The organism is Streptomyces sp. NBC_01537 (assembly GCF_045040445.1).
Taxonomy (GTDB): Bacteria; Actinomycetota; Actinomycetes; order Streptomycetales; family Streptomycetaceae; genus Actinacidiphila.
In genome coordinates this window covers 4,050,464-4,104,562 of the sequence record NZ_CP109392.1, presented here as the reverse complement: position 1 = coordinate 4,104,562, position 54,099 = coordinate 4,050,464, and the positions used below count along the sequence as shown (strand labels likewise).

The 54,099-nt window shown below is 70.3% G+C and carries 59 protein-coding genes and 1 pseudogene (2 of these 60 only partly in view); 27 read left to right on the top strand and 33 right to left on the bottom strand.

The features are described from left to right. A protein-coding gene (locus OG607_RS18865) for a DUF3558 family protein (protein WP_405724449.1) crosses the window boundary here: on the bottom strand, nucleotides 1–479 show its 5' portion. It extends 223 nt beyond the left edge of the window; the window shows 479 of its 702 coding nt (coding positions 1–479); the start codon lies at nucleotides 477–479; its stop codon lies off the left edge, out of view. Between the two features lie 65 nt (nucleotides 480–544). Further along, entirely contained in the window at nucleotides 545–1,363 is an 819-nt protein-coding gene (locus tag OG607_RS18860; RefSeq protein WP_405724447.1) for a hypothetical protein, read from the bottom strand. Nucleotides 1,364–1,587: 224 nt separating this feature from the next. On the opposite strand from OG607_RS18860, the gene OG607_RS18855 reads away from it, so the two are divergent. From OG607_RS18855 to OG607_RS18845, 3 genes are all read left to right on the top strand, one after another. Then, nucleotides 1,588–2,781 (top strand): RtcB family protein, encoded by a 1,194-nt coding sequence (locus OG607_RS18855; RefSeq protein WP_405724445.1) that lies wholly within the window; start codon nucleotides 1,588–1,590, stop codon nucleotides 2,779–2,781. Nucleotides 2,782–2,938: 157 nt separating this feature from the next. Next, complete coding sequence (locus tag OG607_RS18850) at nucleotides 2,939–3,301, top strand: type II toxin-antitoxin system RelE/ParE family toxin (RefSeq protein ID WP_405736888.1); 363 nt, start codon at nucleotides 2,939–2,941, stop codon at nucleotides 3,299–3,301. Beyond that, nucleotides 3,298–3,627, top strand: coding sequence for a helix-turn-helix domain-containing protein (locus OG607_RS18845; protein ID WP_405724443.1), 330 nt, complete (start codon nucleotides 3,298–3,300; stop codon nucleotides 3,625–3,627). Before OG607_RS18850 ends, OG607_RS18845 begins: the two co-directional genes overlap by 4 nt. Before the next feature lie 294 nt (nucleotides 3,628–3,921). On the opposite strand, the gene OG607_RS18840 is transcribed toward OG607_RS18845, so the two are convergent. Then, nucleotides 3,922–4,851 carry a nucleosidase gene (locus tag OG607_RS18840; protein ID WP_405724441.1) on the bottom strand — a complete coding sequence of 310 codons (930 nt, stop codon included), beginning with the start codon at nucleotides 4,849–4,851 and terminating at the stop codon, nucleotides 3,922–3,924. A gap of 62 nt (nucleotides 4,852–4,913) precedes the next feature. Here OG607_RS18840 and OG607_RS18835 point away from each other — a divergent pair, with 62 nt between their 5' ends. Continuing rightward, nucleotides 4,914–5,474 (top strand): hypothetical protein, encoded by a 561-nt coding sequence (locus tag OG607_RS18835; RefSeq protein WP_405724439.1) that lies wholly within the window; start codon nucleotides 4,914–4,916, stop codon nucleotides 5,472–5,474. A 109-nt stretch (nucleotides 5,475–5,583) separates the two neighbouring features. Here the strand turns inward: OG607_RS18835 and OG607_RS18830 are convergent, their stop codons facing one another. The 3 genes from OG607_RS18830 to OG607_RS18820 form a co-directional block, all read right to left on the bottom strand. Beyond that, a complete protein-coding gene (locus OG607_RS18830) occupies nucleotides 5,584–6,348 on the bottom strand; it encodes an SDR family NAD(P)-dependent oxidoreductase (protein WP_405724437.1) in 765 nt (254 codons plus the stop codon). 29 nt (nucleotides 6,349–6,377) lie between these two features. Continuing rightward, the gene (locus tag OG607_RS18825; protein ID WP_405724435.1) at nucleotides 6,378–6,821 is read right to left on the bottom strand and encodes a hypothetical protein; all 444 of its coding nucleotides are present in this window, start codon (nucleotides 6,819–6,821) and stop codon (nucleotides 6,378–6,380) included. A gap of 122 nt (nucleotides 6,822–6,943) precedes the next feature. Further along, the gene (locus tag OG607_RS18820; RefSeq protein WP_405724433.1) at nucleotides 6,944–8,434 is read right to left on the bottom strand and encodes an FAD-dependent monooxygenase; all 1,491 of its coding nucleotides are present in this window, start codon (nucleotides 8,432–8,434) and stop codon (nucleotides 6,944–6,946) included. Nucleotides 8,435–8,537: 103 nt separating this feature from the next. Here OG607_RS18820 and OG607_RS18815 point away from each other — a divergent pair, with 103 nt between their 5' ends. Next, nucleotides 8,538–9,119, top strand: a complete 582-nt coding sequence (locus OG607_RS18815) for a TetR family transcriptional regulator (protein ID WP_405724431.1) — start codon at nucleotides 8,538–8,540, stop codon at nucleotides 9,117–9,119. A 27-nt stretch (nucleotides 9,120–9,146) separates the two neighbouring features. Here OG607_RS18815 and OG607_RS18810 read toward each other — a convergent pair whose 3' ends face one another. The 3 genes from OG607_RS18810 to OG607_RS18800 form a co-directional block, all read right to left on the bottom strand. Continuing rightward, the gene (locus tag OG607_RS18810; protein WP_405724429.1) at nucleotides 9,147–9,836 is read right to left on the bottom strand and encodes a hypothetical protein; all 690 of its coding nucleotides are present in this window, start codon (nucleotides 9,834–9,836) and stop codon (nucleotides 9,147–9,149) included. Nucleotides 9,837–9,973: 137 nt separating this feature from the next. Next, nucleotides 9,974–10,837 (bottom strand): bifunctional 5,10-methylenetetrahydrofolate dehydrogenase/5,10-methenyltetrahydrofolate cyclohydrolase, encoded by an 864-nt coding sequence (locus OG607_RS18805; RefSeq protein ID WP_405724427.1) that lies wholly within the window; start codon nucleotides 10,835–10,837, stop codon nucleotides 9,974–9,976. Beyond that, nucleotides 10,834–11,454 carry a cyclodeaminase/cyclohydrolase family protein gene (locus OG607_RS18800; RefSeq protein ID WP_405724425.1) on the bottom strand — a complete coding sequence of 207 codons (621 nt, stop codon included), beginning with the start codon at nucleotides 11,452–11,454 and terminating at the stop codon, nucleotides 10,834–10,836. Before OG607_RS18800 ends, OG607_RS18805 begins: the two co-directional genes overlap by 4 nt. 127 nt (nucleotides 11,455–11,581) lie before the next feature. Between OG607_RS18800 and OG607_RS18795 the strand changes: the two genes are divergently transcribed. Beyond that, nucleotides 11,582–12,187, top strand: coding sequence for a histidine phosphatase family protein (locus OG607_RS18795; RefSeq protein WP_405736886.1), 606 nt, complete (start codon nucleotides 11,582–11,584; stop codon nucleotides 12,185–12,187). A gap of 9 nt (nucleotides 12,188–12,196) precedes the next feature. Here OG607_RS18795 and OG607_RS18790 read toward each other — a convergent pair whose 3' ends face one another. From OG607_RS18790 to OG607_RS18765, 6 genes are all read right to left on the bottom strand, one after another. Next, the gene (locus tag OG607_RS18790) at nucleotides 12,197–12,631 is read right to left on the bottom strand and encodes a VOC family protein (protein ID WP_405724423.1); all 435 of its coding nucleotides are present in this window, start codon (nucleotides 12,629–12,631) and stop codon (nucleotides 12,197–12,199) included. Nucleotides 12,632–12,739: 108 nt separating this feature from the next. Next, nucleotides 12,740–13,216 (bottom strand): hypothetical protein, encoded by a 477-nt coding sequence (locus OG607_RS18785; protein WP_405724421.1) that lies wholly within the window; start codon nucleotides 13,214–13,216, stop codon nucleotides 12,740–12,742. A gap of 88 nt (nucleotides 13,217–13,304) precedes the next feature. Then, nucleotides 13,305–13,574 (bottom strand): ribosomal protein L7/L12, encoded by a 270-nt coding sequence (locus tag OG607_RS18780; RefSeq protein ID WP_405724419.1) that lies wholly within the window; start codon nucleotides 13,572–13,574, stop codon nucleotides 13,305–13,307. 42 nt (nucleotides 13,575–13,616) lie between these two features. Continuing rightward, nucleotides 13,617–14,099, bottom strand: coding sequence for an NUDIX domain-containing protein (locus OG607_RS18775; RefSeq protein WP_405724417.1), 483 nt, complete (start codon nucleotides 14,097–14,099; stop codon nucleotides 13,617–13,619). A gap of 48 nt (nucleotides 14,100–14,147) precedes the next feature. Next, entirely contained in the window at nucleotides 14,148–14,390 is a 243-nt protein-coding gene (locus OG607_RS18770; protein WP_405724415.1) for an SCO5918 family protein, read from the bottom strand. A 402-nt stretch (nucleotides 14,391–14,792) separates the two neighbouring features. Further along, nucleotides 14,793–14,996 carry a cold-shock protein gene (locus tag OG607_RS18765; RefSeq protein ID WP_127361257.1) on the bottom strand — a complete coding sequence of 68 codons (204 nt, stop codon included), beginning with the start codon at nucleotides 14,994–14,996 and terminating at the stop codon, nucleotides 14,793–14,795. A gap of 361 nt (nucleotides 14,997–15,357) precedes the next feature. Here OG607_RS18765 and OG607_RS18760 point away from each other — a divergent pair, with 361 nt between their 5' ends. Next, complete coding sequence (locus OG607_RS18760) at nucleotides 15,358–15,861, top strand: GNAT family N-acetyltransferase (protein WP_405724413.1); 504 nt, start codon at nucleotides 15,358–15,360, stop codon at nucleotides 15,859–15,861. A gap of 36 nt (nucleotides 15,862–15,897) precedes the next feature. Here OG607_RS18760 and OG607_RS18755 read toward each other — a convergent pair whose 3' ends face one another. Then, a complete protein-coding gene (locus tag OG607_RS18755) occupies nucleotides 15,898–17,001 on the bottom strand; it encodes a MerR family transcriptional regulator (protein ID WP_405724411.1) in 1,104 nt (367 codons plus the stop codon). Nucleotides 17,002–17,078: 77 nt separating this feature from the next. On the opposite strand from OG607_RS18755, the gene OG607_RS18750 reads away from it, so the two are divergent. After that, on the top strand, nucleotides 17,079–17,828 hold the full coding sequence (locus OG607_RS18750; protein WP_405724409.1) for a metallophosphoesterase: 750 nt from the start codon (nucleotides 17,079–17,081) through the stop codon (nucleotides 17,826–17,828). A 100-nt stretch (nucleotides 17,829–17,928) separates the two neighbouring features. Further along, nucleotides 17,929–19,419: an NCS1 family nucleobase:cation symporter-1 gene (locus OG607_RS18745; RefSeq protein WP_405724407.1), complete on the top strand. Its 1,491-nt coding sequence runs from the start codon at nucleotides 17,929–17,931 to the stop codon at nucleotides 19,417–19,419. On the opposite strand, the gene OG607_RS18740 is transcribed toward OG607_RS18745, so the two are convergent. Beyond that, on the bottom strand, nucleotides 19,403–21,271 hold the full coding sequence (locus OG607_RS18740; RefSeq protein WP_405724405.1) for a LamG-like jellyroll fold domain-containing protein: 1,869 nt from the start codon (nucleotides 21,269–21,271) through the stop codon (nucleotides 19,403–19,405). The genes OG607_RS18745 and OG607_RS18740 overlap by 17 nt on opposite strands. A 153-nt stretch (nucleotides 21,272–21,424) precedes the next feature. On the opposite strand from OG607_RS18740, the gene OG607_RS18735 reads away from it, so the two are divergent. Next, nucleotides 21,425–23,077 carry a hypothetical protein gene (locus tag OG607_RS18735; RefSeq protein WP_405724403.1) on the top strand — a complete coding sequence of 551 codons (1,653 nt, stop codon included), beginning with the start codon at nucleotides 21,425–21,427 and terminating at the stop codon, nucleotides 23,075–23,077. Nucleotides 23,078–23,576: 499 nt separating this feature from the next. On the opposite strand, the gene OG607_RS18730 is transcribed toward OG607_RS18735, so the two are convergent. After that, nucleotides 23,577–24,167: a nucleoside deaminase gene (locus tag OG607_RS18730; RefSeq protein ID WP_329313961.1), complete on the bottom strand. Its 591-nt coding sequence runs from the start codon at nucleotides 24,165–24,167 to the stop codon at nucleotides 23,577–23,579. Nucleotides 24,168–24,266: 99 nt separating this feature from the next. On the opposite strand from OG607_RS18730, the gene OG607_RS18725 reads away from it, so the two are divergent. After that, on the top strand, nucleotides 24,267–25,229 hold the full coding sequence (locus OG607_RS18725; protein WP_405724400.1) for an antibiotic biosynthesis monooxygenase: 963 nt from the start codon (nucleotides 24,267–24,269) through the stop codon (nucleotides 25,227–25,229). Beyond that, complete coding sequence (locus OG607_RS18720; RefSeq protein WP_405724398.1) at nucleotides 25,229–26,545, top strand: FAD-binding oxidoreductase; 1,317 nt, start codon at nucleotides 25,229–25,231, stop codon at nucleotides 26,543–26,545. The genes OG607_RS18725 and OG607_RS18720 overlap by 1 nt, the downstream gene beginning before the upstream one ends. 11 nt (nucleotides 26,546–26,556) lie before the next feature. Here OG607_RS18720 and OG607_RS18715 read toward each other — a convergent pair whose 3' ends face one another. From OG607_RS18715 to OG607_RS18690, 6 genes are all read right to left on the bottom strand, one after another. Further along, nucleotides 26,557–27,897, bottom strand: coding sequence for an amidohydrolase family protein (locus OG607_RS18715; protein ID WP_405724396.1), 1,341 nt, complete (start codon nucleotides 27,895–27,897; stop codon nucleotides 26,557–26,559). Between the two features lie 8 nt (nucleotides 27,898–27,905). Then, nucleotides 27,906–28,733: an ABC transporter permease gene (locus tag OG607_RS18710; RefSeq protein ID WP_405724394.1), complete on the bottom strand. Its 828-nt coding sequence runs from the start codon at nucleotides 28,731–28,733 to the stop codon at nucleotides 27,906–27,908. Next, nucleotides 28,730–29,509 (bottom strand): ABC transporter permease, encoded by a 780-nt coding sequence (locus OG607_RS18705; RefSeq protein WP_405724392.1) that lies wholly within the window; start codon nucleotides 29,507–29,509, stop codon nucleotides 28,730–28,732. Before OG607_RS18705 ends, OG607_RS18710 begins: the two co-directional genes overlap by 4 nt. Continuing rightward, nucleotides 29,506–30,354, bottom strand: coding sequence for an ABC transporter ATP-binding protein (locus tag OG607_RS18700; RefSeq protein WP_405724390.1), 849 nt, complete (start codon nucleotides 30,352–30,354; stop codon nucleotides 29,506–29,508). The genes OG607_RS18705 and OG607_RS18700 overlap by 4 nt, the downstream gene beginning before the upstream one ends. Nucleotides 30,355–30,405: 51 nt before the next feature. Then, nucleotides 30,406–31,494 carry an ABC transporter substrate-binding protein gene (locus tag OG607_RS18695; protein ID WP_405724388.1) on the bottom strand — a complete coding sequence of 363 codons (1,089 nt, stop codon included), beginning with the start codon at nucleotides 31,492–31,494 and terminating at the stop codon, nucleotides 30,406–30,408. Nucleotides 31,495–31,715: 221 nt separating this feature from the next. After that, on the bottom strand, nucleotides 31,716–32,684 hold the full coding sequence (locus OG607_RS18690) for an alpha/beta hydrolase (protein ID WP_405736883.1): 969 nt from the start codon (nucleotides 32,682–32,684) through the stop codon (nucleotides 31,716–31,718). 141 nt (nucleotides 32,685–32,825) lie between these two features. Between OG607_RS18690 and OG607_RS18685 the strand changes: the two genes are divergently transcribed. Then, a complete protein-coding gene (locus tag OG607_RS18685) occupies nucleotides 32,826–33,293 on the top strand; it encodes a MarR family winged helix-turn-helix transcriptional regulator (protein WP_405724386.1) in 468 nt (155 codons plus the stop codon). A 23-nt stretch (nucleotides 33,294–33,316) separates the two neighbouring features. Here OG607_RS18685 and OG607_RS18680 read toward each other — a convergent pair whose 3' ends face one another. Then, a complete protein-coding gene (locus tag OG607_RS18680) occupies nucleotides 33,317–33,955 on the bottom strand; it encodes a hypothetical protein (RefSeq protein WP_405724384.1) in 639 nt (212 codons plus the stop codon). 235 nt (nucleotides 33,956–34,190) lie between these two features. Further along, the gene (locus tag OG607_RS18675) at nucleotides 34,191–34,931 is read right to left on the bottom strand and encodes a hypothetical protein (protein WP_405724382.1); all 741 of its coding nucleotides are present in this window, start codon (nucleotides 34,929–34,931) and stop codon (nucleotides 34,191–34,193) included. Nucleotides 34,932–35,036: 105 nt separating this feature from the next. On the opposite strand from OG607_RS18675, the gene OG607_RS18670 reads away from it, so the two are divergent. Further along, entirely contained in the window at nucleotides 35,037–36,494 is a 1,458-nt protein-coding gene (locus OG607_RS18670) for an ElyC/SanA/YdcF family protein (protein WP_405724380.1), read from the top strand. Here OG607_RS18670 and OG607_RS18665 read toward each other — a convergent pair. Both OG607_RS18665 and OG607_RS18660 read right to left on the bottom strand, forming a co-directional pair. Continuing rightward, nucleotides 36,487–36,846 carry a hypothetical protein gene (locus tag OG607_RS18665; protein ID WP_405724378.1) on the bottom strand — a complete coding sequence of 120 codons (360 nt, stop codon included), beginning with the start codon at nucleotides 36,844–36,846 and terminating at the stop codon, nucleotides 36,487–36,489. The two genes, OG607_RS18670 and OG607_RS18665, sit on opposite strands and share 8 nt — an antisense overlap. Continuing rightward, nucleotides 36,843–37,415 (bottom strand): hypothetical protein, encoded by a 573-nt coding sequence (locus tag OG607_RS18660; protein WP_329313923.1) that lies wholly within the window; start codon nucleotides 37,413–37,415, stop codon nucleotides 36,843–36,845. Before OG607_RS18660 ends, OG607_RS18665 begins: the two co-directional genes overlap by 4 nt. A gap of 115 nt (nucleotides 37,416–37,530) precedes the next feature. Between OG607_RS18660 and hemL the strand changes: the two genes are divergently transcribed. The 7 genes from hemL (at nucleotide 37,531) to ccsB (ending at nucleotide 45,208) form a co-directional block, all read left to right on the top strand. Continuing rightward, a complete protein-coding gene (gene hemL / locus OG607_RS18655; RefSeq protein WP_405724376.1) occupies nucleotides 37,531–38,844 on the top strand; it encodes a glutamate-1-semialdehyde 2,1-aminomutase in 1,314 nt (437 codons plus the stop codon). Beyond that, nucleotides 38,841–39,515, top strand: coding sequence for a histidine phosphatase family protein (locus tag OG607_RS18650; RefSeq protein WP_405724374.1), 675 nt, complete (start codon nucleotides 38,841–38,843; stop codon nucleotides 39,513–39,515). The genes hemL and OG607_RS18650 overlap by 4 nt, the downstream gene beginning before the upstream one ends. Before the next feature lie 82 nt (nucleotides 39,516–39,597). Continuing rightward, nucleotides 39,598–40,944 (top strand): hypothetical protein, encoded by a 1,347-nt coding sequence (locus OG607_RS18645; protein WP_405724372.1) that lies wholly within the window; start codon nucleotides 39,598–39,600, stop codon nucleotides 40,942–40,944. A 55-nt stretch (nucleotides 40,945–40,999) separates the two neighbouring features. Continuing rightward, nucleotides 41,000–41,605: a TlpA family protein disulfide reductase gene (locus OG607_RS18640; RefSeq protein WP_405724370.1), complete on the top strand. Its 606-nt coding sequence runs from the start codon at nucleotides 41,000–41,002 to the stop codon at nucleotides 41,603–41,605. 4 nt (nucleotides 41,606–41,609) lie between these two features. Continuing rightward, on the top strand, nucleotides 41,610–42,371 hold the full coding sequence (locus tag OG607_RS18635) for a cytochrome c biogenesis CcdA family protein (RefSeq protein ID WP_405736881.1): 762 nt from the start codon (nucleotides 41,610–41,612) through the stop codon (nucleotides 42,369–42,371). Nucleotides 42,372–42,374: 3 nt separating this feature from the next. After that, complete coding sequence (locus OG607_RS18630) at nucleotides 42,375–44,135, top strand: cytochrome c biogenesis protein ResB (RefSeq protein ID WP_405724368.1); 1,761 nt, start codon at nucleotides 42,375–42,377, stop codon at nucleotides 44,133–44,135. Beyond that, the gene (ccsB, locus tag OG607_RS18625) at nucleotides 44,132–45,208 is read left to right on the top strand and encodes a c-type cytochrome biogenesis protein CcsB (protein WP_405724366.1); all 1,077 of its coding nucleotides are present in this window, start codon (nucleotides 44,132–44,134) and stop codon (nucleotides 45,206–45,208) included. Before OG607_RS18630 ends, ccsB begins: the two co-directional genes overlap by 4 nt. 211 nt (nucleotides 45,209–45,419) lie before the next feature. On the opposite strand, the pseudogene OG607_RS18620 reads toward ccsB, so the two are convergent. The 3 genes and pseudogenes from OG607_RS18620 to OG607_RS18610 form a co-directional block, all read right to left on the bottom strand. After that, nucleotides 45,420–45,671 (bottom strand): annotated as a pseudogene (locus OG607_RS18620) (alkaline phosphatase family protein); the annotation flags it as partial. A 144-nt stretch (nucleotides 45,672–45,815) separates the two neighbouring features. Further along, on the bottom strand, nucleotides 45,816–46,790 hold the full coding sequence (locus OG607_RS18615; protein ID WP_405724364.1) for an isopenicillin N synthase family dioxygenase: 975 nt from the start codon (nucleotides 46,788–46,790) through the stop codon (nucleotides 45,816–45,818). Between the two features lie 119 nt (nucleotides 46,791–46,909). Beyond that, nucleotides 46,910–47,365, bottom strand: coding sequence for a nucleoside deaminase (locus tag OG607_RS18610; RefSeq protein WP_405724362.1), 456 nt, complete (start codon nucleotides 47,363–47,365; stop codon nucleotides 46,910–46,912). Between the two features lie 99 nt (nucleotides 47,366–47,464). On the opposite strand from OG607_RS18610, the gene OG607_RS18605 reads away from it, so the two are divergent. From OG607_RS18605 to OG607_RS18595, 3 genes are all read left to right on the top strand, one after another. Next, complete coding sequence (locus tag OG607_RS18605) at nucleotides 47,465–48,760, top strand: PucR family transcriptional regulator (protein ID WP_405724360.1); 1,296 nt, start codon at nucleotides 47,465–47,467, stop codon at nucleotides 48,758–48,760. A gap of 133 nt (nucleotides 48,761–48,893) precedes the next feature. Continuing rightward, on the top strand, nucleotides 48,894–49,427 hold the full coding sequence (locus OG607_RS18600) for a rhomboid family intramembrane serine protease (RefSeq protein ID WP_405736879.1): 534 nt from the start codon (nucleotides 48,894–48,896) through the stop codon (nucleotides 49,425–49,427). A gap of 237 nt (nucleotides 49,428–49,664) precedes the next feature. Continuing rightward, nucleotides 49,665–50,096 carry a DUF4870 domain-containing protein gene (locus OG607_RS18595; protein ID WP_405724358.1) on the top strand — a complete coding sequence of 144 codons (432 nt, stop codon included), beginning with the start codon at nucleotides 49,665–49,667 and terminating at the stop codon, nucleotides 50,094–50,096. Here the strand turns inward: OG607_RS18595 and mqnP are convergent. Both mqnP and OG607_RS18585 read right to left on the bottom strand, forming a co-directional pair. Then, on the bottom strand, nucleotides 50,086–50,988 hold the full coding sequence (gene mqnP, locus OG607_RS18590) for a menaquinone biosynthesis prenyltransferase MqnP (RefSeq protein WP_405724356.1): 903 nt from the start codon (nucleotides 50,986–50,988) through the stop codon (nucleotides 50,086–50,088). The genes OG607_RS18595 and mqnP overlap by 11 nt on opposite strands. Continuing rightward, nucleotides 50,985–52,442: a menaquinone biosynthesis decarboxylase gene (locus OG607_RS18585; protein WP_405724354.1), complete on the bottom strand. Its 1,458-nt coding sequence runs from the start codon at nucleotides 52,440–52,442 to the stop codon at nucleotides 50,985–50,987. The genes mqnP and OG607_RS18585 overlap by 4 nt, the downstream gene beginning before the upstream one ends. Nucleotides 52,443–52,519: 77 nt before the next feature. Between OG607_RS18585 and OG607_RS18580 the strand changes: the two genes are divergently transcribed. From OG607_RS18580 to OG607_RS18570, 3 genes are all read left to right on the top strand, one after another. Then, the gene (locus OG607_RS18580) at nucleotides 52,520–52,762 is read left to right on the top strand and encodes a PLDc N-terminal domain-containing protein (protein WP_405724352.1); all 243 of its coding nucleotides are present in this window, start codon (nucleotides 52,520–52,522) and stop codon (nucleotides 52,760–52,762) included. Next, nucleotides 52,759–53,112, top strand: a complete 354-nt coding sequence (locus OG607_RS18575) for a PLD nuclease N-terminal domain-containing protein (protein ID WP_405724350.1) — start codon at nucleotides 52,759–52,761, stop codon at nucleotides 53,110–53,112. The genes OG607_RS18580 and OG607_RS18575 overlap by 4 nt, the downstream gene beginning before the upstream one ends. Before the next feature lie 104 nt (nucleotides 53,113–53,216). Beyond that, nucleotides 53,217–54,099, top strand: partial view of a purine-cytosine permease family protein gene (locus OG607_RS18570; protein ID WP_405724348.1) — the 5' portion only. Its footprint extends 545 nt past the window's final position; the window shows 883 of its 1,428 coding nt (coding positions 1–883); it begins with the start codon at nucleotides 53,217–53,219; its stop codon lies beyond the right edge, outside the window.

Sequence of the window (54,099 nt, the reverse complement as noted above, 5' to 3'; positions counted from 1 at the left end):
CCCGTGGCCTCGGCAGCCGTCGCGCCCTTGACCGCCTTGGCCTCGGTCACCAACTCCTCGTACTGCTTCACCGCCTGCGACTCGGCCGAGCCGATGCCCGCGACCGAGTCGAAGCGCTGCAGCGCCACATCCAGCCACCGGTACTGGAAGCCGTCCAGGCCGTTCCAGGAACAGCCCCCGCGCGCCGCCGGGTCCGTGGACTTCGCGGCGACCCCGGACGCGTCCTTCACCTTCGGGACGAGCGCCTTGACGGTCTTCGTGCTGATGGTCTTGCACGGCTCGGGCAGCGCCGCGTACTCGGCTGCGGCGAGGGACGGCGAGGCGGAGGTGGACCCGGAACCGGATCCGGAGGGGGACACCGAGGGCGAACCGTCGGTCGTCGTCTTCGTCGATGAGCAGCCGGCGATGAGCATCACCGGCACGGCTGCGGCGGCCGCGCAGGCGAGCAGTCGGGCGTGGCGCGGGGCTGATCGTTGCATGGATCCTTCGCTCACTTCGGTACAGATTCGTACAGACAGCAAACGGCCAGCCTACGCGGTTCGGGTTATTGGTCGAGTTGATGCGCCAGTTCGGCGGCTACCTTGCGTGCGCCGTCCTGCAGACCCGGGCTCGTCGGAATGACTGAATTGTCCGTCGACCATTGCGAGTATTCGACGGTGACCAGCACATTCGCCTTCCGGAATACCAGGGTGATGTCCCGGTGCACCCCGGAGTCGCGGGTCGTCAGCACGTCGTCGATGTACGCATTGTCACCAAGGCCGTCGAGTGTGCGGGGGGCGTAGACGGAGGCGGAGGAGGACGGCGAGGCGGAGGGCGAGGCCGAGGTCGTGGAAGCCGAGGCGGAGGCGGAGGCTGAGGCCGAGGGGGAATCGGAAGCGGTGGCGCTGGCGGTGGCCGACTCGATGCCGGCCGCGGTCATCTTCTCGTCGTAGTCCGTGGTGGCCTGCGTCTCGTCGCTCACCGCTGTGTCGTACGACACCACCCGCAGGAAATCGACGTGCAGATAGCGATTCCCCTCGTCCGTCTTCCCCGTCCACCCGCACCCGACCCGCCGGTCGGTGTCATACGTCAGCTCCGCCTCGCCCGCGTAATCGCTCGCGTCCGGCACCAGCGACTTCAGCGTGCTCGCGCTCACCGCTCCGCACGGCTCCGGCAGCACCCGGTACTTCCCCGGCGGCGCCGCCGACACCGTCGTCGTACTGCTCGCCGACTTCCCGCCCGCCGTACTGCTGTCCGAACCGCTTGCCGCGCTGCACCCCGTCAGCGCGGCGAGCGCCAGCGCGCCGGCGCCGATGCCGCCGAGCAGCGCCCGCGCGGCGGAAGAGCGGGGACGGGGACGAGGCCTGTCTCGTGCTGGCTCCACTGACCTGGCCCCTTTCAGACGGCTCGCTGATCGCGATCCCGAAAAAACTGCTTGGCGCGCGACTGCGGCCGATGGACACAATGTCTACCGCACCCGCTGGTGCGGCCGCCCGATCATGGGGCTTTTTCTGGCGCTTCGTCCTTGATTTCCGCTTCCGGCGAGACTTGATTTGTTGTGCCTGTTTGTTATTGCTTGTCCTGTTCGTTCAATCCTGGGGGATTGCAATGTCGTACACCGAGGTTCCCGGCGTCCGGGTGCCCATCCGCATGTGGGCCGACCCGGCCACGGTCGAGAGCAGCGCCATGCAGCAGCTGCACAACGTCTCCTCCCTGCCCTGGATCAAGGGCCTGGCCGTCATGCCCGACGTCCACTACGGCAAGGGCGCGACCGTCGGCTCCGTCATCGCCATGCACGGCGCCGTCTGCCCGGCGGCCGTCGGCGTCGACATCGGCTGCGGGATGAGCGCCGTCAAGACCTCGCTCACCGCCAATGACCTTCCGGGGGACCTTTCGCGCCTGCGCTCCAAGATCGAGCAGGCCATCCCGGTCGGGCGCGGCATGCACGACGAGGGCGTCGACCCCGCGCAGTTCCACGGCATGCCGACGGCGGGCTGGGACGACTTCTGGGCCGGGTTCGACGGGCTCGCCGAGTCGGTCAAGTTCCGCCAGGAGCGAGCCGTAAAGCAGATGGGAACGCTCGGATCCGGCAACCACTTCGTCGAACTCTGCCTCGACGAGTCGGGCTCGGTCTGGCTCATGCTCCACTCCGGCTCCCGCAACATCGGCAAGGAGCTCGCCGACCACCACATCGGCGAGGCCCAGAAGCTCCCGCACAACCAGGGCCTGGTCGATCGCGACCTCGCCGTCTTCATCGCGGACACCCCGCAGATGGCGGCGTACCGGCGTGATCTCTTCTGGGCCCAGGACTACGCGAAGCGCAACCGCGCGATCATGATGGCGCTCTTCCAGGACGTCGTGCGCAAGGAGTTCAAGAAGGCCAAGGTCGCCTTCGAGCCCGTCATCTCCTGCCACCACAACTACGTCTCCGAGGAGCGCTACGACGGCATGGACCTGCTCGTCACGCGCAAGGGCGCCATCCGCGCCGGCTCCGGCGACTACGGCATCATCCCGGGCTCCATGGGCACGGGTTCGTACATCGTGAAGGGGCTCGGGAACGCCGACTCGTTCAACTCCGCCTCCCACGGCGCGGGCCGCAAGATGAGCCGGACCGCGGCGAAGAAGCGGTTCTCGACGCGGGACCTGGAGGAGCAGACCCGGGGCGTGGAGTGCCGGAAGGACTCGGGTGTCGTGGACGAGATCCCGGGCGCGTACAAGCCGATCGAGAAGGTGATCGAGCAGCAGCGGGACCTGGTGGAGGTCGTGGCGAAGCTGAAGCAGGTCATCTGCGTGAAGGGGTGACGGGGAAGGACAGGGGAGTGCGGGGTGGGGAGGTGTCGGCGGTGGCCGACGCCTCCTCCTCCCTGTTGGGGACCGGAGGGATCGCTCGTTTGGGCTATGTCTCGCCCAAAACGAACAGGGGATATAAGCTGTGCCTTAAGTTCGCAGGGCGTGGGAGATCACCTTGTTGCAGCCCGTGGAGGACTGGTTTCTGCGCCTCTGCCGGGACGATCCGGAGTGCGCGGACCAGATCGTCGACGCCCTTGATCACCTAGCTCTGGAGGCACCGAGTCTCGGTCGGCCGATGGTGGACCGAATTCATCGAAGCGTCGTGCACAACCTCAAGGAACTGAGACCCGGGTCGACCGGCAGATCGGAGGTGAGGATGCTCTTCGTCTTCGATCCCGACCGGGAAGCCGTCATCCTGGTAGCAGGAGACAAACCCGGTCAGTGGAGCAACTGGTACGACGAGAACATCCCGATCGCCGAGCACCGGTACGGAGAGTACCTGGAGGCGAAGAAGCACGGAGGTGTGGAGTGAAGGGACGTTCCTGGAGCGAGGTGCGCGCCGAAGCATTGGAGCGACAGCCTTCGCTGGACACTCCCGAGGCCGAGGAACAGCGCGCGCAGATCCGGGCCCGGAACAAGGCCGCCATCCGCGGGCATGAGCTTGCCGGGCTGCGACGTGCGGCCGGGCTTACCCAGGCTGAGGTCGCTGCTGCCTTGAACGTAAGTCAGGCGCGGGTATCCCAGATCGAGCATGGTCAGGTCGACAGCCTCGACATGCTGCGTGCGTACGCCACCGCGCTCGGCGGTGAGGTCTCCGTTGTGATCCAGAGGGGCGACGTTTCGGTGAAGGTCGCTTGAGGACGGTGGTGTGCGCGGTGTGGAGGGCGAGGGCGGTCTTGCCGATGCCGCCCATGCCGGTGACGGCGAAGATGAGGACGGGGATCGCGCTCGCACCGCCGGTCGGGTCGAGGTCGGGAAGGAGGCGGGCCAGCTCTGCGTCGCGGCCGGTGAAGCCGATGGGGGCGGGCGGGAGAGCGGCGGTGGCGGTGAGGACGGGGCCGTGGTGGACGTTGACGGGACCGTTGAAGGTGCCGTCCTTGCCGATTTCGATGTTGTCGCCCACGGGCGTGTTCCTACTTGCCCCCATCGGCTTCACCGGCCGCCGACGCGCTTGCCGATGACGGGGCCCTCGAAGACGCCGCCCTCACCGATCTTGAGGTGAGTGGGCTTGCTGCTGGGGGGTTCTTCCCCTTGGACGTCCTTGCCGATGACCTGGTCCTTGAAGGTGGCGCCCTTGCCGATTTCGAGGGGTTCGAGCAGGGAGCCCTCGCCTGTCGCGCCGGTGTCGGCGTTGCCGCCGGGGCTGGCCGCCGGTATCGCCTTGCGGAGGATGGCTACAGCGGCTTCGGCGGCGTTGCGGGCGGCCTTGGGCTGGGCGCCTGAGGCGTCGGCTTCGCCCTTACGGGAGTTGGCGTTGTCGCTGATGCCGCGGACGACGAGGGCGTCGAGGTTGCTGAGGTGGGCCGCGTGGAGGACGCCGGAGCCCTCCATCTCGATGGCGACGGCATCATTGAAGTGGCGGGTGATGCGTTCGGTGGTCGGAGAGCCGGACTGGGCGATCACGACATCGCCGACGGCGATCGGCTTGAAATGGACACCGGCCCTGCCGCGAAGGGCTGAGCGGGCGGCCTGGATCAGGCGGTGGGAGGGCGGCCAGGCCTCCGGTCGTACCTGGGAGCCGTCCTCGGTCTCCTTGCCGCCGTGGATCGCGTATGCCTTGGTGGCCACGACGACGTCGCCGATCGTGATCTCCGCGCGGAGGCTGCCCGCGACTCCGACGAAGAGCACGGCCGCCGGTTCCAGCCAGTCGATGACGTGCTTGGTGAGCGCGGCGGCGTTGCGGGCGCCCTCCCCGATCTCGACGAGCGCGACGCGCCAGGAACTTTGTGTGAGTTGGCCCACCTCGGCGAGCGTGCCGGTGGGGTGTGCCTGCTCTTCGACGCCGGTGAGGTGGGCACGTACGGCGTCGTACTCCAGGGACAGAGCGGTGAGGATCACGGCGGTGGGGCGGGCGTCGGCCACTGGATCACCTCACATCTGGGGCATACGGTGGTGCGTCAAGTGTGCCTGGCGGGAGGGGCCTTGTGGAGCAGGATGTGACGGCCGGGCAGTTGCTGCTGGCGGAGTACGCGAGCATCAAGGACGAGCAGAAGGCGCGGATCGGTTTCCGGGACAACCTGCTGTACGTGACGCTCACGGCGGTGGCGGCGGTTGTGGTGACGACGGCACAGTCGAAGCAGGCGGCGATGCTGCTGGCGCTGCCGCTGGTGTGCGTGGTGCTGGGGTGGACCTATCTGATGAACGATCAGAAGATCTCGGCGATCGGCAGCTATGTGAGGGGTGAGCTGGGGCCGAGGCTGGCGGGGGCGGCAGGGGTGGCTGGGCAGCCCGATGGTCTGCCGGTGTTCGGGTGGGAGTCGGCTCATCGGGGGGACAACGGGAGGCGGCTGCGCAAGGTGATCCAGTGCGCGGTGGACCTGCTGGCGTTCTGTGTCGTGCCGATGGCCGCACTGGTGATCTTCTGGGTGAGCGGGCAGGGGAGCGGGCTGCTGGTGGCGCTGTCGGTGGCGGAGGCGCTGACGGTGGGCGGGCTGGGGTGGCAAGTGGTCTCGTACGCGCGGCCGTTCACGCCTGCGGCGGGGTGAGCGGCGTGGGGGTGGGGAGGCCACCGGTCACCACGCTGCTGCCCGCCCGCCCGCACCGCCTGGCTACACGCCGCCAATGCCTACTGCCATCCGTCCTGGGGAGCTTTGACTACGCCTCCTCCACCACGCGGTGCACCTTGTGCTGCGCCGCCTGGGCCCGGGGCCGGACCACCAGCAGGTCGATGTTGACGTGGCTCGGCCGGGTCACGGCCCACGCGACCGTGTCCGCGACGTCATCTGCCGTCAGCGGCTCCGCGACGCCCGCGTAGACGGCCGCGGCCTTGTCGGAGTCACCCCGGAAGCGGGTGACCGCGAACTCGTCGGTCTTCACCATCCCCGGGGCGATCTCGATGACGCGGACCGGTTCACCGGACAGCTCCAGCCGCAGCGTTGCGGCGATGGCGTGGGTGCCGTGCTTGGCCGCGACGTAGCCGCCGCCGCCTTCGTACGCGGTGAAGCCGGCCGTCGACGACAGCACCACGATCGTGCCGTCGCCGCTGGCCACCAGCTTGGGCAGCAGGGCCTGCACCGCGTTCAGCACGCCCATCACGTTGACCTCGAACATCGCGCGCCAGTCGTCGGGGTCGCCGGTGGCGACCGGGTCGGCCCCGAAGGCGCCGCCCGCGTTCGCGAAGAGGACGTCGACGGAGTCGAGGGAGGCGGCGAAGGCGTCGACTGCGGGGCGGTCGGTGACGTCGAGGGCGTACGCGGTGGCGGAGTGCCCGGCAGCGGCGAGTTCCTTGGCCAGGGCTTCGAGGCGCTCGGCGCGGCGGGCGGTGAGGACGACGTGGTAGCCGGCGGCGGCGAGTTGGCGGGCGGTGGCGGCGCCGATGCCGCTGCTGGCGCCGGTGACGACTGCGGTGCGGGGGCTCATGTTCGGGTGCCTTTCGCCGGGTCGGGGCGTTACGCGTGCAGCATATGTGGGGCCGGAGCGAGGGCTCGGAGGGTGGTGCGCTGGCTGAACCACAGGAGCCAGACGGTCATCGAGCCCATGAGGACGGCGAAGGCGAGGTGGCCGGTGGTGGAGGTGACCTGCATGCCGGCGAGGGCGAGCACGCCGTGCAGGGACATGCGGAGGGCGACGAGTCCGAGTGCGATCCAGCGGGTGCGGCGGCCCTTCCACATGGCCTTGGCGAGCTTGAGGCGCTTGCGGAAGATGGTGAGGGAGATGACGGCGTTGGTGGCGCCGACCGCGATCAGGAAGATCCACGACTGGGGGTAGGCCTTGAGGAGGTCGTAGGCGGAGCCGATGACGCCCTCGAAGGCGAAGAACCAGGTGGGGATGGTCGGAAGCGGCTCCGCCGCTGACCTCTCGTGCTGCCGTTCCTGCGTGGCCTGCTGCGACATCTTCGCCCCCTGGGTGATCGTCGCCCGGTTCTCTGCCGGACGACCATCAGCTTCGCGGGGAAGGGCGGCTGCCCGGCAGAGCAGGAAATCCGCACTTCGGGATGACATCTGTCATGAGGCTGTCAGCGGGCCGGGCCGGCCCAGCGGGCGAGCGCCTTCCCGAGGCCTGCGGGGTCGGGGCGCTCGGACGCCCAGGCGATGTAGCCGTCGGGGCGGACGAGCAGGGTGGTGCGGCGGCCGCCGGTCCAGGTGGTGCGTATGACGCGGGGGTCGGTGGCCGTCGGGCCGTCGGGGCCGGTGGGGGTGATGAGTACGAACCGGCCTGTGCGGAGGGCCTCGTACAGGCGGGTGCCGTCCGCGAGCCGGACGTCGGGAGCGCGCTTGCCGGTCAGGAGGTGGGCGCCGCGATCGGCGGCGTAGGAGATGCCGATGCCGGTGAGGACGCCCATGGCCTTGCGCTTGAGGGGACGTATGCGGGCGACGGCGCGGGCGAACAGGTCGCGGGCGGTGCGCTGGAGGGGGTTGTGGGCCATGGCGAGGCGGATGATGCCGCCGCTGCTGCGCAGGACCAGGCGCCCGACGGGGTGGCGCTCTGATTGGTAGGTGTCCAGCAGTGTGTCGTCGGCGTGGTGCCGGAGGACGGCGGTGAGCTTCCAGCCGAGGTTGGCGGCGTCCTGGAGGCCGGTGTTCATGCCCTGGCCGCCGGCGGGGGAGTGGACGTGTGCGGCGTCACCGGCGAGGAAGACGCGGCCGACGCGATAGGCGGGGGCCTGGCGCTCGTCGCTGTGGAAGCGGGAGAGCCAGCGGGCCTCGTACATGCCGTAGTCGGTGCCGAGGGCACGGCGGGTGAGGTCGCGGACCTCGTCGAGGTCGAGGGGGTCGGTGTCGGGGCGCCGGCTGAGGCGGTCCCAGCCCATGATGCGGTACCAGCCGTCGCCGAAGGGGGCGATGAAGACGAAGGCGTCTCCGGTGCCGTTGACGGTGAGCAGGCCTTCGGGCTTCTCGTTGAGTCGTACGTCGGCGAGGACGATGGACTTGATGACCGCTTGCCCGGGGAAGGGCAGTCCGAGGGCCGAGCGGACGGCGCTCCGATGGCCGTCGGTGCCGACGGCGTAGGCGGCGCGGTGGGCGGTGACCGTGCCGTCGGCGGTGCGGGTGCCGACCTCGACGCCTTCCTGGTCCTGGCGCAGGGCGGTGACCTCGGCTCCGTACTCGAAGCGCACACCGGCCTCGCGGGCGCGGCGCTGGAGTATCCGCTCGACCTCGTACTGCGGGGTGATGAGCAGGTATGGGAAGCGGGAGGGCAGATGGCTGAGATCGAGGGAGAGGTGCCGGAAGAGGCGGAGGGCGTCGAGCGGGTGGCCGGTGGCGACGAGGTCGTCGGCGAGACCGCGGGCGTCGAGCTGTTCGAGGGTGCGGGCGTGGACGCCGAAGGCGCGGCTGAGGTTGCTGGTCTCGTGCAGGCGGCGTTCGAGGACGGTGACGGAGACGCCGGCGGCGGCCAGGTCTCCTGCGAGGAGCATCCCGGTGGGACCGGCGCCGACGATCAATACGTCCGTGCGCGCGGGGGTCGTGCCGGTGCTGGTGTCACTGGTGGTGTCGGTGTCGGTCATGGCTTCCTCCTACGAGTGCCAACGGTTGTTGGTCAACGCTTGTTGGCAACGATAGGCTCACCCCTCTCGACATGTCAACGCTTGTTGGCCTACAGTTGTGGACATGGCACCGACCCAGCCTTCGGACTCACGTCCCCGCCGCTCCGACTCCACCCGCGCCGCGATCCTCGAAGCCGCCCGCGAGCGCTTCGCCGCCGACGGCTACGAGCGGGCCACCATCCGCGCCATCGCCAAGGAAGCGGGCATCGATCCGTCGATGGTGATGCGCTACTACGGGAACAAGGAGGGGCTCTTCGCGGCCGCCTCCGACTTCGATCTGCGGCTGCCCGACGTCAGCTACATACCGACGACGCATGTCGGGGCCGCGCTCACCGCGCACTTCCTCGACCGGTGGGAGACGGACGAGACTTTCGCCGCGCTGCTGCGGGCCGGCGCGACGAACCCGGCCGCGGCCGAGCGCATGCAGACGATCTTCCGCGAGCAGCTGGGGCCGATCGCGGCCGCCGTGTGTCCCGACCCCGCCCAGGCGGGGACGCGGGCCGCGCTGGCGTCCTCACAGATCCTGGGTATGGCGCTGGCGCGCTATGTGCTGTGTTTCCCGCCCGCTGTCGTGATGACGCGGGAGGAGGTGATCGCCTGGCTGGCGCCGACCGTGCAGCGGTATCTCACCGCGGAGCGGCCATAGCGGCGGCCGCCACAGGCGGGAGGCCGCTCAGGAAGCGACGGTGGAGGCCTTGCCCAGCGCGGCGAGCGCTTCCTTGGCCGCCGCCTGCGCGCCCGTGCTCACCTCGGCGGCGCTCGGGGCCTTCTTGTTCTCGAAGTCGCTGCCGTTGTAGGTGACGGTGACCAGGGCGTTGCCCTGGCGCACGACCAGGACAGCCTCCTGCGTCTGCTGGCCGTCGTCCTTGGTCAGCGAGGTGCTCACGGAGGCCTCGTTGCCGATCCCGGACAGGGCCGTGGACTGCTTCTGCGAGACGTAGGTCTGGTGCGCCACCTGGGCGGCACTCTGCGGTGTCGCGGTCCCGTCGGCGGCGGAGGCTATCTCGAAGGTCACGTCGAGCCAGCGGTAGTCGAAGCCCTTGAGCGCGTTCCACGAGCAGCCGGTCCGGTGCGTCGGGTCGGTGAGCTTGAGCTCCTTGCCGGCGGGCTTGACACCGGGGACGAGCTTCTTGAGCGTGGCGGCGGTGATCGACGTGCAGGCGGCGGGCGGCTTGGAGTACGACGCGTTGGAAGTCGAGCCCGAACCGGAGGCGGAGGAACTGGCCGACGGGTTGGGCGAACCAGGCGTCCGGCTCTGCGCGTCCGCGCCGGAACCGCCGGTGGCCGACATGGACCAGCCGACAATGGCCAGCACGGCGGTCGGCAGCAGCCGGGCCGCGAGGGTGATGGGCAGAGGCGCCACAGGTTCTTCTCTTCGGTCGTGTCTTCGGGTCGTGAGGATGACGACGAAAATGAGACTGCCATACGAACCCTAGCGCGAACAGCCCCGTCAGCCCCTGCCTTCACACGGATCACACAGCGGCGCCGACATGGCGGAAGTCACATGGCAGCGCTCGCCGCCGCCCGTACGGTGTGCTGGAGCAGCAGCGCTGTCGTCACCGGACCGACCCCGCCCGGCACCGGCGTCAGCGCGCCTGCCTGCGCGGACACCGACGCCGCGTCCACGTCGCCGGCCAGCCCGCCGTCCTCCGTCGGATTGGTGCCGACGTCGATCACGACCGCGCCGGGGCGCACATGGGCTGCGGTGATCAGCCCGATGCGGCCGACGGCCGCGACCACGACATCGGCAGCCGAGGTGACAGCGGCCAGGTCGGCCGTGCGGGAGTGGCAGACCGTGACCGTGGCGTTCCGGTCGAGGAGCAGGTGAGCGGCCGGCTTGCCGACCACCGTGGAGCGGCCGACGACCGCGACATGGCGGCCGGTCAGCTCGACCTTGTGGTGGTCCAGCAGCGCCACGACGGCTTCGGCGGTGGCGGGCGCGTAGGCCGGCAGCCCGGCCGCCAGCCGCCCGAGGCTGAGCGGATTCGCGCCGTCGATGTCCTTCTCGAAGGAGATGGCCGAGGCCAGGTCCTCCAGCGCCGCCCCGTCCGGAAGCGGGGTCTGCAGGATGATCCCGTGAACGCCGGGTTCGTCGCTGAGCCCGGCGAGCCGGGCGCGGATCGCCTCCGCGCTCGCGCCGGCGCCGAGATCGACGATGTCGCACGCGATGCCGGCCTTCTCCGCCGCCCGCGCGATGGAGCGGACGTACCAGGCGCTGGACTCGTCCGCCGTGGCCACGACGACCGCCAGCTTCGGCGGCCTGCCCGCCGCTGTCAGCTCGGCGGCGCGCGAGGCCGTCTCCGTCCGGATGGAGGCGGCGAGCTCCTTGCCGGAGAGAACGGCGGCGGCCCCTGCTGCGCTCACTTGGCGATCTCCTTGCGTACGGCCTCGGTGACGTGCCCCGCGAGGGCGGCGATGTCGTCCACCGCGCCCGCCGCGGCGCCCAGTTCGGCGCGGGCCTGCTCATCCCTGATGCCGCTGAGGTTGATCTCGACGTTCACGCGGGCGGTCGTCGCGGCGGCACGGGCCGCCTCGCTGGCGGCGGCCACGTCCGAGATGACGTTGGGGTTGCCGACCGGCAGCAGCTCGGCCGCCAGCACCACCACCCGCTCCGCGAGTGCGATCACGGCGGCGGGCGGGCGCCCCGCGCCGATCAGCGAGACGGCGATGGCGGCCGAGCGGGCCGCTTTCTCCTCGTCGGTGGCCCTGGGCAGCTTGTACGCGTCCGCGACGGCGGTGAAGGCGGCCGCGTCGTCCTCGGCCAGCCGCAGGGCGGCGGCGCGCAGTTCATCGCTCTCGGCGATGATCCGCTCGACCGTCTCCCGGTGCTCCGCGTACTTCTCGCCCGTGCTGTAACGGGCGACCATGCCCACCAGCGCCGCGCCCTGCGCCGCGGCCAGAGCGGCCGCCGCGCCTCCGCCAGGGGCCGGCACCCGGGCGGCCAGCTGTTCCAGGAAGTCCTTGATCGTCCGGTCGCGCATCGGCGCTCGTCCCTCCGCTGGTCGTCGGGGGTGAATCCTCCCATGGCGGGCAACCGAATCCGTTTGGATCTACGTCTACAGAACCGAGGGGGAAAGCAAGGGAAACCGGGGGGAAGGGGAAATGACCGTGACAGAAGGTGCGACCCGCTATCTGTATCTCGCGCGGCACGGCCAGGCGCTGCCGGACGAGAGCGGGCTTACGGAGACCGGCCGCCGGCAGGCCGTGCTGCTCGGCGAGCGGCTCCGGGACGCGCCGATATCCGTCATCCACCACGGGCCGCTGGCACGGGCCGCCCAGACCGCGTCGCTGATAGCCGGGCAGTTGGACGGCGTGCCGCTGCGCCGGTCCGAGGCGGCCGGGGACTACGTCCCGTACATGCCGGACAAGGACGAGCTGCCCGAGGATTCGGCCGGTTATCTGCTGCGCTTCTTGGAGTGGGTCACGGAGGAGGACCGAGAGGAGGGCGCCGTGCTGGCGGCTCAGGCGCTGGAGCGGTTCACCGGCCCGGCTGAAGGCCCGGCCGGAAGTGAGCGCCACGAGCTGGTCGTGACACACAACTTCCTCGTCGGTTGGCTGGTGCGAGCCGCGCTGGCCGCCCCCAAGTGGCGCTGGCTGGGCCTCAACCACGGCAATGCGGCTCTGACGGTCATCCGCTACACCCCGGGACGGCTGCCGGCGCTGCTGTCCTGGAACGACAGCGGGCACATACCGGCAGGCCTGCGGACGCTGTGAACCGTAGTCTCAGCCCAGCTCTTCGAACAGGGTCAGCTGCAGACCGGCGGGGCCTTCCAGGCGGGCGTTGAGGGAATTCCAGGGCGTCACCACCGGCTCCTTGACCACGGTCGCGCCTGCCAGCTCGGCTCGGCGGGTGGCCGCTGCTGCGTCAGGGACCTGGAAGGCGACGCGGATGTGGCCGGCGGCGCGGTGGCCCACCTCGACCTGGTCGATGTAGGCGGCGTGCGGCGGGTCGGTGATCTCCAGCGTGGCGCGGCCGGCTTCGAGGATGGTGACGCGTCCGCCGTCCGAGCTGAACGCGGCGCGCTCCGGCAGGCCCAGTGTGTCGCGGTAGAACGCGAGGGCCGCGTCATAGTCCTCGGCCGTCACCACCAGCCGCAGTTCGGCGACTTGGGGAACCTCTGCCTGAGGGGTGGGCGGCTTGTCCTGATCATCGGTCATGAGGGGGCAACAGGCCGAGCGCGGAGATCATTCCGCTCGCGGCCCACTCGGCCGAGGGGCAGTGCCAGCTGTGCGAAGCGGCCGCCGCGACCGGCCCGTAGGCCGGTCTCAGGCGGCGCTTCCCGGAAGAGTCGGCTCCGGCGGGGGCGTGCGGCCTGCGAGCGAGGAGACCGTAGGCGTGATGGCAGCGGTGGCGGTGGTAGCGGTGGTCATGCTGGCCGACACACCCGCCGGTGCGGCCTGGGGCTGCTGCACCTGCGGGACCTGCTGCACGCGGTGGCGGGCCGTCTGCTCGGCGCTGCCGGTGGCACCGAGACCGGCACCGGCGGTGATGGCGATGGGCGCGGCCGGTGCCGCCTGCGGGGCGGGTTCCGGCGCGGGCGCGGCCGGAGCAGCGAGGCGGCTGCGGAGGTGCTGGGTCGCGGCTTCGTCGAGGCCGACCGGCCGCTGGAGCCGTACGGCCAGCCGACTGGCCTCGCGGCCGAGAGCGGCCAGGTCCTCCCACCGCAGGTGGACGACCAGTTGAAGCTCGGCCTCGCCGTCGGGAAGGGCCTGCAGGGAGGAGAGGTTGCTGTGGCTGTTCATCGGCTGGTCCTCACGGTCTCGTCGGTCACTCGGCGATCTCGGACGATGATGGATACGGACCGTCGGCGCGAGCTGTTCAGCGAGCCGTTCAGCTGTCCATCCGGTCGACCGCGGCCTTCGCCTCCCTCAGGTCCGCGCCGGTCAGCTCCCGGTAGGCCTTGATGGCCTGGATCTTCTTGCCGCGGCGCAGGTGCACGTACACGGCCTCAAGCTCGGCCGGCGGCGGCTCCAGGGCGCCCAGCTGCCTGAGGGCCCTGTCGAGTTTGCGCTCCAGGCGCTTGAACCGGGTTTCCATGGCGGAGACGGTGAGCACGTGGGTGAGGACGATGAGCATCGGAATGAGCAGGAGGGTGGCCATGAACGCCAGTCTTCCGTGCCCGCAGGGTCAGGCGGGCCGGGGTCAGGCGTCCCAGCCGTGCAGCGAGACCGCCGAGTCGCCGGCGAGGTAGCTGTGCAGGGCGCCGTAGGTGCTCGGGACGAACTCTTCGGGGATCGCGGCGATGTCGGTCCACCGCACCTGTGAGTGCTTGGCCGGCTCGGCGTTGCGGGGCTCGCCGGACCACTGGTCGGTGGCGAAGACGACGGTGAGGAAGCCGTTGGGGGATTCGACGCCCCAGGCGCCGTGTATGAGGTGGGCGAGGCGCAGGGCGGCCGGGTCGACGACCAGGCCGGTCTCCTCGCGCAGTTCGCGTACGGCTGTGGCGGTGACGGGCTCACCGGGATCGGTCTTGCCGGTGGGCAGATCCCACAGGCCCTGGGCGAACTTGGCGCTGGGGCCGCGCCGCAGGAGGAGGACCCGGCCGTTCTCGCGGTCGTGGACGATCACGGCGGCGACGAGCAGGGTCATCGACTCGGTCGCGGGCCGCAGGGCGGAAGGCAGCATCGCCCCATCATGCCGCGCGCCACCGACAGCCCGGGCGGCTCAGGCGGCTCAGGAGCCGCTGTTCTCCACGGTGAAACCCAGCGCCCGCATCGCCCGCATGACCTCGCCCGCGCTGAAGTCGCGCCGGTCCTGGCGGGTCACAACGGCACCCACCTGCATGAGCGGGTACGTGATGCCACCGATCTTGACCGACGCGCCGGAAACGGGCTCGGGGGAGACACCACTCATCGCCTGCTCCACCTCGATCGCGTGGATGTAGAAGTGTCGGCGAGCGATGGTGACGCGCATCATGCCTCAGCAAGGGGTAGGCGGGGACTGCCGGTGTCGCCAGACTCTCATGGAACGGCGGGTGAAGGTAGCCGCGCAGGCAGCGCGGCCGGACCCGGCCGCACATAGCCGCGCGGGTCGGGGCGCGCGAGGGGATTCCGTATGCCGGGGCGGGAACCGGACCTAAGTGCGCGAATCACCGGTCTATCACACGAGCGGATTCACCGGGGCGGATTATCGGGATTACTTCGGCCCGGATAAGGGCCGGTGTACGGGCCGGGGTGCGGGCCGTGCAGGGGGCACGTGCGGGCGTAAGTTCAAGCTGCCGCCCGCGGGAAGATGAACGCCGGTATACGTAAAGAAGAAAAGCTGGGGCCCGCACCTCGCGGTGTGAGCCCCAGCTTCAGGTGACGCTATTCGTCCCGATCAGACCGGGATGATGTTCTCGGCCTGCGGGCCCTTCTGGCCCTGCGTGACGTCGAAGGAGACCTTCTGGCCTTCCTGCAGCTCACGGAAGCCGGAAGTGGCGATGTTGGAGTAGTGGGCGAAGACGTCGGCGCCGCCGCCGTCCTGCTCGATGAAGCCGAAGCCCTTTTCCGCGTTGAACCACTTCACGGTGCCAGTAGCCATTTTGTTCTCCTCTGATAGGGGCATTGCCGGGAGTACGCACCTCGCGCATTCCCGCGTCGCCGCGTTGTCCCCATCCGGTAAAGCCGTAAAAACGAAAATGCGCCCGAGGGTCACATCCCGTCAGGCGCACACAGAGTTCATGGGTACCAAAACTGCAACTGAAACCAAACTAGCACACATCTCATCGGGGTGGGAGATTCTCCGCAGCCGAATGGGATCCGCCTGCCACACCGTACCCCACCCGGCGTAACGGGCCCGCCCGGGTCGCCGGTCCGGTCCTTGACGGCGCTATTTCCCGGGCTGTCCCGTGGTGTCACGATGACAGTGGCCCGCGGTGGCGCTGGCAGCCGGGAGGAGACGTATGACGGAGACGGTTTTCCTGCGGCGGCTGAGCAGATGGCAGGCCGAAGGGCAGCGCGAGGCCTTCGCGGACATGTATGAGGTGGCCTACGACGACGGGCCCGGCGGGGAGTACCAGGACCGGCAGGACTTCCTGCTGCGCTTCGCCGACTACGTCCAGCACCCGGGCTTCGACATGATGATCGCCAGCGAGGCGGGCGCGCTGGTCGGCTGCGCCTGCGGCTACCGCGCGGGGAGCGCCGGTGATTCCTGGCCGGGGCACGAGGAGTTCGCGGGCTCCGGCCAGGTCTTCACCGTGGTCGAGATGATGGTGCTCCCCTCCCACCGCCGACGTGGTGTCGCCACCCGGCTGCTGCAGCAACTGCTCACCCGCCACGACGCGGGGCTCGCCACGGTGCGTGTCGAGCGGACGAATGCCGCTGCCCTCGCGGCGTACGGGGCCTGGGGCTGGACGCGGGCCGACGACTCCGAGGCGTACGAGACCTGGAGCCGCAGCCTGGGCTGACCGGCCCGCGGGTCGGCCTGCCGATCAGCCCACCGATCAGCCCGGCGCCACCACGTCCGCCACGACGCACGCGACGTTGTCGGGCCCGCCGGCCGCATTGGCCAGGGCCACCAGCTCGCGGACGGCCTGCTCGGGATCGTCGGTGGCCGAGATGACGCGCTGCACCTCAGGGCCGGGCACGACCGCCGAGAGGCCGTCGGAGCAGAGCAGGTAGCGGTCGCCGGGTCGGGCGTCGTGCAGGCGGAGGTCGGGGGTGACCCCGGACGGGAAGGCCAGGGACTTGAGGAGGAGCGAGCGCTGGGGGTGGGAGGCGGCCTCCTCGGGGGTGAGGCGGCCGTCGTCGACCATGGACTGCACGAGGGTGTGGTCGTGGGTGATCTGGAAGAGCTCGCCGTCGCGCAGGAGATACGCGCGCGAGTCGCCGATGTGGACGAGGGCGAGCTGCGAGCCGGTCAGCAGCATCGCCGTGAGCGTCGTGCCGGATTCCGGCGATTCCGGCGATTCCGGAGCTTCCGGCGATTCCGGTGCTTCCACTGCTTCCGCGAGGTCGTCCGCGGCCCGCCGTACGGCCTCTTCGAGGGCGTTGAGGATCTCCCCGGCAGGGAGCGCGTCCGTGTCGAGCCGCTTGAGGGCCTCGATGGCGGCGGCGCCGGCCGGGCCGCCGCGGTCGCCGTAGCCGTCGGCGACGGCGAGGAGGCGGGAGCCGGCGTAGGCGGAGTCCTGGTTGCTCTCGCGGACCCGGCCGGGGTCGGAGAGGGATGCGTAGCGGATGGCGAGAGAGGCGGTGGGCATGATGGCGGGTTCCTTCCCGGACTGCGACAGGTGGTCGATGAGGAAGGCGGCCAGGTCCCTGCGGGCGGCGGTGTCGGCTTCGACCTCGGCCCAGTACGCGCGGACCGCGTCGGCCGCGGCGCCCGGCTCCAGCCCGCACACCTCGCGGATCCGGGCCAGCGGCATGCCGATGCGGCGCAGCCAGGCCACCAGCCGGGCGTGCTCCAGCTGGTCCGGGTCGTAGAAGCGGTAGCCGGTGGCGGGGTCGACGCGGGCGGGCGGCAGCAGGCCGAGGTCGTCGTAAAGCCGCAGGGCCTTGGGCGACAGCCGCGAGGCCCTCGCGAACTCCCCGATCGTCAGTGAACCCACGTTCCTCCTCATGCGCCGATGCTGCGGCTTCCCCCAAGGACAAGGTCAACGGGTCGCCGGTTTGCGAGACTCAAGCCATGATCATTGCCCACGTCAGCGACATACACATCGGCGGCAGCGACGAGAGCGCGGAGCGCGCGCTGCGCGTCCGGGACTACATCAACGGGCTCCCCGAGCCGGTCGACGCGGTCGTCGTCACCGGCGACATCGCCGATCACGCGCTCGTCGAGGAGTACGAGATCGCCCGCGAGGCGATGCGCTACGACGCGCCCACCATCGTCTGCCCCGGAAACCACGACTCGCGCGCCGAGTTCCGCAAGGTGCTTCTCGGTGAGACCGGCAGCGATCCGGTCAACCAGGTCCTGCGCCTGGACGGCCTGACCATCGCCCTCGTCGACTCCAGCATCCCGGGCCGCCACGACGGCTATCTGGACGACACGACCATCGCCTGGCTCGACATGACCCTCGCGGGCACCGAAGGCCCGGTCTTCGTCGGCATGCACCACCCGGCCGTCGCCCTCGGCCTGCCGTCCGTCGACGCGATCCGGCTGAAGAGCCCCGACCGCCTCCAGGCGGTGCTGGAGCGTCACCCCCACGTGAGGGCGGTCCTCGCCGGGCACGCGCACACCGCTGCGTCGTCCGTCTTCGCCGGCCTGCCGCTGGTCGTGGCGCCCGGTGTCGTGTCCACGCTGAAGCTACCGGGGGAGTGCGTCCTGCCGGACGACTGGACCGAGGGCGACGCCCTCGACTTCGACCTGCCGCCCGCGTTCACCTTCCATGTCTTCGACGGCGAGCGGCTCGTATCGCACACCCGCGTCGTTCCGTGACGGGTGATGGGATTGGTTGACATGTCCGTAACTCATCCGGAATGACGCAGAAAACGGTTGCCCTTTCCCTGTACGCATCAGCACCCGGGAGGAAGCAGCCATGACGGCGACGGACAACACCCCCACAACCCCCACGGCCTCGGCGGACCACTCGCCCCGGCTCTACAACGAAGACCTCGCGCCCGCCACCGAGCGGAAATGGGGCGCGTTCAGCATCTTCAACGTCTGGACGTCCGACGTACACAGTCTGTACGGCTACTTCCTGGCAGCCAGTCTCTTCCTGGTCGCAGGCAACACCTTCAAGTTCCTGATCGGGATCGGCGTCGGCTCGCTGGTGATCTACTGGCTGATGACGCTGATCGGCAAGGCGGGCGTGCGGACCGGCGTGCCGTACCCCGTGCTCGCGCGGGCCTCCTTCGGCACCTTCGGGGCGAATGTGCCCGCGCTGGTGCGGGCCGTGGTCGCCACCTTCTGGTACGGGGCGCAGACCAGTGCGGCGGCGGGCGCGATCGTCGCGTTCCTCACGAGATACGACGGCCCGAAGCACCTGAACGAGAACTCCCACCTCCTCGGCCACACCGGCCTGGAGGTGATCTGCTATCTCGCCGTGTGGGCGGCACAGCTGCTGATCATCAGCAAGGGCATGGAGACCGTACGCCGCTTCCAGGACTTCGCCGGGCCGGCGGTCTGGCTGATGATGCTGATCCTCGCGATCGCGCTGTCGGTCAAGGCGGGCACGCTCTCCTTCTCCGTCGACATGCCGGCCAAGGACCTCGCCGCCCTCGCCAAGAGCGCGACCGGGCTGGATGTGACGCCGGGCTCCTTCGCGGCGATCGCGGCCATCGCGGCGACCTGGGTCACGTACTTCGCGGCGCTGTTCCTCAACTTCGGCGACTTCGCGCGCTTCGCGCCCGACGAGCGCACGCTGCGCAAGGGCAACGTCTACGGCCTGCCCGTCAACCTCATCCTCTTCTCGCTGGTCGCGGCGCTCACCACGGCCGCCGCGAGCAAGGTCTACGGGCAGGTCATCCTCGAACCGGCGGCGATATCGGCCAAGTTCGACAGCGTCTTCCTGGTGCTGCTCGCCGCCCTGACCTTCGCGGTGGCCACCCTCGGCATCAATGTCGTCGCGAACTTCGTCAGCCCGGCCTTCGACTTCGCCAATGTCGCCCCGAAGTACATCGACTTCCGCCGCGGCGGCCTGATCGCGGCCGTCATCGCGCTGCTGCTGTACCCGCTGCACCCCTGGGACAACGCGCCGAGCTTCGTCAACGCCATCGGCTCGACCATGGGCCCGATCTTCGGTGTCATCCTCGTCGACTACTACCTGCTCCGGCGCGAGCAGATCAATGTGCCCGCGCTCTACGACGAGAACGGCGAGTTCCGCTTCCAGGGCGGCTGGAACATCCGCGCCTTCGTCGCCGGCGCCATCGGCGCGGTCTTCTCCAGCATCCTCCCCGTGTACGGGCCCTCGGGCTACGGCGCGACCCTGGGCCCGTACACGTGGTTCATCGGAGTGATCGTGTCCGGGCTGCTCTACTTCGCGCTCAGCGGCGCGAAGAGCCCGCTGACCGCTAGCGCGAAATCATGAACTCGCCGGGCTTCAGGGCCCGCTCCGCGATGCGTACGTCACCGATCCAGCCGTGCAGGATCTGGTCGATCTTCCCGCCGTACTCGTAGCCGCCCAGCAGCCAGGGCAGGCCGAGCGCGGTCAGGCCGACGGCCCTGGTGGAGGGGTTCCGGGCCACCGGGCAGCCGTCGACGTACAGGGTGGTGTGCCGGCCGTCGTTGACGACGGCGGCATGCCACCACACGCCGAGCGGCAGCTCGTGGCCCCAGTTGGTGACCGAGGTGTCCAGGTTGAGGGGATAGACGCACCACTGCAGCTCGCGGTCGCCGGAGAGACTGAGGGTGACGATCGGCTCGTCCGGGTCGCCGCCGGTCTTTCCGGCCTCGCCGCTCAGGCCCCAGCGGCTGAGGAGGGCGGCCCAGGCGTTGCGGTCGCTGTCCCAGTCGGCGGGGAGCTTGAAGAAGGCCTCGACGGTGTAGCCGGAGCGGAAGGTCGCGGAGTTCAGCGGCGCGTTGTCGGCCGTACGCAGATACGCGCCGCGCAGCGGGCTCTTGTCGCCGCCGAAGTACAGGCTGGCGTGACCCGGCTGGTCGGGGTGGTGCTCGTCGGACCAGGCCAGGGCGCTGTCGGCGGTGCCCGGTACCGTGATCCTGCTGAGGTCGTTGCCGTGGCCGGTGAGGTCCACCACGCGGTCGGTGTCGTGGGAGGCGTCGAAGCGCCAGTACGCGGCGGTGCCGGGGATCAGCATGCGGGCCGCCGGGCGGGCCGGGCGCGGGGCGACGGGGGCGAATCCGGCGAAGCGCTGCCCGAAGTCGATCTCGACGCTGAAACGGTCCTGCGGGCCCGTCAGCTCGATCTCCTCGCGCTCCAGCTCGTTGAGCCCCTTCGCGGCCTTGCCCAGGATCCACGGCGAGATGGTCTCGACGTCGATGGTGCCCCGGGCGAGGTCGAAGCGGTAGAGCCGGATCATCGCGGCGCCGCCGTAGTAGCGGTTCTGGTAGTTGGTGATGTGCAGGTGGGTGTCGTTGCCCGCGGCGTTCTTACGGGTGGTGCGGGCGGGCGGCCAGTAGTGGCCGTTCAGGGTGAGGAAGATCTGGTCGCTGCCGTCGATCAGCTCGTCCCACAGCGCCTGGCCGTGGTCGGAGAGCTGCGCCTCGTCCCCGTACTCGTCCGCGTAGACCACCTCGTGCGTCGTCAGGATCACCGGCGCCTGCGGGTGCGCGGCGATGACCCCCTTCGCCCACGCGATCCCGGCCGCCGAAGGCCGCCAGTCCAGCGCCAGCACCAGCCACTGCAGCCCCGCCGCCCGGAAGAGGTGGTACGTGTTGTAGCCGTCCGGGCTCGCGCCGCCGAAGGACGGGGCATCGCGGAAGCGGGCGGGGCCGAAGGCGTCCAGGTACGGGGTGGAACCGCGCTGGTCGTCCGTGGAGGAGGCGATGTCGTGGTTCCCGGCGACGACGCTGTACGGGACGCCGCGGCGGTCCAGGATCCGGAACGCGTCGCCTATCGCGGCGAATTCGGCGGCCTGGCCGTTCTGGGTGAGGTCGCCCAGGTGGGACATGAAGACGATGTTCTCGTCCTCCGCGTGGTCGAGCAGATAGCGGAACGAGGCCTCGACGGGGGCAGGGTGCAGGCTCTCGCCGTCGAAGAGGTACTGCGTGTCCGGCATCACGACGAGCGTGAAGCGCGAGTCGTCGGTGTCCGGCCGCCAGGCGCCGCGCTTCGCGTCCGCCGCGTCCGCCGCTTCGGCCGGGGTCGCCGTCATCGCCGTCAGCCCGGCCACGGCGGCGCCGGCCAGTCCCGCGCCCACAAGGAGCGATCGGCGGCTGGCGCCCAGTTGGGGTCCGTCAGGTATGTGGTGCGTGTCGCACATGGTTCTTCCCGCAATCGCCGGTCGTCGGGCTGTGGCCGTCCCCCCGACGGGACACTAGGAGTGCCCGGCGCGGCCCCGGCCAACGACCGGGGAAGATCGTGTGAATTATCCTTGCCCCGGCATTCCGGGGCGGGGGAGACATACGGGGGCGGCATGCGGGAAGAGGACTTGCGGGACGAGGACCTGCGGGACCTTACGGCGACCGAGCAGCGCGTGTGCGAGGCCTTCGCGCGCGGCGACGAACTCGACCTGCGCAGCGGCGACCCGGAACGGGACGACCCCGCCGACAGCGCCGGCTGGGGCCCGGAGCGCACCGTCCGGGCCGAGGTGCTCGCCCAACTGCTGCTCGGCGGTGCGCAGGCCCCCGCCCCCGGCCGGGTGCCCGCGCTCCGGCTCGACGGCGCCCTGATCGAGGGCGGACTCGACCTCGACTACGCGGAGATCGCGTACCGCATCACCCTCAAGGGCTGCCACGTCACCGGCCCGATCACCCTCAACCACGCCCGCACCCGCCAACTCGCCCTCCGGAGCTGCCACCTGGCCGGCCTCGGCGCCGCCAGCGCCTCGATCGACGGCAACGTCCGCCTCACCGGCACCCAGGTCACCGGCCTGCTCCGGCTCGACGGCGCCCACATCGCCGGCGTACTCCAGCTGGACGCCGTCCGGCTCTGCGGACCCGACGGCGACGACCGCCCCGTACTCGCGGCCGACCGGGTCCGGGTGGACGACCACATATGGATGCGCTCGGGCTTCACCGCCGAGGGCGAGGTCGTGCTGCGCGGCGCCCAGGTCGGCGGCGACCTCGACCTGACGGGGGCCCGCATCGCGCACCCCGGGGGCATCGCGCTGAGCGGATCCCGTATGCGGGTCGAGGGCGATGTCATCGGCAACGACCTGCGTGTGCAGGGGGAGTTGCGAGTCCCCGGCGCCGCCGTGATGCGCACCCTACGGCTGTGGGACGCCCGGCTGAGCAACCCCGGAGGGACCGCGCTGCGCGCCCACGGCCTGGACGTGGGGGGAAGCATTCACCTGGCCGGAGGGACCCGGGTCGAGGGGCGCGTCTCCCTGACCTCGGTCCGCTCCGGCGGCCGAATCAGCCTGCGGGACGCCCACCTGGCCGCCCCCGGCGCCACGGCGCTGTCCATGCGGCAGGCCCAGGCCAGGGAAACCGACCTGTGCACCGCCCACACTCCCGAGGGCCTGGTCGACCTCCGCCACGCCACCCTCGGCGTCATCCAGGACGACCCCGCGACCTGGCCCGCCGATCTCCTTCTCGACGGCCTGCGCTACGACCGCTTCGAGACCCCGCTCCCCGCCCCGCAGCGCCTGCTCTGGCTCCACCGCGACCGCTCCGGCTACGCACCCCAGCCCTTCGAGCAACTCGCCCTCGCCTACCGCGCCCTCGGCCACGAGGACGAGGCCCGCACGGTCCTGCTCGCCAAGGAACGCGTACGCCACCGCGCCCTCCCCTGGTACGCCCGCCTCTGGGGCGCCGTCCAGGACGCCACCGTCGGCTACGGCTACCGCCCCACCCGCGCCGGCGCCTGGCTCCTCGGCCTGCTGGCCGTCGGCTCCACCGTCTTCGAGGCCTGTCCTGCGACCCCCAACAAGGACGCCGGCACCGTCATCTTCAGCCCCGTCATCTTCACCCTCGACCACCTCCTCCCCGTCGTCGGCTTCGGCCAGGGCGCCGCCTTCACCCCCACCCCCGGCACGCAGTGGCTCGGCTACGTCCTGACTGCCGCGGGCTGGATCCTCGCCACCACGATCGCCACGGGCATCACCCGCTCCGTCAACCGCCCCTGACCGCCGGGTGCTGCGCCCCCGGGCCCCTGGGGCTTCGCCCCGGACCCCGAACGCCCTTCGGGCGTGTCCTCAAGCGCCGGACGGGCTGGGTTGGCCGGTGTGCGCCTGCCGTTTCGTCTGGGTCGGGGCCGCCTGCCGGGACTGCGTCCTCAGCGCTCGCGACTTGGGTCGGCCGGGTTCGTGCCCGGGATCCTCGCTCGTCGCTTCCGGGCGCATCCCTCCACCGTCCCCTTCGGCCTGCTCGCGGCCACTGCCCGGTGGGGGGTACGGGTCCTCAGGCCCGGACGGGCTGAGGATGCCCTTCTGGCCGGGCGGGGGCGGTGGAGGGGTTCTCCCGCAGGTGACGAGCGAGGATCCCGGGCACGGACTGAAGGTGCCAGAGTCGCGAGCGCCGAGGAGAGAGACCCCGGCAGGCGCCCCCGACCCCACGGCCAACCCAGCCCGTCCGGCGATTGAGGACGGAACCGCCAACCATGGCAGACGGCACCGCAATGACAGGTCAGTACGGGTGCCGGTCAGGCTTGCCGGTCCACGTGGCGTACGCCTCGGCGCCGAGTTCGGGGTAGATCTGCTCGATGTGGATCCGGCGCTCGCCGAGCGGCTTCTGGAAGTCCTCGTACTGGAAGGAGTCGTCGAAGCCGATCTTCCTGGTCGCGTCGAGATCGGAGGCGTAGTAGACCTCGTCGATGCGGGACCAGTAGATGGCGCTCATGCACATCGGGCAGGGGGCGCCGCTGATGTAGATCGAGCAGCCCTTGAGCATCCGGGCACGCTCGGGGACGGGGTCGGGCGATCCGTCGGGCCGGGGCATGTAGGCGAGGGTGCTCTCGTTCTGGTGCTCCTCGGAGATGGAGGGCGCTTCGGGGTTGAGGGCCTGAACGGCCTTGCGGATGGTCTCGACTTCGGCGTGAGCGGTCGGGTCGCCGGTGAGGAGTACGCGATTCTGGCCGCGGGCGATGATTGCGCCGTCACGGGTGATCACGGCGCCGAACGGGCCGCCCCAGCCCTTTTCCACGGATTCGGTGGCCAGTCGTACCGCTTCGGTCAGGAATTCCTTGTGGGGTGTGCGGGAAAGAACACTGGTGCCCATGCCGTAACCTCCGCCTCGGAAGCCGCTGAGGAATGGTTCGGAATGTTTCCGAATTCCTCAAGTGGTCATCTGGATCCCCTGTGAACTAGACTACGCGGTATGGGTGTCCGTGCAAGCGGCAGTGCGACCGTCGTGACCTCCCAGAAAGTGAGGGAGGGTCGCGACGAGGAATACCGCCGCTGGCAGGAGAAGACGAACCGGGTGGTGCGGGACTTCGACGGGTTCGAGGGCACGGAGACCTATCCGCCGGACTCCGGTGAGGAGCGCGAGTGGGTGGTGGTGTTCCGCTTCACCGCTATGGAGCAGCTCACCGCGTGGCTGGACTCGGGTGCTCGTAGGCAGTTGCTCGCCGAGGTGCGGCCGCTGCTGGAGAGGACCCCGAAGCAGGAGGTCCTGGCCGGTGGCGAGGTCCCGGCGCCCGAGCCGGAGGAGGGGGTCACGGCGGTCATCTCGCACGATGTGCGGCCGGGGAAAGGAGCGGACTTCGAGCGCTGGCAGGGCAAGATCCTGAAGGCGCAGGAGAAGTATCCGGGCTTCATGGGGAGCGAGTTGTTCAGGCCTGTGGAGGGAATCCAGGATCATTGGGTGGTTGTATTCCGGTACGACACCCGTGAACATCTCGAAGGCTGGATGGATTCCGGAATCCGGGAGCGGCTTCTGGAAGAGGGGCGCGATTACTTCTCCGCCTACGATGTCCGCAAGGTGGGGTCGGCATTCAGCGGCTGGTTCCGCTTCGGCGCGGGTGCGGACGAGGCCCCGCCCAACTGGAAACAGGCCATGACCGTCGTGCTGGCACTCTATCCGACCGTCATGGGACTGAATCTGACCGCGGGTCATGAATTCCGGCTCTGGGGCATCCCCGGATATCTGGGCCTGTTCCTCGGAAACGTGCTGAGCGTCAGCATTCTGACCTGGCTGCTCATGCCCCTGGTGAACCGGGCCCTGGCCTTCTGGCTCCGGCCCGACCGGGCCCGCCCCGTGCGCGTCGAGGTGGCGGGCACGGCGATCGTGGTTCTGTGCTGGGTGCTGTCCATCGTCATCTTCGGCCTGACCACCCACTGATGAACGTGCGCCGTGGCGACCCCGGATACGACGCGGTCCGCGAGGCCGTGCTCTGGAACGGCCTCAAGCCGGACCGCTTCCCCGAGGTGATCGTCCGCGCCGCCTCGGCGGGCGACGTCGCGGCGGCCGTCAACCAGGCCCGGGCCGAGGGCCTGCGGATCGCGGTGCGGTCCGGCGGCCACAGCTGGTGCGGCTCGCCGCTGCGCGACGGCGGCATGCTGATCGACCTGTCCGAACTGAGAGGTACGGACATCGACCCGGCCGCCCGGACGGCCACGGTGCAGCCCGCCGTCACGGGCCGGGACCTCGTCGGCCGCCTCGCCCCGCACGGGCTGGCCTTCCCCACCGGGCACTGCGGATCCGTCGCGGTGGGCGGCTACCTGCTCAGCGGCGGCCTCGGCTGGAACGGCACCGAGCTCGGCCCGGCCTGCGCGAGCGTCCAGCAGGTCGAAGCGGTCACCGCCGACGGCGAGTCCGTCACCTGCGACGCCGAGCACCACCCCGACCTGTTCTGGGCGGTGCGCGGCGCCGGGCCCGGCTTCTTCGCCGTCGTCACGGGCTTCCGCCTCGGCCTGCATCCGGCCTCCGCCACGATCCTGACGACCTCGTACGTCTTCCCGCTCTCGCAGACCCGCCCGGTGATGCGCTGGGCCACCGGGGCCGCCGCCGCGCTGCCCCCGAGCGTCGAGCTGACGTACGTCCTGGCGACCGCGCCCGAGGGCAAGGTGATCACCGTCGCTGCCACCGCCTTCTCCGGCTCGCCCGCGGAGGCGCTCCAGGCCCTTGAGCCCCTCGCCGCCTGCCCCATCGCGGCCCTTTCACACCAGGCGCCCGCCCCGGTCACGTTCGAGGAGCTCTACGACGGCGCCGGCACCGCCTGGCCCGCCGATCACCGCTGTGTCGCCGACACCCTGTGGTCGGACGCGGACTACGAGACCCTCCTCGCGCGCTTCGCCGACGCCGTCGCCGAAGCCCCGTCCGCCAAGTCCCTGGTCCTGGCCCCGGTCACCCCCGCCTCCCCGGAGCGGACCCGCGCCGACGCCATGGCCTTCTCCGTCCTGGGCGCCAGCTATGCCGTCCCGTACGCCATCTGGGAGGACCCCGCCGACGACGCGGCCAATATCGGCTGGCTCCGCGACACGATGCACGCCGTCGAACCGCTGGGCACCGGCCACTACATCGCCGAAACCGACCTCACCGCCGACGCCTCCCGGGCCGCCCGCTCCTTCGCCCCGGCCGACTGGGAGCGCCTGGGCGCGCTGAAGAAGCGTTACGACCCGGACAACGTCTTCCACTCCTACCTGGGGCCCGCCTGAGATCTGGGGCCTTAGAAGACCAGCCCCGCGCGTTCGCGCACCGCCGCGGCGCGGGCGGCGGCCTCGGCGAGGACCTCGGCCTCGTCGACGCGGGTCAGTACGCGGTGCCGCAGCAGGAACTCCCCGTCGCAGAGCACGGATTCGACGTTCTCGCTCTTCAGAGCGGTGACCAGAGCCGAGACCGGATCGGCGGCGGTCGCGAAGTTCGGAGTACGGGGGTCGACGACGACCAGGTCGGCGCGCTTGCCGGGTTCGAGGGAGCCGACGAGGTGACCGAGGCCCAGAGCCCGGGCGCCGTCGATGGTGGCCATCCGCAGGACGGCGGCGGCGGGCAGGGCGGTGGGGTCGCGCCGCAGGCCCTTCTGGACGATCGAGGCGAGCCACATCTCGTCGATGACGCTCATGCGGTTGTTGGAGGGCGCGCCGTCCGTGCCGAGGCCGACGACCACGCCCGCGTCGACCATGTCGGCAATCCGGGGCGTGCCGAGGATCTTCAGATTCGAGGCGGCGTTGTGGGAGACCGGGCACCCGCGCTCGGCGAGCAGGCCGATCTCCTCGTCGTCGACCCAGACGGCGTGCACGGCGAGCAGGTCCGGCCCCAGAGCGCCGAGGCGGTCGAGGTGGCGGACGGTGGAGGTGCCCCGGGTGGCGCGGGCGTAGGCGTTCTCCTCGGGGATCTCCGCTACGTGCATCTGGGCGACGGTGCCCAGCGCGCGGGCGCGCTCGACGGTGGCCGTGATCAGCTCGTCGGAGACGTTGAACAGGGTCCGAAGTGTGTACGAGAAGCGCAGCCGGCCGTCCGCGGCGCCGTGCCAGCGGCTCGCGAGCTCGTCCTGCCGGGCCAGGGCCTCGGCGGTGGTCTCGCGGTCGGCGGGCGGGCGGCCGTCGCCGTCGTCCATGGTGCTGCGGCCGAGCAGCGCCCGGATGCCGGCGGTGGCCAGACCCCGGGCCATGCCGTCGACATGGCGGCCGCCGGGGTCGGCGACGAGCGTGCAGCCGTTGCGGATCTGCTCGACGGCGCAGGCGAGAGCGGAGACCTCGCTGTCCCGCTCGTCCAGGGCGACTTCGTACGGCCAGATGCGCTTGTGCAGCCAGGTCAGCAGATCGACGTCGTCGGCGAGGCCGCGGCCGAGCTGCTGGCTGGTGTGGCAGTGGGTGTTGACGAAGGCCGGGATGACGATGCGGCCCGCCGCGTCGTACGTCTCGGCGGCGGGCCCGGCCGTCGGCTCCGGCCCCAGATGGACGATCTCGCCGCCCGTCACCTCGACCCACCCCAGGAACGGGGCCGAGGTGACGGGTACGACGAGCGCCGGGCCGATCCGCAGATCCACCCCGGTGATGGAACGGGTCATGAACCGGGTCACGAACCTGTGCGGATGTTCGGCGCGAAGCGGGCCAGGGCCACGGTCTCGATGGCCGCGATGATGTTGTACGCCAGTGCGGATACGGCGGTGAGGACGGCGACCGAGGCCCACAGGTGGTCGTAGTCGAAGGTCGAGGAGTCCTTGAGCATCGCGTAGCCCAGGCCCTGTCCCGTGGACAGCCACTCCGCGAGCATCGCGCCGATCAGGGCGCCCGGCACCCCGACGCGGGCGCTGGCGAAGAACGCCGGGACCGCGCTGGGCAGCATCACCTTGCGGGCGATCGTCCAGCCCCCGGCGCCGTACGCGCGGCACAGATCGGCCGCCTGGCGGGAGGCGGAGCGCAGGCCGAAGGTCATGGTGACCAGGGCCGGGAAGAAGACGATCAGGCCGCTGATGACAGTGGTGGCCATCAGGCCGCGGCCGAAGATGAGGGTGATGAGCGGGGTCAGCGCCACCAGCGGCACGGACCGTACGACGACCGCCATCGGCAGCAGGGCCTGCTCCACGCTGCGCAGCAGGACGAAGACGACCGCCACGACGACGGCCGCGATGAGTCCGGCGACGAAGCCCAGCCCGGCGTCGAGCAGCGTGCGGCCCAGGCCGGAGGAGACCAGGGAGCGGTGGGCGCCCGCGTCCGCGCCCGAGAAGAGGTAGTGGTAGATGTCGATGGGCGACTTGGCCACCAGCGGATCGAGGTCGTAGACCTCCAGGAAGATGATCCACAGGACGATGACGGCCGCCATCGTCACGACCACGTTCACAAAGGGGCGCAGCGCGCTGACCGCCCAGCGCAGTGCGGGCGGGTTTTCCGTTGCGGTGCTCATGCGCCCCCGCCTTCCACTGTCGTCGTACGCGACCACGGCAGCGCGTAGCGGGAGATGAGCCCGACCACGCCGTACGCGACGCCTGCCACCGCGCCCGAGACCAGGGCGATGCCCCAGGTGCGGGGCACGTCGAGCTGTTGCTGGGCGATGGTCATGGCGATGCCGAGGCCGCTGTCGACGCGGCCGAGGTACTCGCCGATGATCGCGCCGAGGAGTGCGGCGGGGCCTGCGATCTTGAGTGCGGCCAGGGTGCTGGGCAGTGCCGCGATCAGGCGCACCCGCAGCATCTGCTGCCAGCGGCCGCCGCCGTAGGCGCGTACCAGGTCCAGGGAGGCCGGGTCGGCCGAGCGGAGCCCGAGCAGGGCGCCGATGAGGGTGGTGAAGAAGACGGAGAGTCCGGCCATCGCCGACATCGGCTTGTCGCCGTCCAGGACGAGGGACAGGATCGGGCCGATCGCCACCATGGGCAGGCAGTAGGAGGCCACGGCGATCTGGGTGATCACCCGCTCCAGCACCGGCACCAGCAGCACCAGCACCGCCAGGCCCAGGGCCAGGCCGTTGCCGATGAGGTATCCGGTGAGGGCCTCGCTGACGGTCTGGCCGATGTGCGGGCTGTAGAAGGTCCAGCCGTCGTCGAAGACGCTGGACACCACCGCCCATGGGGTGGGCACACCGTCGGCGGTGGTGACGACCGTGGTGGACAGCAGCGCCCACGCCCCGATCAGGGCCACGATGCCGACGGCCCCGCCGGTCCAGGCGGAACGCCGCGTACTCACAGTGCCTCCGGCGCGTCGGCCGTCTCGGAGGAATCGATCCGCCCGAAGAGCAGCTCCGACAACTGGTCGGCGTACGCGTGGAATTCGGGGGAGCGCATCATCTCGGGGGTGCGGGGGCGGGGCAGGTCGATGGTGACGACCTCCACGATGCGGCCGGGCCGGGGGGACATGACGGCGACGGTGTCGCTGAGCAGCACGGCCTCGTTGATGGAGTGGGTGACCAGCAGGGTGGTCACCGCGCGGGCCTGCCAGATGCGCTGGAGTTCGAGGTTGAGGCGCTGGCGGGTCATGTCGTCCAGGGCGCCGAAGGGCTCGTCGAGCAGCAGCACCTTGGGGTCGACGACCAGGGAGCGGGCGATGGCGACGCGCTGGCGCATGCCGCCGGACAGCTGGGCGGGGCGGGCCTTCTCGAAGCCTTCGAGGCCGACCAGTTTGATGAGGTCGGCGATCGCCGCCGGGTCGGGCTTGATGCCGCTGATCTCCAGCGGCAGCCGTATGTTGGCGGCGACAGAGCGCCACGGCAGCAGCGCGGCGTCCTGGAAGGCTATGCCCAGGTGGTGCCGCTTGCGGGCCGCTTCCGGGTCCTCGCCGTGCACGAGCGCCGTGCCGGAGGTCGGGCTGTCGAGCCCGGCGAGGATCCGCAGAACGGTCGACTTACCGCAGCCGGAAGGCCCGAGCAGCGCGAGGAACTGGCCCTCGGTGGTGTCCAGGTCGACGCCGTCCAGGGCCGGCACTCTGTTCCGGCCGAGCTTGAACTCCTTGCTCAGCCCGCGCAGGGACAGCCCGGTCCCTGCCTCGGGCCCGGCCCCTGTTTCTGCTCCCTGGGCTGCGGCTGCGGTACTCATCACGTTGTTGACCTCTGTTGTTCGGTGCGGGCGCGGGTGCCGTGCTGTGCCTCAGATGAGGCTGGGGTCCTCCTTGTAGACCGCTTCGAGGAGGGAGAAGTCGAACAGCTTGTCCGCCGTGATCTTGAGGCCGCCGTACGCCAGCGTCTTGATGTTCTCCTCGATCAGCGTGTCCGTAACCGTGAACAGGCCGTTCTTCTTGGTGTCCGCGGTCAGGACCAGCGCGTTCTGGTCCGTGGACTCAAGGGTCTGCTCCTTGGTCGTCAGGCCCAGCCCCTTGCCGTACGTCTCCGCCGCGAGCTTCGCGCCGAGCGCCGGGTCGGCGACGCTGGCCTTCCAGCCCTTGATCTCCGCGCGCAGGAAGGCCTTGACGAGCTCGGGCTGCTTGTCGATGGTGTCCTGGCGGGTGCAGTACGTCTCCGAGACCAGCGGGTAGCCGGTGTCCGCGAGCAGCATCGTGGAGACCTTGAAGCCCTTCAGGCGCAGCGTGTTCGGCTCGTTCGTCACGAAGGAGAACCAGCCGTCGACGGTGCCCTGGGTCAGCGGGAGCGGGTCGAACTGCACCGGCACCTTGGTGATCTTCGACTCGTCCAGCCCGGCGGCCTTCATGTACGCCGCCCACACGGACTCGTTGCTCGCCTGGACGCCGATCTTCTTGCCGTACATGTCCTCCGGCTTGGTGATCGCGTTCTTCGTCATCGACATGACGCAGAACGGGTTCTTCTGGTACTGCGCACCGATGATCTTCAGCGGCGCACCCTTGGAGATCGCCGCACCGGTGATGTCCGGGCCGCTGATCGCGAACAGCGCCTTCTTGGTGACGACATCGGTCTCCATCGGCGTGGCGGAGGGGCCGCCGCCGATCAGGGTGGCCTTGGAGAAGCCCTCGGCGGTGTAGTAGCCCTTGCTGTCGGCTATGTAACTGCCCGCGAACTCGACGTTCTTGATCCAGGACAGGCGCAGCGTCAGCTCACCGAAGCTCTTCGAACCGGACGCCGACGTCGAGGACGTCGAGTCCGAGTCCGACCCGCACGCGGCGAGCAGCGGGGCGCCGAGCAGAGCGGCGCCACCGAGCTGAAGGCCGCGCTTCAGGAAAAGCCGGCGGTCGGAGGCGAGGAGGTTTCTGTCAAAGCTGGTCATAGCGCATGTCCCTTCCGGAGCCGGGTGCACCCGGCGGGTCAGAGGACATTAAGGACGCGGTGTTGCAGCCGGGTGCACCTGTTGTTAGCTGCACGTTTCCGATTCCCCGCGCGTAGAACGATGCTGGTACCGCGAGCTGCGCGATCGGGCTGTGACCCGATCGTTGCCGGTATGCGACCCGGCGGCCGCCGGGTCGCGGTCCGCCGCCCGTCGCCCGCGCGCTAATCCGTGCCGAGCGCCGAGCGCAGGGTTGCGACGGCCATCGCGATCGCGGCTTCGGCGGCGTGCGTCTCGCGCAGGGCGTTGAGCATGACGAAGTCGTGGATGATGCCCTGGTAGCGGACGGCGGTGACGGGTACGCCGGCTTGGCGCAGCTTGTTGGCGTAGGCCTCGCCCTCGTCGCGGAGTACGTCGGCCTCGCCGGTGATCACCAGTGCCGGGGGCAGGCCGGTGAGCTGCTCGGTGGTGGCGCGCAGCGGGGAGGCGGTGATCTCGGCGCGCTGGGTCTCGTCGGTCGTGTACTGGTCCCAGAACCACTGCATGGCGTCGCGGCGCAGGAAGTAGCCGGTCGCGAACTGCTCGTACGAGCCGGTGTCGAAGCTCGCATCCGTGACCGGGTAGAACAGCACCTGCTGGACGAGCGGGACGTCGCCGCGCTCCTTGGCCATCAGCGTCAGCGCGGCCGACATGTTGCCGCCGACGGAGTCCCCCGCGACGGCCAGCCGGGCGCCGTCCAGGCCCTTGGACGCCCCTTCGCGTACGACCCACTGGGCGACGGCGTAGTTCTGCTCGATGGCGACCGGATACCGGGCCTCGGGGGAGAGGTCGTACTCGGGGAACACCACGGCGGAGCCGGCGCCGACGGCCAGCTCGCGCACCAGGCGGTCGTGGGTGTGCGCGTTGCCGAAGACCCAGCCCGCGCCGTGGATGTAGAGGATCACCGGGAGGGTGCCGGTGGCGCCCTTCGGCCTGACGATCCGCGCCCGCACCGATCCGGTCGGGCCACCGGCGACGCTGATCCACTCCTCGTCGACCTCGGGCTTGGCGATCTCCCCGGACTGGACCTCGTCGACGGTCTTGCGGCCCTCGGCCGGGCCCAGGTCGAACAGGTACGGCGGATTCGCGGTCGCCTCGGCGAACGCGGCGGCGGCCGGCTCCAGTACGGGCTGCGCGGGGGTGTGCTCGGACATCTCGGGCTCCTCGGTGTTGCGGTGCGTCGTACCTTGCACGCCAAAGACTATGACACGATTACCTCGTGCACAAGGTAATCGCGGCAAAGTAATCAAGTACGATGAAGACAAGGAACACAGGGAAGAAGGAAGGGGGCCTTCATGAGCGTCACCGACACCGCCGGCCAGGTCCAGCCGGGCGGCTCCTCGCTCCTGGACGACCAGCTCTGCTTCGCCCTCTACGCCGCCTCCCGCGCCGTGACCAACCGCTACCGCCCCCTCCTGGACGAGCTCGGCCTCACCTACCCCCAGTACCTCGTCCTCCTCGTCCTCTGGGAGCACTCCGCCGTCTCCGTCAAGGACCTCGGCGCCGCCCTCCAGCTCGACTACGGCACCCTCACCCCTCTCGTGAAGCGCCTGGAGTCCAACGGCCTCGTCCGCCGCCGACGCCGCCCCGACGACGAGCGGTCCGTCGAGGTCACCCTCACCGACCACGGCCTCGCCCTCCGCGACCGTGCCCGAGCCGTCCCCTCCGCCATCGGCGACGCCATGGGCCTCGCCCCCGAGGAGTCCGCCCTGGTCATGTCCCTCCTGCGCCGGCTGACCGCCAACGTCACCGCGCACCGGTAGGGCCTGTCCCGGCCGAACTCCCTTTACGCCACCCTGATCCGGCGGACGGGGGTGATGGTGGGGGCGGTGACCGGTACGGATGCGGACGCGGGGACGGCCGAATAGCCAGTACGCCCCCAGCCGCCCGTCCGTCGCAGCACCAGCCCGAGCCGCCCGAGGGGCCCTTCCAGCCGCAGCATCCGCGCGTACAGCGCTGCCCGGCTCATCGGCTGGCCGGCAGATCCCAGCAGCTGCATCAGATCGTGACAACACCACGACCGAGTTACGTCCTGGAAGAGCAAAAGGCTCAGCAGAACCCGCTGCGACGCCGGATGCGCGAGCAGCTCCCGCGGGAGTTCGCGCGGCGCGTACGGCTCATGCGCCGCCACCCAGCGCCTGTCCGCCGCCAGCCTGACCGCCAGTTCCTCCACCGGCATGTCCCGCGCCAGCACGTTCGTGGCCCCCGCGTCCAGAACGGCCGCCGTATCGGCCCCCTCCGGGAGCAGCACAACGACCGGCGCCAGCCGGCGAAGAGCCGCCACCCTGCGTTCGACGTCCGGAGCGCATTCCCGGTGCGGCACGTCCAGGATCGCCAGCGGCCGCGCCCGCGTCAGCAGTTCCGCGTACGCCTGGTTCACTCCCCACGCGTGGACCACCGGCGGCAGGGCCTGCGTTCTGCGCATGTCGCGCAACAACGGCCTGCTCCGCTCCCTGTCCAGCGAGATCACCACACAGTCGGCCGCCTCCCCTCCTTCCGCGTCCGTCCGGTATGAACTTCCCTCACTCGTCATGTCGTTCCCCGTCACAGGCGCCACTCTTGTACTTGATGCCCTCCCGGCACGCCTGGTTCGCATGACGCAAACACATTCCTGACAAGTTCGACGAGGACCGCACCGTTCCCGAGTCAACAGGCCATGCTCACCGGTCCGGCATCGCGTTGGCGACTACCCGGTCGGCGACCGACAACACCGTTCCGCAGTCAGTGCAGGCGGCTTCCCCGAACAGATACAACAGCCTCCGGGCAACCATGGGCCGGCCATCGGCAAGGGCCCGGCCATGCAAGCGCTCCGCCAGGCCCCGCAGCCCCACCGGATCAGCCGGCCGCAGCCGTGTCTTCTCGACCTCACGCAGTGCGTAGTCATCGCTGCACGAGAAGCACTCGTCCTCGCTGATCACCACAAACAGGCTCACAGCGCAGTGCGGGCACTCGATCTCGTACTCGCCCTGCCACAGGCTGTCCAAGTGCTCGTCCCAGACCTCGACATCCTCGAAGGCCAGCGCGGTCTGGAGCAGAGAGAGGTAGTCCTCCGTATCCCACGGGAGACGCAGGCACTGATCCGTGAGGCGCGCAAGGTCCGCCAGCTGCGATGAGTAGACCTCGCGGACCGTGGTGCCATCGACAGAGCGGCGCGCACTCGCCACGATCGGGCCTGCCGCGAACAGAACCCAGTGGCGCTCTGCGGGCTCCCGGCCCGCGGCGATCTCAACCAGACGGGGCAATGCCGCGAAGCTCGCCGAGAAGGCCGTGTCGAGCTGCGGGCAAAGCCGGTCCATCAGCTCGGACCACACACCCGGCGGATCGGCCTCGAACCGGTCGAGCAGGGCCGGGACACCCTCCGCGGAACCGTATGCATCGCTGAGCTGCGACCACTCCGTCATAGGCAGATCCAAGCAGACCCTCCGATGCCACCGAAGGTGGAGCACGGATGACGTCTCACCCCCTTGTGAAGGCGCACCCTGCTGTCCAGCTGGGAGTCTGCTGCTATGGCATCCGCACCGGTCTCCTTCGATGAACTTCCCGAATCCGTTCGTGCCGCCGTCGAAGCCCGTACCGGCCACGTCATCAGGGTGGAGGCGATCTCGGCCGGTCTCAACAGCGCACTGTCCGCCCGAATCCACACCGCTACCGGCAGCGTGTTCCTCAAAGGACTGCGGAGCGACCACCGACGGGTGTGGACCCAGCAGCGCGAAGCCGGGATCAACTCGTACGTGCAGGCACTTGGGCCGCGCCTGCTGTGGCACCTCGACACCGAGGGCTGGAACATCCTCGGCTTCGCGCCCATCGACGGTCATCACGCCGACTACAGCCCCGGCTCCCCGGATCTCCCCAAGGTCGCCCAGGCCCTGCGCGAACTCGCGGACATCCCCTGCCCCGACATCCCGCTGCGCCGGGCCGAGCAGCGGCTTGCGGCGTACGTCGACGACCCGGCGGTGCTGGCGTACTTCGCGGGCGACAGCCTGCTGCACACCGACCTGAACAACCGCAACCTGCTGATCACCGACCGAGCTCACCTGGTCGACTGGGGCTGGGCCACACGCGGCGCCGCGTGGCTTGACGCGGGCTACTGGGTGATCTGGCTGGTTGCCGGAGGCCACACCCCGGCCGAGGCAGAGGCCTGGGCCGCGCGAATCCCCGCCTGGGGCGCCGCCCATCCCCAGGCTGTGGACGCGTTCGCGGCGGCGAACACGCGGGTCTGGGATGAGATCGCCGGTGCCGAACCGGACGCATGGACCAGCCGGATGCTGTTCGCCGCCCGGCGGTGGCGGGACTACCGGCTGGGAGTGGCGTCCGTGATCAGTGAGGACAACTGGCGTGACGCGCGGCTGATCTGGGACTACCAGCGGATGCGGCACGAGCCGCGCCCCTGCGATGTGGCGATCGCCTTGGGCAGCCGGGACCTGGGCGTCGCCTCGGAGGCGGCCCGGCTCTTCCACGCGGGCCTGTTTCCGGCTCTGGTCTTCACCGGCGGCAACAGCCCTGGCACGGCCGCACGCTTTCCGCGCGGTGAGGCCGTGCACTTCCGGGAGCGCGCGCTCGAACTCGGCGTCCCGGACGAGGCGATCCTGCTGGAACCCGCAGCGAGCAACACGGGGCAGAACATCACCTTCTCGCGGGAGGTGATCAACGCCGCCGGAATCCGGCCGCGTTCCGTGCTGCTGATCTCCATGCCGCCCATGGAGCGGCGTGCCTTCGCCACCTGCCGCGCCCAGTGGCCCGAGGTCGAGGTGGTGTGCGCGTCGGCCGCCGTGGGGTTCGAGGACTACGTCAGGTCGATGGGGGAGGCCAGGCCGTTGATCGGCATGATGCTGGGCGATTTCCAGCGGGTGATCGAGTACCCGAAGCGCGGCTTCGCCATCGAGCAGGCCGTGCCCGGCGAGGTGCAGGAGGCGTACGAACGGCTCGCCCGCGCCGGATTCGCGGGGCGGCGGCTGGTCACCTGACCTGGGCTTGCGCCCGGCGGGCCAGGCGCGATGCCGCGGTGAAGACGAGTACGGAGACCGTTGCTCCGGCTGCCGTGCTCAGGGTGTCTGCCGTGATCTTGTCCAGGTGCGGCCGTAGCAGGTCGACCAGGACGAGGACGGTGAGTGAGCCGGCGAAGCCCGCTGTGGCGCCAGGGATCCAGTAGCGGTGGCGGAGCATGAACCATTGACCCAGGACCATCACGAGGGGGAAGGCCACTTCCAGCGTCGGGTCGCCGATGAGGCGGAGGACGACATAGCCGAGCCCGCAGAGCAGCCAGCAGCCGAGGATGTACCGGGCGGCTTCCCACCAGGGGACGCCGCCCTGGGTCACGGCCAGACCAGGCAGTAGAGCTGGTGGCCGCTCTCGTGGCAGCGCTGGGCGAAGTCCTGCCACTCGTGGAGCATCTCGTAGATCACGAACGCGTCCCGGGGCCCGCGCCGGTCGGGGACGGTGGACCAGATGAAGGCGGCGGCGCCTAGGGCTTCCTCGCCGGCTTTGCGGAGGGGCTCGACGACGGATATGGGGAGCTTGACGACGGCGTAGTCGGGGTGGAGGACGACGAGTTCGAGGGGCGGGACCTTGGCCGGGGGTATGCCTTCGATGCCGGTGAGGACCATGGCGGCCATGGTCTCCGGCTTGACCTTGGTGTACATGCCCTGGCCGAGCTCGTCGCCGCCGAGTTCCTCGGGACGCATGGAGATCGGGACCCGGGCGGCGGTGGCGCCGTCGGGCGCACCGAAGTACTTGTAGGTCACCCCCACTCGGCCACCCCTGCTCCCACTCTGTGCTGCGGCTTGTTCGCTGTCGGCCGATGGCCGACGACGGCGTCCCGGGGGGCGGGCAGGTTCGGGCTCTGGGTCGTCGCCCGCACCATCGCCCAGCTCGCCACCGCGCTGCATTTCACTACCCGACCATCCGCAGACCCAACCGCGCAACCCGATCATCGTCTCAGATGCACGGTCGATACCTGACCGCGCAACGCCCGTCGCCTCCAGCATTTGAGAGCATGTGCTTGTGAGCTATCCGTACGCGTACGAAGCGCCAGTTTCTCAGACCTTGTTCGACCGAGCGTCGGCCGTGACGCCGGGAGGTGTGAACTCGCCGGTTCGCGCCTTTCGCGCCGTGGGCGGTACGCCCCGGTTCATGGTGTCCGGTACCGGTCCGTACCTTACGGATGCGGACGGCCGCGAATATGTCGATCTCGTCTGCTCGTGGGGCCCGATGATCCTCGGCCATGCGCACCCGGAGGTGATCGGGGCGGTGCAGGCCGCGGTCACCCGGGGTACGTCCTTCGGTACGCCGGGTGAGGGTGAAGTCGAGCTGGCCGAGGAGATCGTGGCCAGGGTGGCGCCGGTGGAGCAGGTGCGGCTGGTGTCGTCGGGGACCGAGGCGACGATGTCGGCGATCCGGCTGGCGCGCGGCTTCACGGGCCGGGCGAAGGTGGTCAAGTTCGCGGGGTGCTACCACGGTCATGTGGACGCGCTGCTGGCGGCGGCGGGTTCCGGGGTTGCCACTTTCGGGTTGCCGGACACGCCGGGGGTGACGGGGGCGCAGGCCGGCGACACGATTGTGCTGCCGTACAACGATCTTGAAGCCGTACGGGCGGCGTTCGCGGCGCACCCGGGCGAGATCGCGTGCCTGATCACGGAGGCGTCGCCGGGGAACATGGGCGTGGTGCCGCCGCTGCCCGGGTTCAACGCCGGACTGGCCGAGTTGTGCCGGGACAATGGCGCGCTGTACATCTCCGACGAGGTCATGACCGGTTTCCGGGTCAGCAAGGCCGGCTGGTACGGGATCGACGGTGTCGCGCCCGACCTCATGACCTTCGGCAAGGTCATGGGCGGCGGCTTCCCGGCCGCGGCCTTCGGCGGCCGGGCCGATGTGATGGCGCACCTCGCGCCGGCCGGTCCGGTCTACCAGGCGGGCACGCTGTCCGGTAACCCGGTGGCGACGGCGGCCGGGCTGGCGCAGCTGCGGCTGCTGGACGACGCGGTGTACGAGACGGTGGACCGGGTCGCGGCGGAGGTGTCGGGGCTGGTGAGCGAGGCGCTGAGCAAGGAGGGCGTCGCGCACCGGTTGCAGAGCGCCGGGAACATGTTCTCGGTGTTCTTCACCGACGAGGCGGTCACCGACTACGGCCTCGCCAAGTCGCAGGAAGCCTTCCGCTTCACCGGGTTCTTCCACTCGATGCTCGCCCAGGGCGTCTATCTGCCGCCTTCCGCGTTCGAGTCGTGGTTCGTGTCGTCCGCGCACGACGCCGCCGCGATCGAGCGCATCGCCGCAGCCCTTCCCGCTGCCGCCCGAGCCGCTGCGGAGGCCACCGTATGAGCGAGATCACTGTCGTCCACCTGATGCGGCACGGCGAGGTCGAGAACCCCTCCGGCGTGCTGTACGGGCGGCTGCCGGGCTACCACCTGTCCGACCTGGGCCGGAAGATGGCCGACCGGGTCGCCGAGCACCTGGCGGGCCGGGACATCACGCACGTCGTGGCGTCGCCGCTGGAGCGGGCGCAGGAGACGGCGGCGCCGATCGCGGCCGTACGGAGCCTGGAGACGGCGACGGACGACCGGCTGATCGAGGCGGAGAACATCTTCCAGGGCAAGACCTTCGGGGTCGGCGACGGGGCGCTGAAGAACCCGGCCAACTGGAAGTACCTGGTGAACCCGTTCAAGCCGAGCTGGGGCGAGCCGTATGTCGACCAGGTCGTGCGCATGAAGGCGGCCCTGGACGCGGCGCGGGACGCGGCGCGCGGGCATGAGGCGGTGTGCGTGAGCCATCAGCTGCCGATCTGGATCGTACGGAGCTTCGTGGAGCGGCGGCGGCTGTGGCACGACCCGCGCAAGCGGCAGTGCACGCTGGCCTCGCTGACCTCGTTCACGTACGACGGGGACCGGATCGTGGCGGTCGGCTACACCGAGCCGGCCCGGGATCTGGTGCCGGCGCATCTGCTGGCCGGGGCGAAGCCGGTGAAGGGCGGGTCCAAGGGGTTCGGGGCGTAGGCGCACGGGGCCCGTCGGCGGGTCTCGTGCGTGCGCCGTCCGCGTGAATACCACCTGATTAGATGGAGAGCGCGGGCCGTGCATGGAACAAGCCTGTATGGGCGAGTTCAGCGGGGTGAGTCGACGCGGGATGGTGGGGCTGGGTGCCGCAGCCGCCGCTGTGACGGGCGCGGCCGCGGTCGGCCTGACGCAGGCACAGGGTTCCCGGGGGCGCGCTCCGGCCCCGCCGGCGCCGTCGGCCCATCCCGGCGCGCACCGGGCCCCGGATCCTCCGCGCAGGCCCGCGCGGCCGCCCGTACGCCTGATCGGCGACGGCTCGACCGCCGACACCGGGACGCAGCCGCATCAGCCGGCCCCGCCGGAGCGGATGGAGCCGGGGAGCGAACCGCCGCAGTTCGTGATCTTCTCGTGGGACGGGGCGGGGGAGCTGGACACCGGGCTGTTCGCGCGGTTCCGGAGGCTGGCCGCCGATCACGGCGCGAAGATGACCTTCTTCCTGTCCGGGATCTATCTCCTTCCCGAGTCGCGCAGGCACCTGTACCGCCCGCCCCGCAACCCGGTGGGTGCCAGCGCGATCGGCTATCTCACCGACGCCCATGTGCAAGCCACCCTGGAGCAGGTGCGCCTCGCCTGGCTGGAGGGCCACGAGATCGGCACGCACTTCAACGGCCACTTCTGCGAGGGCACCGGCTCGGTCGGCCGCTGGTCCTCGAGCGAGTGGCAGAGCGAGATCGAGCAGGCCATCGGCTTCGTCGAGAAGTGGCGTACGAACACCGGCTTCCGTGACCTCCAGCCGCTGCCCTTCGACTACCGCAAGGAGCTCATCGGCGCCCGCACCCCCTGCCTGCTCGGCCAGCGCAACCTGCTCCCCGTCGCCTCCCGCCTCGGCTGGCGCTACGACGCGAGCTCGCCCGGCGGGACGCAGGTCTGGCCGGGCCGCACCCATGGCCTGTGGGACCTGCCGCTGCAGGCGCTGCCGTTCCCCGGGCGGGGCTTCGAGGTGCTGTCGATGGACTACAACATGCTGGCCAACCAGTCGGTGCGGGCCACCGCCAGCGACCCGCGCAACTACCCGGGGTGGGAGCAGCAGGCACGCGAGTCGTATGTCTCCGGCTTCCGGCGGGCGTACGAGACGAACCGGGCGCCGCTGTTCATCGGCAACCACTTCGAGCAGTGGAACGGCGGGATCTACATGAACGCCGTCGAGGACGCGCTCAAGCGGATCGCGGATCATGACGACGTGCGGCTGGTCTCCTTCCGGCAGTTCGTGGACTGGCTGGACGCGCAGGATCCGGTGGTGCTGGCCAAGCTGCGGACGCTGGCGGCGGGACAGGCCCCGGGGGAGGGGTGGGCGCGGTTCCTGGGGGCGGGGCGGGGGCAGGGGCGGGAGCGATCACGCCGCCCTTACTTGGGGCATTCGTCGCTTTAGGCAAAGGTGTCGGGGGTGCGTAAGATCGCGCGGCACCCCATGCGAAACTTTTCACATGAGTACTGCTGCGCGCGCCGTGAGCCGCCTCACCGGAGCCTCCGCCGGAGCCGTCGCGTTCGCGCTGGCATTGACGGGCTGCACCGCGGGCTCGGACTCGTCCTCGTCGGGGAGCAACACCAACTTCGTCAGCGGCACGGGTGAGATCAGCACGGTGAAGGCGGGTCACCGCACGGCCGCCCCCGCGCTGAGCGGTGAGACGGTGGACGGCGGGAAGCTGGACGTCGCCGACTACAAGGGCAAGATCGTGGTTCTCAACATCTGGGGATCGTGGTGCTCGCCGTGCCGGGCCGAGGCCAAGAACCTGGTGACCGTCGCCGACGACACGAAGGCGAAGGGCGTCCAGTTCGTCGGGATCAACACCCGCGACCTGCAGACCGCGCAGGCCAAGGCCTTCGAGAAGAAGTACGCGGTGCCCTACCCGAGCCTGTACGACCCGACGGGCAAGCTGATCCTGCGCTTCCCCAAGGGCAGCCTCAACCCGCAGGCCATCCCCACCACGATCGTCCTCGACCGGGAGGGCCGCATCGCGGTTCGCGCGCTCAAGGCGCTCACCGAGGACGAGCTGCGCAAGATCCTCGATCCGCTGATCGCGGAGAAGTGACGTGATCGTTTCTGCGGCGGCGGGCGACTACAACCAGACAGTGCTCAGCGGGGCGCTGCTGGCCGCCGTGCCCATCGCGGTGCTCGGCGGGCTGGTCTCCTTCTTCTCGCCCTGCGTGCTGCCGCTCGTGCCCGGCTATCTCTCCTACGTGACCGGGGTCACCGGCACCGACCTGGCCGAGGCCAAACGGGGCCGGATGGTCGCCGGGGCCTCTCTGTTCGTGCTCGGCTTCACGGCGGTCTTCGTCTCCGGGGGCGCGCTGTTCGGCAACTTCGGCTGGACGCTGCAGGAGCACAAGGACGTCATCACCAAGGTGCTGGGCGCCCTCACCATCGTCATGGGGCTGGCCTTCATGGGCCTGGTCGGCGGATTCACCCAGCGCGAGTTCCGATTCCACAAGCGGCCCGCGATGGGGCTGGCCGGCGCGCCCCTGCTCGGCGTGCTCTTCGGCATCGGCTGGACGCCGTGCATCGGCCCGACGCTCGGCGCGGTCCAGACGCTGGCGTTCAACGAGGCCAGCGCGGCGCGCGGGGCGCTGCTCACCGTCTTCTACTGCCTCGGCCTCGGCCTGCCGTTCATACTCGCCGCGGTCGCCTTCCGCCGCGCGCTGGGCGCCTTCGGCTGGGTCAAGCGCCACTATGTGTGGGTCATGCGGATCGGCGGCGGCATGCTCGTCGCGGTCGGCGTGCTGCTCGTCACCGGCGTTTGGGACCACATCGTCTACCAGATGCAGATCTGGTCTTCCGGCTTCACCCCAGGGATCTGATCGATGAGCACGACCGACAAGACCGATGAGAAAGAGCTCGGCGCGGCCGGCGCGCAACTGTCCACCGCCCCCGAGGAGGAGGAAGCGGGCACCGTCGTGCCCGGCTCCTTCGGCGGCCTGCGCAAGCCGGGTTTCGTCGGCGCGACCGCGTGGACGGCGCGCGAGGTGTGGGGCTGGCTGCGCTGGATGTGGCGTCAGCTGACCTCGATGCGGGTCGCGCTGATCCTGCTCTTCCTGGTGTCGCTGGCCGCGATCCCCGGCTCGCTCATCCCGCAGACCAGCACGAACGCGGTCAAGGCACAGGACTTCACGGACGCGCACCCCACAGTCGCGCCGCTCTACGAGAAGCTCGGCCTCTTCCACGTCTACAGCTCGGTGTGGTTCTCGGCGATCTACATCCTGCTGTTCGTCTCCCTCGCCGGCTGCATCATCCCGCGCAGCTGGCAGTTCGTCGGCCAGCTCCGCTCCAAGCCCCCGGCCGCCCCGCGCAACCTGACCCGGCTGCCCGCTTACGCGACCTGGCGTACGCCGGCCGAGCCGGACGAGGTGCTGGAGAGCGCGCAGAGCGCGCTGCGCAGGCGGCGTTTCCGTACGGCACGCGCGGGCACGGCCGTCGCGTCGGAGAAGGGCTTCCTGCGCGAGGCGGGAAACCTGCTCTTCCACATCGCGCTGTTCGGGCTGCTGATCTCCTTCGCGGTCGGGCAGCTGTGGAAGGGCGACGGCAGCAAGCTGATCGTCGAGGGCGACGGATTCGCCAACACCATCACCGCGTACGACGACTTCACCCCCGGCTCCTTCTACGGCGCCGACGACCTGAACGCCTTTGGGTTCGACCTGGACAGCTTCACCGCCACGTACGCCACCAGCGGCCCCGACAAGGGCAGCGCCCGCACCTTCCGTGCCAACATCCACTACTGGACGGGCGCGGACGGCAAGAAGCACAAGGGCGCGATCGAGGTCAACAAGCCACTGGAGATCGCCGGCTCGAAGGTCTACCTCAACGGCCACGGCTACGCCCCCGTGGTGACCGTCAAGGACGGCAGCGGCACGGTCGTCTACTCCGGCGCGGTCGCCTTCCTGCCGACGGACGCCAACCTGACCTCCACCGGTGTGATCAAGGTGCCCGACGCGGTGGACAAGAACGGGAAGGCGGACCAGCTCGGCTTCAGCGGGCTGTTCACCCCGAGCTTCAAGCTGGACAGCACCCTGGGGCCGATCTCCGTCTTCCCCGCGCTGGCGAACCCCGCGCTCATCCTCACCGCGTACCACGGCGACCTGGGCGTCGACTCCGGGCTGCCGCAGAACGTGTACCAGCTGGACACCAAGAACCTGAAGCAGTTCAAGGACAGCAAGGGCAACATCGTCTCGAAGGCGATGCAGGTCGGCGACACCATGACGCTGCCCAACGGCGCCGGCTCGATCACCTTCGACGGCATCAAGACCTTCGCCCAGTTCCAGGTCACCCACCAGCCGGCCACCGGCTGGGCACTGACCAGCGCCTTCTCCGCGATCATCGGCCTGGCCGGCTCGCTGTTCATCCAGCGCCGCCGGGTGTGGGTGCGCGCGGTGCGTGGCGACGACGGCGTCACGGTCGTGGAGCTGGCCGGCCTCGGCCGCAGCGAGTCGGCGAAGATCGCCGACGAACTCGGCACGTTCGTGGACATCCTGCTGGTCACGGCACCGGTCCAAGCAGAGCAACCGCCCGAAGAAACCTCCGAAGCTTCCGAAGAAACCCAGCCCGAGGACGAAGGAGCCCGCGCGTGAACCTCGCTGCTGCCGCGGTCAACGAGAACGTCGCCCACATCAGCAACTACCTGATCTACTCCGCGATGGCCGTCTACACGCTGGCGTTTCTCGCGCACGTCACCGAGTGGACCTTCGGCAGCCGGAGCAAGGTCGCCGTCCAGTCGGCGGCCCTGGTGACCGCGGCGGCGGCCAAGCCGGCCGTCACCGTGAAGTCCGCGGGCGGCACCGCGGTCATCGAGCGGCCGCAGGTCGTCACGCGGGCCACCGCCAGCGACCGCGGCATCCCCGACGGTCCCGGAGCGGCCGGCGAGGACGAGCAGGGCGACATGTACGGGCGGATCGCCATCTCGCTCACCGTGCTCGCCTGGGCGCTGCACGTCGGCGGGGTCGTGGCCCGTGCCATCTCGGTCGAGCGGGCCCCCTGGGGCAACATGTACGAGTTCTCGACGACCTTCGGCGCCACGGCGGTCACCGCGTACCTCGTGCTGCTGGCGCTCGGCAAGAACGTCCGCTGGATCGGCCTGTTCATCACCACCGCGGTCCTTCTCGATCTCGGCATGGCCGTCTCCGTTCTCTACACCGCCAGCGACCAGCTGGTCCCCGCGCTCCACTCCTACTGGCTGTGGATCCACGTCTCGTGCGCGATCATCTCCGGCGCCCTGTTCTTCCTCGGCGCGACCGCGACCTTCCTCTTCCTGTTCCGTGACAGCTACGAGAGCGGCCTGCTCCAGGGCAAGCCCAACAAGGGCCGCTGGGCCAACGCCATGTCCCGTCTCCCCGCCGCCTCGACCCTCGACAAGTTCGCGTACCGCGTCAACGCGGCGGTCTTCCCGCTCTGGACCTTCACCATCGTCGCGGGCGCGATCTGGGCCGAGGCCGCCTGGGGCCGCTACTGGGGCTGGGACCCCAAGGAGACCTGGTCCTTCATCACCTTCGTCCTCTACGCCTGCTATCTGCACGCCCGCGCCACCGCCGGGTGGAAGGGCCGCAAGGCCGCCTACCTGGCCCTGCTGGCCTTCGCGTGCTTCCTGTTCAACTACTACGGCGTGAACATCTTCATCACCGGCAAGCACTCGTACGCCGGCGTGTGAGCATACGTAGGTAAGGGCCGCCCTCCTGGAGGGCGGCCCTTACGCATGTGCCGTGCGTGCCGTACGAGCTGTCAGCGGCGCCTGCGCCGGCCGCGCTCCTGCACCGGAGGAGTCTGGTCGGCACCCGGCAGGGTCGGCTTCGGGAGGTTCGCGACCTCCCACTCGGCCTCGGTGAGCTGCTCGGCGGTGTCGTCGGGCAGTCGCGGGGGCTGCCGGTGGACAGGGTCAGGGCGTCGGGATCGGCGAAGCCGCGTACGCCCTTCATCGTGCCGAAGTAGTGGTCGAAGGAGCGGTTCTCCTGCATGAGCAGGACGACGTGCTCGATGTCGTCCAGGGAGCCGTGGGTCGCCGGACCGGCGGCGACCGCCTGCTGGATGCTCGGCGGGAGAAGCGTCAGCGCGGCGGCGCCGCCGATCGCTCCGGCTGCCGAACCGAGGAGTCTGCGTCGGGTCAGGTCGGGCATGGGGGTCCCTCTTCCCTTGAGTCGCATGAGGCCTCGTTGGGCCGCATGCGACTCTTCCGGTGCGTCGGCACCGCAGGGCGGCAGGAAGAGGGAAGTCGCGTGAACGATGCATCAAGTCATCGCAAATGCGATCAGTGGGTCCGGTCAACCCACGCTGATGGAATCCAGCTTGGCGCGCAGATACGTGTGCGAGTCCACGGGCTCGTACGTCACCCGGCCGGTCGGCGCCGGAAGCGACTCGACGAGGGTCCGGGTGTCGCACTCGTAGAAGTAGACCAGCGACATCAGCTCCTCCGCCGGGGCGTCCGACGGCGGCGGAAGGACGCGGTGGCGGCCGGAGCGCCAGCGGTCGCCGGTCCAGCGGGCCATCAGGTCACCGATGTTGATGGTGAAGGCCTCGGGGTCGTACGGGGCGTCCTCCCAGCCGCCCTCGTCGGTGAAGACCTGGAGCCCGCCCTTGCCGTGCTGGCGGTCCAGGACGGTGACGGTGCCGAAGTCCGTGTGCGGGCCGATGCGGAACTGGCCGGGCTCGGGCTCGCCGACGGTGTCGGTGCCCGGGTACCAGTTGATGTTGAAGCCCCAGGTGGGGTGGCCGGTGTGGCTGGTGAAGAAGTCGGCCGGCCGGCCCAGGGCGGCGGCCAGCAGCTCCAGAAGCTGGTCGGACAGCACGCGCATGCGGCCCAGGTAATCCGTCACCATGGCGTGGAGTTCCGGCGCCTCGTCCGGCCAGACGTTGGGCCGGAACCACTCCTCGTCGATCTCCGGGTCGCCGGTCGGCTCGTCCGCCGCGAAGGACCAGGACTCCTTGAGGTCGGGCGGGGTCTCGATGCCCTCCGCGTAGGCGTTCGCCTCCGCACCCGGGCCGAGCCAGCCCCGGCCGCCGACCTTGACGGCGTACGCCTCCTTCGCGGCGGGCGGGAGACGGAAGAAGGCGCGGGCGGCGTCCCGAATGCCGCTGCGCAGCGCGGGGTCGACGCCGTGGCCGGTCACCAGGAGGAAACCGGCGCTCTGCAGGGCCTCGTCGACGGTGGTCGCGATGCGCGCGCGGGCCTCGGGGTCGCCGGACAGCCAGGGCCGAAGGTCGATGGTGGGGACGCGCGGCGGGTGGGACGGGGACATGCGGTTTCTCCTCGGGGGTCGGAAGCGGTGGGGTGGTGCCGGTGGCCTGGTGCGGTGACCGGAATGGTTCGCCGGGTCCGTCCGGTTGCGCAACCCGGCGAACGTACGCGGTCACCGCGCTATTCGCCGATGTCCTCGTTCCAGAGTTCGGGCCGGTCCTTGATGAAGTCGGTCATGAGAGTGACGCACTCGGGGTCGTCGAGCAACACGACCTCCACACCGGCGCTCTCGGCCAGCCAGTCGTGGCCGCCGTAGAACGTCCGCGCCTCGCCGATCACCACCCGCGAGATCCCGAACTGACGGATCAGACCGCTGCAGTACCAGCACGGCGACAGGGTGGTCACCATCGTCGTACCCCGGTACGTGCGCTGCCGGCCCGCCGCACGGAAGGCGGAGGTCTCGCCGTGCGCGGACGGGTCGCCGTCCTGCACGCGCATGTTGTGCCCGCGCCCCAGGACCGTGCGCCCGTCCGGGCCGTACAGTGCGGCCCCGATGGGGATGCCGCCCTCGGCGAGCCCGGCGCGGGCCTCGGCGACGGCGGTCGCCAGCATCGTGTGTGCGTCGTCGAGCTTCATGATGACCACTCTGTACGTCCGGAAACACCCCGGCAACGTGCGGAAAGTACTCTCCCGACAACCCGCATCCGGACGAAGTGTCAGTCCCGGGAGGCCTGCATGACCGCGATTTCCGCTCTGATCTCACTCCGGGAGATCCTGGACCTCGACTGCGTGGCGGAGGCCGCCCCCGACGTCCTGTCCGGTGCGGACGTCCTGGACCGGCCGGTCCGCTGGGTCCATTCCAGTGAGATCTACGAGATCGGCCCCCTGCTGTCCGGCGGCGAACTCCTGCTCACCACGGGCCTCGGGCTGGCCACCGCCGACGCCGGTGCCCGCCGTCACTGGGTGCGCGAGCTGGCCGCCCGGGAGATCGCCGGGGTCGCCTTCGAGGTCGGCCGCTCACTGCCGGACATCCCGCCGGAGGTGGTGGAGGAGAGCCGCCGGCACGGGCTGCCGCTCGTCGCCCTGCGCAAGGTGGTGCCGTTCGTACGGATCACGGAGGCCGCCAACACCGCGATCATCGCCCACGGGATGGCCGCCAGGGCCGCGCGCGAGCGCCGCGACGGGCCGCCGGAACGGTCCGCGTACGCCGCCGGCCTGCTCTCCGACCTGGCGGAGGGCCGGGCCGTCAACCAGCCCGAGGTCTCGGCCCGCTCGGCGCTGGCCGGATTCCTGCCGTCCGCCTCCCAACGGCTCCTCGGCCTCTCGGCGCACGGGGCCGCCCCGGCCGTCCTCGACACGGCCGCCCGAGCCCTCGGCGGTCATGTGCTGCGCGCCGCCTTCCCCGGTGACACCCTGGCCCTGTTCGCCCTCCCCGGGTCCGTACGCGATCCCGTACGCGCCCTGCAGGAGGCCCTGCGGGCCACGGCAACTGCAGGCCTCACCGCCGCGGGCCTCACCACCGCAGGCCTCACCGCCGCCGTCGGGCACGCCGTGCCTGCCGACGGGCCCTGGACGGACTGGAGCGACACGCTGCGAGCGGCCCGCACGGCGCTCGAACTCGCCCTGACCGTCTCCTCCGCCGAGCCGGGCCGCCCCGGCCCCGTCATCACGTCCTCGCGCGCGCTGGCCCTTGAGCGCGAACTCACCCGCGGCGGCGTCGAGCCCAACCGCGCCCGGCTCGCCCGGCTCGTCTCCCACACCCTCGCCCCGCTCCTGGACTGGGAGTCCGCCCACGGCAGCGACCTCGTCCGCACCCTTGAGGTGCACCTCCGGCACGGCTGCAGCCCCACCCGCACGGCAGCCCTGCTGCACATCGGCCGCCAGTCCCTCTACCAGCGCCTGGAGCGCATCGAGCTGCTGCTGGGCGCGCCGGTGACCGACCCCGAACTGCACTCCGAGCTCCTTGTCGCGGCCTGCGCCCACCGCATCCTGCGAGGCGCGCAGGCGCGCCCGGGGGCGCTCGCGGCTTGACGGAACCACCCCGGATGTCCGAGGCGTTGTCTACCTTTGGATGACAGCTGGATGACAGCGACCGAAGGGGGATTCGGTGGGGTACGCGTCAGGAGCAAAACCCGGCGACCGGGTCAAGGCCGCCGGCGGGCTGATGCTCGCCTGGGTCGGTCTGCTCTGGCTGCTCGAAGCGGTGGACGTCAAGACGCACCACAGCCTCGACACCTTCGGCATCGTGCCGCGCGAGATCGGCGAGCTCCGCGACATCATCCCGGCCGCCTTCATCCACTTCGGCTTCGACCATGTCGCCGCCAACAGCATCCCGCTGTTCGTCCTCGGCTTCCTCGCCGCGCTGCGCGACATAGGCCGCTTCCTGGGCGTCGTCTTCGTCATCGTTCTCACCAGTGGCTTCGGCGTCTGGCTGGTCGCTCCCGCCGGCACGAACACGGCGGGCGCGTCCGGTGTCGTCTTCGGGCTCTTCGGCTATCTGCTCATCCGCGGCTTCGTCGACCGCAGGCTGCTCGACATCGCGGTCGGACTGGCCGTCGCCGTGTACTACGGATCCATATTGTGGGGCGTGCTCCCGACCGCCCAGGGCGTGTCCTGGCAGGGCCATCTCTTCGGGCTGTTAGGGGGCGTGGCTTCGGCCTTTCTCTTCCGTGACGTAGCATCCGTGAGCATGCGCTGACCCGTGGGGAGCGGTCGGCGTCACTTTCCGGGGGATTTTGTGACTGATTTCGCCAAGCAGCCCGACGAGCCCGCTTCCGAGGCTGCTTCTTCTGAATCCGCGCCCGAGGCGGGGCCCGACGCGGGATCCGGCGCGGGGTCCGGTGCACCGCAGCCGCCGTTTCCGCCGCCGCCCGGGTACCCGGGCCCGGGGTACTACCCGCCGCCTCCGCCGATCCGGTCGCCGACCAGCATCGCGATGTGGGCCCACCTGGGTCTGGTCATCACGCTGGCCGTGGGCAGCAGCGTCTGCTGTCTGGGCCCGATGCTGTGCTGGATCGTTCCGCTGGTGATCCGCAACGACCAGCAGAACCGGCACGACCCCTTCATACGGCACCACGCCACCCAGGCCCTCAACCACGCCATCACGCAGGCGATCGCGCTCACGGTCGGCATGATCCTGGGAGCCGTGGCCTACTTCGGGCTCATCTTCACGCTCGTCTCGCACAGCGACGGCGACATGCCCAGCGGCCTGCCGGCCCTCCCGGTGATCGCGGGCGTGCTCTTCGCCGCCCTCGTCCTGTACTGCATCGCCGGCTTCGTGTTCGCCGTCATCGGCACGACCAAGGCGAACACCGGCCAGTGGTGGTCCTACCCGAAGCTCCTCGCGATCCCCTTCGTCAAGGGCTGAGGCCCCGCACCGCGAGGTCGAGCAGTGCGCACACGAACAGCGCGATCCCGATGAACCCGTTGACGCTGAAGAAGGCCCGGTTCAGCCGGGACAGGTCGTGCGGCCGGACGATGCTGTGCTCGTAGAGGAAGGCGCCGGCGACGATCGCCAGGCCGAGCCAGAAGAAGGCGCCCGCACCGGTGGCCAGGGCGTACCAGAGGAGGAGGGCGGTGGTGACGGCGTGGCAGCCCCGGGCGGCCCGGATGGCGGCCGGGACGCCGAAGCGGGCGGGCACCGACAGCACGCCGGACTCGCGGTCGGAGTCCACGTCCTGGCAGGCGTAGATCAGGTCGAAGCCGCCGATCCAGATGCCCACGGCGAGGCCGAGGATCACCGCTTCCCAGGACCACTCGCCGGTGACGGCCAGCCAGGCGCCGATCGGGCCCATGGACTGGGCGAGGCCCAGGATGGCCTGGGGGAAGTTCGTGAACCGCTTCCCGTACGGATAGAGCACCATCGGGAAGACCGCGAGCGGGGCGAGCGCCAGGCACAGCGGGTTGAGCAGGGCGGCCGCGCCGAGGAAGAACACCAGGGCGATCAGGGCGCCGGTCCAGGCGTGCTTCACCGACATCGCGCCGGTGACCAGCTCCCGGTGGGCGGTGCGGGGGTTACGGGCGTCGATCTCGCGGTCGATGATCCGGTTGGCGGCCATCGCGAAGGTGCGCAGGCCCACCATGGCGAGGGTGACGAGGAACAGCCGCCCCCAGTGGATGTTGCCGTCGAGCCGGAACATCGCGGTGAGGGAGGCGATATAGGCGAAGGGCAGCGCGAAGACCGAGTGCTCGATCATCACCAGGCGCAGGAAGGCTTTGGTGCGTCCCGGCTGCGGGATCGCGGCGGAAGCGGAACTCACAGGCCGTACTCCTTCCAGCGGCGGTCGACCGTCGCCGCTGTATCCGGGTCGGACAGCACCATCTCCGGCCAGCCGCCGTCCCGGGTGTAGCCCTCCTCGGGCAGCTTCCGGGTCGCGTCGATGCCCGCCTTGCCACCCCAGAACTGCTGGTAGGAGGCGTGGTCGAGGTGGTCGACCGGGCCTTCGACGATGCTCAGGTCGCGGGCGTAGTCGGTGTTGCCGAGAGCCCGCCAGGCGACCTCGTGGAGGTCGTGGACGTCGCAGTCGGAGTCGACGACGACGATCAGCTTGGTGAGGGACATCATGTGGGCGCCCCAGATGGCGTGCATGACCTTCTGGGCGTGCTTGGGGTACTTCTTGTCGATCGAGACGATCGCGCAGTTGTGGAAGCCGCCCGCCTCGGGGAGGTGGTAGTCCACGATGTCCGGCACGATGATCTTGAGCAGCGGCAGGAAGAACCGCTCGGTGGCCCGCCCCAGTGGCCCGTCCTCTGTCGGGGGCCGGCCGACCACGATGGACTGCAGCAGTGGCCGCTTCCGCATCGTCACGCAGTCGATCGTCAGGGCCGGGAAGGGCTCCTGCGGGGTGTAGAAGCCGGTGTGGTCGCCGAACGGGCCCTCGGGGAGAGTCTTGCCGGGCTCCAGCCAGCCCTCCAGCACGACCTCGGCCTGTGCGGGCACCTGCAGGGGCACCGTCTTGCAGTCGACCATCTCGACGCGCTTGCCCTGGACGAAGCCCGCGAAGAGGTACTCGTCGATGTCGCCCGGGAGAGGGGCGGTGGAGGCGTACGTGACGGCCGGCGGGCAGCCGAAGGCGATCGCGACGGGCAGCCGCTCGCCGCGCCGCTCGGCGACCTTGTAGTGGTTGCGGCTGTCCTTGTGGATCTGCCAGTGCATGCCGATGGTGCGGCGGTCGTGCCGCTGCAGCCGGTAGAGGCCGAGGTTGCGCACGCCGGATTCCGGGTCCTTGGTGTGCGTAAGGCCCAGGTTGAAGAAGGAGCCGCCGTCGTCCGGCCAGGTGAACAGGGCCGGGAGCGCCTCCAGGTCCACGTCGTCGCCGGTGAGGACGACCTCCTGGACGGGGGCGTCGGAGGACTTGACCTTCTTCGGCGGGACATGGGTCATCCCGGCCAGCTTGCCGAAGGCCTCGCGGAAGCCGACGAAGCCGTGCGGCAGTTCGGGCTTGAGCAGGCCGCCGATCCGGTCGCTGATGTCGCTGTAGGACTTCAGCCCCAGCGCCTTGAGGAGGCGGCGGTCGGTGCCGTAGACGTTCATGGCCAGGGGCATCGAGGAGCCCTTGACGTTCTCGAAGAGCAGCGCCGGGCCGCCCGCCTTGTTGACGCGGTCGACGATCTCCCCGACCTCCAGGTAGGGGTCGACCTCGGCCTTGATGCGTTTGAGGTCGCCGTCGCGCTCCAGGGCCCGCAGGAGGGAGCGAAGATCGTCGTAAGCCATGCCTCCCAGTATCGGGCACCCAGTAGATTGACCCGGACAGCGGGGCCCGTGGCGGGCGTCGCGGAACGGGGAATCCGATGACGACGGTCGTGGCCTGGGTGCTCTACGCGGTGATCCTGGCGCTGTACATCTGGGCGTTGGTGGACTGCGTCCAGACGCCGGCGGCGCAGATACGCGGTCTGCCCAAGGTGGGCTGGCTGCTGCTCCTGCTGGCCGTTCCCATCCTGGGGACCGTCCTGTGGCGCAACTGGGGCAAGCGGTCCGTCCCGGTCGTCCCTGTCACCACCGTCACCACCGTTTCCGAGGAAGCTTCGAGATGATCAGGTATGTGCTGCCCCTGCTGGTGCTCGGGCTGTGGATCTACGCCTTCATCGACTGCGTGCAGACACCCGAGAACGAGGTGCGCGGGCTGCCCAAGGTGGTGTGGGTCCTGATCATCCTGTTCTTCGGCGAGGTGCTGGTCGGCCCGGTCGCCTGGCTGGTGGCGGGCAGGAACCGCGGCGTCCCGGCGGAAGGCGGCAGCACTCCGTCGCAGTGGCACCGCAACCGCCGCGGCGCGCAGTTCGTCGCGCCCGACGACAACCCCGAGTTCCTCAGGTCGCTCAAGGACAGGAAGAGCGACGAGAAGAAGAGCGACGAGAAGAAGGACGAGGGCGAAGCGCAGGCCTGACGCGTACAACAGGCAGCCGCGTACACGCTGTACGCATCGACGGCTGCCGGTCCGGACAACCCGCCCATTGGGCGGAGGCGCGCGAGTCCGGATAGTTGAGGGGCATGACGACAGCTCCAGCCAGTCCAGCCAGCGCGGGCGCCGAGGCGCCCCCCGCAGTACCCGCGTACGGCGACAAGGTGATCGCCGTCGAAACGGCGGGTGCCGAGCCCATCCCGGCCGCCGAGCGCCACGGCAGTCCTGTGCACCTGCTGTGGACCTGGGCCTCGCCCAACATCGAGTTCGCGACCGTCTTCATCGGTGTGCTGCCGGTCATCGCCTTCGGGCTGACCTTCTGGCAGGCGGCGTTCGCACTGGTCCTCGGCGCCGCGGTCGGGGCCGTCTTCCAGGGCATCCTCAGCCTGGAGGGGCCGCGCTTCGGGGTGCCGCAGATGGTCGCCGGGCGGCTCGCCTTCGGCTACCGGGGCAACGCGCTGCCGTCCGGGATCAATGCGGCGGTGGCGGGCATCGGCTGGTTCGCCGTCAACAGCGTGAGCGCGGCCTTCGCCCTGGACACGCTGACCGGGCTGAACCCGCTGCCGAGCCTGTTTGTCGTCGTGGCCGCGCAGATCGCGATCGGTTTCATCGGGCACAACTTCGTGCACGCCTTCGAGCGGTATGCCTTCCCCGTCCTCGGCATCATCTTCGTGCTGGCCGCGATCTGGACCTTCCGCGCTTCCGACCTGGGCGCCCCGGCGGCGTACCACGGCGGCACCGGCGGCTTCCTGCTCGCCTTCAGCACGGCCTTCGGCTACACGGCGGGCTGGAACTCCTACGCCTCCGACTACACCCGCTACCTGCCGGCCGCGACGGCGAAGTGGAAGACCGCCGTCTTTCCCGCGGTCGGGCTCTTCGCCTCCGTCACCTTCATCTCCCTCATCGGGGCCGCCTCCGCCACCATCGCCTCGCCGAAGGACGCCACACCGACGGCCGCCTTCACCGGCCATC

Bases quoted from the DNA above. Each gene is read 5' to 3' on its own strand.
- OG607_RS18700 (WP_405724390.1), bottom strand. From the start codon at position 30,354: ATGAGTACCGCAGCCGCAGCCCAGGGAGCAGAAACAGGGGCCGGGCCC.
- OG607_RS18725 (WP_405724400.1), top strand. From the start codon at position 24,267: ATGGGTGTCCGTGCAAGCGGCAGTGCGACCGTCGTGACCTCCCAGAAA.
- OG607_RS18855 (WP_405724445.1), top strand. From the start codon at position 1,588: ATGTCGTACACCGAGGTTCCCGGCGTCCGGGTGCCCATCCGCATGTGG.
- OG607_RS18745 (WP_405724407.1), top strand. From the start codon at position 17,929: ATGACGGCGACGGACAACACCCCCACAACCCCCACGGCCTCGGCGGAC.
- OG607_RS18785 (WP_405724421.1), bottom strand. From the start codon at position 13,216: ATGAACAGCCACAGCAACCTCTCCTCCCTGCAGGCCCTTCCCGACGGC.
- OG607_RS18775 (WP_405724417.1), bottom strand. From the start codon at position 14,099: ATGCTGCCTTCCGCCCTGCGGCCCGCGACCGAGTCGATGACCCTGCTC.
- OG607_RS18650 (WP_405724374.1), top strand. From the start codon at position 38,841: ATGAGCGAGATCACTGTCGTCCACCTGATGCGGCACGGCGAGGTCGAG.
- OG607_RS18685 (WP_405724386.1), top strand. From the start codon at position 32,826: ATGAGCGTCACCGACACCGCCGGCCAGGTCCAGCCGGGCGGCTCCTCG.
- OG607_RS18815 (WP_405724431.1), top strand. From the start codon at position 8,538: ATGGCACCGACCCAGCCTTCGGACTCACGTCCCCGCCGCTCCGACTCC.
- OG607_RS18585 (WP_405724354.1), bottom strand. From the start codon at position 52,442: ATGGCTTACGACGATCTTCGCTCCCTCCTGCGGGCCCTGGAGCGCGAC.
- OG607_RS18575 (WP_405724350.1), top strand. From the start codon at position 52,759: ATGATCAGGTATGTGCTGCCCCTGCTGGTGCTCGGGCTGTGGATCTAC.
- OG607_RS18610 (WP_405724362.1), bottom strand. From the start codon at position 47,365: ATGAAGCTCGACGACGCACACACGATGCTGGCGACCGCCGTCGCCGAG.
- OG607_RS18830 (WP_405724437.1), bottom strand. From the start codon at position 6,348: ATGAGCCCCCGCACCGCAGTCGTCACCGGCGCCAGCAGCGGCATCGGC.
- OG607_RS18695 (WP_405724388.1), bottom strand. From the start codon at position 31,494: ATGACCAGCTTTGACAGAAACCTCCTCGCCTCCGACCGCCGGCTTTTC.
- OG607_RS18605 (WP_405724360.1), top strand. From the start codon at position 47,465: ATGACCGCGATTTCCGCTCTGATCTCACTCCGGGAGATCCTGGACCTC.
- OG607_RS18760 (WP_405724413.1), top strand. From the start codon at position 15,358: ATGACGGAGACGGTTTTCCTGCGGCGGCTGAGCAGATGGCAGGCCGAA.
- OG607_RS18790 (WP_405724423.1), bottom strand. From the start codon at position 12,631: ATGACCGATGATCAGGACAAGCCGCCCACCCCTCAGGCAGAGGTTCCC.
- OG607_RS18600 (WP_405736879.1), top strand. From the start codon at position 48,894: ATGCTCGCCTGGGTCGGTCTGCTCTGGCTGCTCGAAGCGGTGGACGTC.
- OG607_RS18595 (WP_405724358.1), top strand. From the start codon at position 49,665: ATGTGGGCCCACCTGGGTCTGGTCATCACGCTGGCCGTGGGCAGCAGC.
- OG607_RS18710 (WP_405724394.1), bottom strand. From the start codon at position 28,733: ATGAGCACCGCAACGGAAAACCCGCCCGCACTGCGCTGGGCGGTCAGC.
- OG607_RS18765 (WP_127361257.1), bottom strand. From the start codon at position 14,996: ATGGCTACTGGCACCGTGAAGTGGTTCAACGCGGAAAAGGGCTTCGGC.
- OG607_RS18645 (WP_405724372.1), top strand. From the start codon at position 39,598: ATGGAACAAGCCTGTATGGGCGAGTTCAGCGGGGTGAGTCGACGCGGG.
- OG607_RS18630 (WP_405724368.1), top strand. From the start codon at position 42,375: ATGAGCACGACCGACAAGACCGATGAGAAAGAGCTCGGCGCGGCCGGC.
- OG607_RS18730 (WP_329313961.1), bottom strand. From the start codon at position 24,167: ATGGGCACCAGTGTTCTTTCCCGCACACCCCACAAGGAATTCCTGACC.
- OG607_RS18820 (WP_405724433.1), bottom strand. From the start codon at position 8,434: ATGACCGACACCGACACCACCAGTGACACCAGCACCGGCACGACCCCC.
- OG607_RS18720 (WP_405724398.1), top strand. From the start codon at position 25,229: ATGAACGTGCGCCGTGGCGACCCCGGATACGACGCGGTCCGCGAGGCC.
- OG607_RS18675 (WP_405724382.1), bottom strand. From the start codon at position 34,931: ATGACGGAGTGGTCGCAGCTCAGCGATGCATACGGTTCCGCGGAGGGT.
- OG607_RS18690 (WP_405736883.1), bottom strand. From the start codon at position 32,684: ATGTCCGAGCACACCCCCGCGCAGCCCGTACTGGAGCCGGCCGCCGCC.
- OG607_RS18780 (WP_405724419.1), bottom strand. From the start codon at position 13,574: ATGGCCACCCTCCTGCTCATTCCGATGCTCATCGTCCTCACCCACGTG.
- OG607_RS18740 (WP_405724405.1), bottom strand. From the start codon at position 21,271: ATGTGCGACACGCACCACATACCTGACGGACCCCAACTGGGCGCCAGC.
- OG607_RS18735 (WP_405724403.1), top strand. From the start codon at position 21,425: ATGCGGGAAGAGGACTTGCGGGACGAGGACCTGCGGGACCTTACGGCG.
- OG607_RS18825 (WP_405724435.1), bottom strand. From the start codon at position 6,821: ATGTCGCAGCAGGCCACGCAGGAACGGCAGCACGAGAGGTCAGCGGCG.
- OG607_RS18680 (WP_405724384.1), bottom strand. From the start codon at position 33,955: ATGCGCAGAACGCAGGCCCTGCCGCCGGTGGTCCACGCGTGGGGAGTG.
- OG607_RS18800 (WP_405724425.1), bottom strand. From the start codon at position 11,454: ATGCGCGACCGGACGATCAAGGACTTCCTGGAACAGCTGGCCGCCCGG.
- OG607_RS18750 (WP_405724409.1), top strand. From the start codon at position 17,079: ATGATCATTGCCCACGTCAGCGACATACACATCGGCGGCAGCGACGAG.
- OG607_RS18660 (WP_329313923.1), bottom strand. From the start codon at position 37,415: ATGCAGCGCGGTGGCGAGCTGGGCGATGGTGCGGGCGACGACCCAGAG.
- OG607_RS18670 (WP_405724380.1), top strand. From the start codon at position 35,037: ATGGCATCCGCACCGGTCTCCTTCGATGAACTTCCCGAATCCGTTCGT.
- OG607_RS18580 (WP_405724352.1), top strand. From the start codon at position 52,520: ATGACGACGGTCGTGGCCTGGGTGCTCTACGCGGTGATCCTGGCGCTG.
- OG607_RS18715 (WP_405724396.1), bottom strand. From the start codon at position 27,897: ATGACCCGTTCCATCACCGGGGTGGATCTGCGGATCGGCCCGGCGCTC.
- OG607_RS18640 (WP_405724370.1), top strand. From the start codon at position 41,000: ATGAGTACTGCTGCGCGCGCCGTGAGCCGCCTCACCGGAGCCTCCGCC.
- OG607_RS18770 (WP_405724415.1), bottom strand. From the start codon at position 14,390: ATGATGCGCGTCACCATCGCTCGCCGACACTTCTACATCCACGCGATC.
- OG607_RS18615 (WP_405724364.1), bottom strand. From the start codon at position 46,790: ATGTCCCCGTCCCACCCGCCGCGCGTCCCCACCATCGACCTTCGGCCC.